This window comes from Streptomyces sp. CY-1, assembly GCF_047218265.1.
GTDB lineage: Bacteria > Actinomycetota > Actinomycetes > Streptomycetales > Streptomycetaceae > Streptomyces > Streptomyces niphimycinicus.
This window is the reverse complement of the sequence record NZ_CP178393.1, coordinates 6,162,602-6,219,283: the sequence shown is the minus strand read 5'-3', so window position 1 is coordinate 6,219,283 and position 56,682 is coordinate 6,162,602. Positions and strand designations below refer to the sequence as shown.

Annotated in this window: 48 protein-coding genes, 4 tRNA genes and 1 pseudogene (2 of these 53 only partly in view); 27 read left to right on the top strand and 26 right to left on the bottom strand. The window is 70.0% G+C overall.

What is annotated here, in order from left to right; translation table 11 throughout:
* The 4 genes from ACK1X7_RS26815 to ACK1X7_RS26800 form a co-directional block, all read right to left on the bottom strand.
* Positions 1–697 carry the start of an ArnT family glycosyltransferase gene (locus ACK1X7_RS26815; RefSeq protein ID WP_413115736.1) on the bottom strand. Its footprint begins 1,796 nt before the window's first position, so 697 of the gene's 2,493 nt are visible here — the first part of the coding sequence; it begins with the start codon at positions 695–697; the stop codon falls past the left edge of the window.
* Positions 694–1,992, bottom strand: a complete 1,299-nt coding sequence (locus ACK1X7_RS26810) for a glycosyltransferase (RefSeq protein ID WP_383140075.1) — start codon at positions 1,990–1,992, stop codon at positions 694–696. Before ACK1X7_RS26810 ends, ACK1X7_RS26815 begins: the two co-directional genes overlap by 4 nt.
* A 67-nt stretch (positions 1,993–2,059) precedes the next feature.
* Positions 2,060–3,793: a sensor histidine kinase gene (locus tag ACK1X7_RS26805; protein ID WP_413116912.1), complete on the bottom strand. Its 1,734-nt coding sequence runs from the start codon at positions 3,791–3,793 to the stop codon at positions 2,060–2,062.
* Between the two features lie 110 nt (positions 3,794–3,903).
* A complete protein-coding gene (locus ACK1X7_RS26800; protein WP_385154698.1) occupies positions 3,904–4,641 on the bottom strand; it encodes a response regulator transcription factor in 738 nt (245 codons plus the stop codon).
* Between the two features lie 224 nt (positions 4,642–4,865).
* Here ACK1X7_RS26800 and ACK1X7_RS26795 point away from each other — a divergent pair, with 224 nt between their 5' ends.
* The gene (locus ACK1X7_RS26795; protein WP_385154702.1) at positions 4,866–5,744 is read left to right on the top strand and encodes an LLM class F420-dependent oxidoreductase; all 879 of its coding nucleotides are present in this window, start codon (positions 4,866–4,868) and stop codon (positions 5,742–5,744) included.
* A 116-nt stretch (positions 5,745–5,860) separates the two neighbouring features.
* On the opposite strand, the gene ACK1X7_RS26790 is transcribed toward ACK1X7_RS26795, so the two are convergent.
* Entirely contained in the window at positions 5,861–6,727 is an 867-nt protein-coding gene (locus tag ACK1X7_RS26790; RefSeq protein ID WP_385154705.1) for an amidohydrolase family protein, read from the bottom strand.
* A 317-nt stretch (positions 6,728–7,044) separates the two neighbouring features.
* On the opposite strand from ACK1X7_RS26790, the gene ACK1X7_RS26785 reads away from it, so the two are divergent.
* Positions 7,045–7,674 carry a hypothetical protein gene (locus tag ACK1X7_RS26785; protein ID WP_385154708.1) on the top strand — a complete coding sequence of 210 codons (630 nt, stop codon included), beginning with the start codon at positions 7,045–7,047 and terminating at the stop codon, positions 7,672–7,674.
* Positions 7,675–7,786: 112 nt separating this feature from the next.
* Here the strand turns inward: ACK1X7_RS26785 and ACK1X7_RS26780 are convergent.
* Positions 7,787–7,860 (bottom strand) — tRNA-Met (locus ACK1X7_RS26780).
* A gap of 169 nt (positions 7,861–8,029) precedes the next feature.
* Positions 8,030–8,659, bottom strand: coding sequence for a TetR/AcrR family transcriptional regulator (locus tag ACK1X7_RS26775; protein ID WP_385138295.1), 630 nt, complete (start codon positions 8,657–8,659; stop codon positions 8,030–8,032).
* A 68-nt stretch (positions 8,660–8,727) separates the two neighbouring features.
* Between ACK1X7_RS26775 and ACK1X7_RS26770 the strand changes: the two genes are divergently transcribed.
* Positions 8,728–9,372 carry an FAD-dependent monooxygenase gene (locus ACK1X7_RS26770; RefSeq protein WP_413115735.1) on the top strand — a complete coding sequence of 215 codons (645 nt, stop codon included), beginning with the start codon at positions 8,728–8,730 and terminating at the stop codon, positions 9,370–9,372.
* Between the two features lie 92 nt (positions 9,373–9,464).
* Here ACK1X7_RS26770 and ACK1X7_RS26765 read toward each other — a convergent pair whose 3' ends face one another.
* Positions 9,465–9,767: a helix-turn-helix domain-containing protein gene (locus ACK1X7_RS26765; RefSeq protein WP_385138291.1), complete on the bottom strand. Its 303-nt coding sequence runs from the start codon at positions 9,765–9,767 to the stop codon at positions 9,465–9,467.
* Positions 9,768–9,841: 74 nt separating this feature from the next.
* Here ACK1X7_RS26765 and map point away from each other — a divergent pair, with 74 nt between their 5' ends.
* From map to ACK1X7_RS26745, 4 genes are all read left to right on the top strand, one after another.
* Entirely contained in the window at positions 9,842–10,624 is a 783-nt protein-coding gene (gene map, locus ACK1X7_RS26760; protein WP_385138289.1) for a type I methionyl aminopeptidase, read from the top strand.
* On the top strand, positions 10,621–11,031 hold the full coding sequence (locus ACK1X7_RS26755) for a hypothetical protein (protein ID WP_382954632.1): 411 nt from the start codon (positions 10,621–10,623) through the stop codon (positions 11,029–11,031). The genes map and ACK1X7_RS26755 overlap by 4 nt, the downstream gene beginning before the upstream one ends.
* Positions 11,032–11,185: 154 nt before the next feature.
* Positions 11,186–11,659: a hypothetical protein gene (locus ACK1X7_RS26750; RefSeq protein ID WP_390793983.1), complete on the top strand. Its 474-nt coding sequence runs from the start codon at positions 11,186–11,188 to the stop codon at positions 11,657–11,659.
* Positions 11,660–11,716: 57 nt separating this feature from the next.
* The gene (locus tag ACK1X7_RS26745; RefSeq protein ID WP_398158506.1) at positions 11,717–11,974 is read left to right on the top strand and encodes a hypothetical protein; all 258 of its coding nucleotides are present in this window, start codon (positions 11,717–11,719) and stop codon (positions 11,972–11,974) included.
* A gap of 652 nt (positions 11,975–12,626) precedes the next feature.
* Here the strand turns inward: ACK1X7_RS26745 and ACK1X7_RS26740 are convergent.
* On the bottom strand, positions 12,627–13,181 hold the full coding sequence (locus ACK1X7_RS26740) for a hypothetical protein (protein WP_385138285.1): 555 nt from the start codon (positions 13,179–13,181) through the stop codon (positions 12,627–12,629).
* 1,317 nt (positions 13,182–14,498) lie between these two features.
* On the opposite strand from ACK1X7_RS26740, the gene ACK1X7_RS26735 reads away from it, so the two are divergent.
* Positions 14,499–15,926 (top strand): hypothetical protein, encoded by a 1,428-nt coding sequence (locus ACK1X7_RS26735; RefSeq protein WP_390793985.1) that lies wholly within the window; start codon positions 14,499–14,501, stop codon positions 15,924–15,926.
* Positions 15,927–16,083: 157 nt separating this feature from the next.
* Here ACK1X7_RS26735 and ACK1X7_RS26730 read toward each other — a convergent pair.
* Both ACK1X7_RS26730 and ACK1X7_RS26725 read right to left on the bottom strand, forming a co-directional pair.
* Positions 16,084–16,156, bottom strand: a tRNA-Arg gene (locus ACK1X7_RS26730).
* Between the two features lie 423 nt (positions 16,157–16,579).
* A tRNA-Ser gene (locus tag ACK1X7_RS26725) sits at positions 16,580–16,670 on the bottom strand.
* A 351-nt stretch (positions 16,671–17,021) separates the two neighbouring features.
* Here ACK1X7_RS26725 and ACK1X7_RS26720 point away from each other — a divergent pair.
* Positions 17,022–17,471: an SSI family serine proteinase inhibitor gene (locus tag ACK1X7_RS26720; RefSeq protein ID WP_385138302.1), complete on the top strand. Its 450-nt coding sequence runs from the start codon at positions 17,022–17,024 to the stop codon at positions 17,469–17,471.
* Positions 17,472–17,684: 213 nt separating this feature from the next.
* Positions 17,685–22,295 carry a PAS domain-containing protein gene (locus tag ACK1X7_RS26715; RefSeq protein ID WP_413115734.1) on the top strand — a complete coding sequence of 1,537 codons (4,611 nt, stop codon included), beginning with the start codon at positions 17,685–17,687 and terminating at the stop codon, positions 22,293–22,295.
* A 161-nt stretch (positions 22,296–22,456) separates the two neighbouring features.
* Here ACK1X7_RS26715 and ACK1X7_RS26710 read toward each other — a convergent pair whose 3' ends face one another.
* From ACK1X7_RS26710 to ACK1X7_RS26685, 6 genes are all read right to left on the bottom strand, one after another.
* Positions 22,457–24,115, bottom strand: coding sequence for a long-chain fatty acid--CoA ligase (locus ACK1X7_RS26710; protein ID WP_382954686.1), 1,659 nt, complete (start codon positions 24,113–24,115; stop codon positions 22,457–22,459).
* A 213-nt stretch (positions 24,116–24,328) separates the two neighbouring features.
* Positions 24,329–24,859 (bottom strand): SigE family RNA polymerase sigma factor, encoded by a 531-nt coding sequence (locus ACK1X7_RS26705; RefSeq protein WP_385138259.1) that lies wholly within the window; start codon positions 24,857–24,859, stop codon positions 24,329–24,331.
* Between the two features lie 273 nt (positions 24,860–25,132).
* Complete coding sequence (locus ACK1X7_RS26700) at positions 25,133–25,993, bottom strand: DUF1906 domain-containing protein (RefSeq protein ID WP_398158504.1); 861 nt, start codon at positions 25,991–25,993, stop codon at positions 25,133–25,135.
* 53 nt (positions 25,994–26,046) lie between these two features.
* Entirely contained in the window at positions 26,047–27,213 is a 1,167-nt protein-coding gene (locus ACK1X7_RS26695; RefSeq protein WP_385138255.1) for a lipid-transfer protein, read from the bottom strand.
* Complete coding sequence (locus ACK1X7_RS26690; protein ID WP_413115733.1) at positions 27,210–27,695, bottom strand: MaoC family dehydratase; 486 nt, start codon at positions 27,693–27,695, stop codon at positions 27,210–27,212. Before ACK1X7_RS26690 ends, ACK1X7_RS26695 begins: the two co-directional genes overlap by 4 nt.
* Before the next feature lie 68 nt (positions 27,696–27,763).
* Positions 27,764–28,765 (bottom strand): bifunctional MaoC family dehydratase N-terminal/OB-fold nucleic acid binding domain-containing protein, encoded by a 1,002-nt coding sequence (locus ACK1X7_RS26685; protein ID WP_413115732.1) that lies wholly within the window; start codon positions 28,763–28,765, stop codon positions 27,764–27,766.
* Between the two features lie 705 nt (positions 28,766–29,470).
* On the opposite strand from ACK1X7_RS26685, the gene ACK1X7_RS26680 reads away from it, so the two are divergent.
* Both ACK1X7_RS26680 and ACK1X7_RS26675 read left to right on the top strand, forming a co-directional pair.
* A complete protein-coding gene (locus ACK1X7_RS26680) occupies positions 29,471–30,550 on the top strand; it encodes a bifunctional DNA primase/polymerase (protein ID WP_413115731.1) in 1,080 nt (359 codons plus the stop codon).
* A 366-nt stretch (positions 30,551–30,916) separates the two neighbouring features.
* Positions 30,917–31,714 carry a hypothetical protein gene (locus tag ACK1X7_RS26675; protein WP_413115730.1) on the top strand — a complete coding sequence of 266 codons (798 nt, stop codon included), beginning with the start codon at positions 30,917–30,919 and terminating at the stop codon, positions 31,712–31,714.
* A 36-nt stretch (positions 31,715–31,750) separates the two neighbouring features.
* On the opposite strand, the gene ACK1X7_RS26670 is transcribed toward ACK1X7_RS26675, so the two are convergent.
* A complete protein-coding gene (locus ACK1X7_RS26670; RefSeq protein WP_253209345.1) occupies positions 31,751–32,041 on the bottom strand; it encodes a helix-turn-helix domain-containing protein in 291 nt (96 codons plus the stop codon).
* Positions 32,042–32,401: 360 nt separating this feature from the next.
* On the opposite strand from ACK1X7_RS26670, the gene ACK1X7_RS26665 reads away from it, so the two are divergent.
* On the top strand, positions 32,402–32,836 hold the full coding sequence (locus ACK1X7_RS26665) for a VOC family protein (RefSeq protein WP_385138245.1): 435 nt from the start codon (positions 32,402–32,404) through the stop codon (positions 32,834–32,836).
* Positions 32,837–33,384: 548 nt separating this feature from the next.
* Here ACK1X7_RS26665 and ACK1X7_RS26660 read toward each other — a convergent pair.
* Positions 33,385–34,176 carry an aminoglycoside adenylyltransferase domain-containing protein gene (locus tag ACK1X7_RS26660; RefSeq protein ID WP_413115729.1) on the bottom strand — a complete coding sequence of 264 codons (792 nt, stop codon included), beginning with the start codon at positions 34,174–34,176 and terminating at the stop codon, positions 33,385–33,387.
* A gap of 108 nt (positions 34,177–34,284) precedes the next feature.
* Between ACK1X7_RS26660 and ACK1X7_RS26655 the strand changes: the two genes are divergently transcribed.
* Positions 34,285–34,782, top strand: a complete 498-nt coding sequence (locus ACK1X7_RS26655; RefSeq protein ID WP_385138241.1) for a GNAT family N-acetyltransferase — start codon at positions 34,285–34,287, stop codon at positions 34,780–34,782.
* A 1,503-nt stretch (positions 34,783–36,285) separates the two neighbouring features.
* Here ACK1X7_RS26655 and ACK1X7_RS26650 read toward each other — a convergent pair.
* A pseudogene (locus ACK1X7_RS26650) lies at positions 36,286–36,678 on the bottom strand (tyrosine-type recombinase/integrase); the annotation flags it as partial.
* Positions 36,679–37,189: 511 nt separating this feature from the next.
* Here ACK1X7_RS26650 and ACK1X7_RS26645 point away from each other — a divergent pair.
* The gene (locus ACK1X7_RS26645; RefSeq protein ID WP_413115728.1) at positions 37,190–39,568 is read left to right on the top strand and encodes a tetratricopeptide repeat protein; all 2,379 of its coding nucleotides are present in this window, start codon (positions 37,190–37,192) and stop codon (positions 39,566–39,568) included.
* Positions 39,569–39,872: 304 nt separating this feature from the next.
* Here ACK1X7_RS26645 and ACK1X7_RS26640 read toward each other — a convergent pair whose 3' ends face one another.
* On the bottom strand, positions 39,873–40,193 hold the full coding sequence (locus ACK1X7_RS26640; protein ID WP_413116911.1) for a hypothetical protein: 321 nt from the start codon (positions 40,191–40,193) through the stop codon (positions 39,873–39,875).
* A gap of 170 nt (positions 40,194–40,363) precedes the next feature.
* Between ACK1X7_RS26640 and ACK1X7_RS26635 the strand changes: the two genes are divergently transcribed.
* The gene (locus ACK1X7_RS26635) at positions 40,364–40,720 is read left to right on the top strand and encodes a hypothetical protein (RefSeq protein ID WP_413115727.1); all 357 of its coding nucleotides are present in this window, start codon (positions 40,364–40,366) and stop codon (positions 40,718–40,720) included.
* 143 nt (positions 40,721–40,863) lie between these two features.
* On the opposite strand, the gene ACK1X7_RS26630 is transcribed toward ACK1X7_RS26635, so the two are convergent.
* Both ACK1X7_RS26630 and ACK1X7_RS26625 read right to left on the bottom strand, forming a co-directional pair.
* Positions 40,864–40,950 (bottom strand) — tRNA-Ser (locus ACK1X7_RS26630).
* A gap of 39 nt (positions 40,951–40,989) precedes the next feature.
* A complete protein-coding gene (locus ACK1X7_RS26625) occupies positions 40,990–42,474 on the bottom strand; it encodes a S1C family serine protease (protein ID WP_413115726.1) in 1,485 nt (494 codons plus the stop codon).
* 220 nt (positions 42,475–42,694) lie between these two features.
* Here ACK1X7_RS26625 and ACK1X7_RS26620 point away from each other — a divergent pair, with 220 nt between their 5' ends.
* From ACK1X7_RS26620 to ACK1X7_RS26610, 3 genes are all read left to right on the top strand, one after another.
* Positions 42,695–43,528, top strand: a complete 834-nt coding sequence (locus ACK1X7_RS26620; RefSeq protein WP_211124719.1) for a glycerophosphodiester phosphodiesterase — start codon at positions 42,695–42,697, stop codon at positions 43,526–43,528.
* A 140-nt stretch (positions 43,529–43,668) separates the two neighbouring features.
* Positions 43,669–44,406: an ATP-binding protein gene (locus tag ACK1X7_RS26615; protein ID WP_413115725.1), complete on the top strand. Its 738-nt coding sequence runs from the start codon at positions 43,669–43,671 to the stop codon at positions 44,404–44,406.
* A 157-nt stretch (positions 44,407–44,563) separates the two neighbouring features.
* Entirely contained in the window at positions 44,564–45,532 is a 969-nt protein-coding gene (locus ACK1X7_RS26610) for a DUF5926 family protein (RefSeq protein WP_216345174.1), read from the top strand.
* 574 nt (positions 45,533–46,106) lie between these two features.
* Here the strand turns inward: ACK1X7_RS26610 and ACK1X7_RS26605 are convergent.
* Positions 46,107–46,781 (bottom strand): bifunctional DNA primase/polymerase, encoded by a 675-nt coding sequence (locus tag ACK1X7_RS26605; RefSeq protein WP_385138212.1) that lies wholly within the window; start codon positions 46,779–46,781, stop codon positions 46,107–46,109.
* Positions 46,782–47,362: 581 nt separating this feature from the next.
* Between ACK1X7_RS26605 and ACK1X7_RS26600 the strand changes: the two genes are divergently transcribed.
* Both ACK1X7_RS26600 and ACK1X7_RS26595 read left to right on the top strand, forming a co-directional pair.
* A complete protein-coding gene (locus ACK1X7_RS26600; RefSeq protein ID WP_413115724.1) occupies positions 47,363–48,991 on the top strand; it encodes a GAF domain-containing SpoIIE family protein phosphatase in 1,629 nt (542 codons plus the stop codon).
* A gap of 118 nt (positions 48,992–49,109) precedes the next feature.
* Positions 49,110–50,606, top strand: a complete 1,497-nt coding sequence (locus tag ACK1X7_RS26595; protein ID WP_216347998.1) for an aminopeptidase P family protein — start codon at positions 49,110–49,112, stop codon at positions 50,604–50,606.
* Positions 50,607–50,675: 69 nt separating this feature from the next.
* Here ACK1X7_RS26595 and ACK1X7_RS26590 read toward each other — a convergent pair whose 3' ends face one another.
* A complete protein-coding gene (locus ACK1X7_RS26590; protein ID WP_390794008.1) occupies positions 50,676–51,209 on the bottom strand; it encodes a carboxymuconolactone decarboxylase family protein in 534 nt (177 codons plus the stop codon).
* A 47-nt stretch (positions 51,210–51,256) separates the two neighbouring features.
* Between ACK1X7_RS26590 and ACK1X7_RS26585 the strand changes: the two genes are divergently transcribed.
* The gene (locus ACK1X7_RS26585) at positions 51,257–52,756 is read left to right on the top strand and encodes a PLP-dependent aminotransferase family protein (RefSeq protein WP_385138206.1); all 1,500 of its coding nucleotides are present in this window, start codon (positions 51,257–51,259) and stop codon (positions 52,754–52,756) included.
* Between the two features lie 71 nt (positions 52,757–52,827).
* Here ACK1X7_RS26585 and ACK1X7_RS26580 read toward each other — a convergent pair whose 3' ends face one another.
* Positions 52,828–53,331: an ATP-binding protein gene (locus ACK1X7_RS26580; protein ID WP_014061889.1), complete on the bottom strand. Its 504-nt coding sequence runs from the start codon at positions 53,329–53,331 to the stop codon at positions 52,828–52,830.
* A 201-nt stretch (positions 53,332–53,532) separates the two neighbouring features.
* Between ACK1X7_RS26580 and ACK1X7_RS26575 the strand changes: the two genes are divergently transcribed.
* The 5 genes from ACK1X7_RS26575 to ACK1X7_RS26555 all read left to right on the top strand — a co-directional run.
* On the top strand, positions 53,533–54,348 hold the full coding sequence (locus ACK1X7_RS26575; protein WP_385138205.1) for a hypothetical protein: 816 nt from the start codon (positions 53,533–53,535) through the stop codon (positions 54,346–54,348).
* A 96-nt stretch (positions 54,349–54,444) separates the two neighbouring features.
* Positions 54,445–55,200 (top strand): YcnI family protein, encoded by a 756-nt coding sequence (locus tag ACK1X7_RS26570; protein ID WP_385138203.1) that lies wholly within the window; start codon positions 54,445–54,447, stop codon positions 55,198–55,200.
* Positions 55,201–55,344: 144 nt separating this feature from the next.
* On the top strand, positions 55,345–56,007 hold the full coding sequence (locus ACK1X7_RS26565; protein ID WP_390794009.1) for an SCO family protein: 663 nt from the start codon (positions 55,345–55,347) through the stop codon (positions 56,005–56,007).
* Complete coding sequence (locus tag ACK1X7_RS26560) at positions 56,004–56,513, top strand: copper chaperone PCu(A)C (protein WP_413115723.1); 510 nt, start codon at positions 56,004–56,006, stop codon at positions 56,511–56,513. The genes ACK1X7_RS26565 and ACK1X7_RS26560 overlap by 4 nt, the downstream gene beginning before the upstream one ends.
* Before the next feature lie 6 nt (positions 56,514–56,519).
* Positions 56,520–56,682 carry the beginning of a copper resistance CopC/CopD family protein gene (locus ACK1X7_RS26555; RefSeq protein WP_385138197.1) on the top strand. The gene runs 1,976 nt beyond the window's last position, so 163 of the gene's 2,139 nt are visible here — the first part of the coding sequence; its start codon is at positions 56,520–56,522; its stop codon lies off the right edge, out of view.

Here is a 56,682-nt window from a genome sequence, read left to right as displayed (position 1 = left end):
CGTCGGGGTTGTTGAAGCGGAACATCAGCGCCGCGACCGGGGTGACCGCGAGCGCCGCGCCCGCGATAAGCCCGGCGGCCGCGCCGAACCTGCGGCGTACGGCCGCGTACAGCACCCCGACCGTCGCGACGCCCATCAGCGCCTCGGGGACGAGGACCGCCCAGGAGGAGAGGCCGAAGAGCCGCACCGACAGGGCCATCGGCCACAGCGCGGCCGGGGGCTTGTCGACGGTGATGGAGTTCGCGGCGTCGGAGGAGCCGAAGAAGAACGCCTTCCAGCTCTCGCTGCCCGCCTGCACGGCGGCCGAGTAGAACTGGTTGGCGTAGCCGGACGCGCCCAGGCTCCAGAGGTAGAGCACGGTGGTCACGGCCAGCAGGGCCCACAGGGCGGGCCGCGCCCAGCGCGGGTCCTCCGGCCGTCCCCGCCAGGCCCGCGCCGGCCGCGAACCGCCGGTGGCCGCCGGGGCAGCACCGGTGGCCGCCGAGGCCGCGCCGGGAGCCGCCGAGGCCGCGCCGGGAGCCGCCGAGGCCGCGCCGGGAGCCGCCGAGGCCGCGCCGGGAGCCGCCGAGGCCGCGCCGGGAGCCGCCGGGGCCGCCGAGGCCGCCAGGGGCTGTGGAGACTGCGAGGCCGCCAGGGCCGCCGGGGGCTGCGAGGGCGGCGGTCCGACGTCCCGGGTGCCGTGGTCGTACGTCGTCATCGGTTGTCGTTCCTCAGGTCGTCGGTGGTGGCCCCGCTGTCCGACGGGAAGACCCAGGCCCGGAAGAGCAGGAAGCGCAGAACGGTCGCGGCGAGGTTCGCCGCGATCAGCACGGCCAGTTCGGTGCCGTGCGAGGCGGAGCCGGGGGCGGCGTCCAGAGCGGCGAGGGAGCCGCTGGTCAGCACGAGGCCGATGCCGAAGACGACCAGTCCCTGCGCCTGGTGGCGCATCGCGCGGTCCCGGCCGCGTACCCCGAAGGTGAGCCTCCGGTTGGCCGCGGTGTTGCCGAGCGCCGACAGCAGCAGCGCCAGCGCGTTGGCCACCTGTGGGCCGGTGCCCAGCCGGAAGAGGGAGTACAGCAGCAGATAGACCAGCGTGCTCAGCGCGCCGACCACACAGAACCCGACCAACTGGCGGGCCAGCCCCTTCGGCACCCCGCTCAGCTCGCGGTCGCGCGGATCGTCGCCGAACGGACGGCGCACCCGGTCCAGCGGCAGCGCACCGGTGGCCAGCGCACGCCCCACCCGCCACACACCTCTGAGGTCCTCCGTGGCCGTCTTCACGATGTGGACCGTGCTGTTGGGGTCGTCGACCCAGTCCACCGGCACCTCGTGGATGCGCAGCCCGGCCCGCTCGGCGAGCACCAGCATCTCGGTGTCGAAGAACCACCCGGTGTCCTCGACCAGCGGCAGCAGCCGCTCCGCGACGTCCTTACGGATCGCCTTGAAACCGCACTGGGCGTCCGAGAAGCGGGCGGCCAGGCTGCCGCGCAGGATCAGGTTGTACGCCCGCGAGATGAACTCCCGCTTGGGCCCGCGCACCACCCGTGAGCTGCGCGCCAGCCGCGATCCGATCGCCAGGTCGGAGTGACCGGAGATCAGCGGGGCGACCAGCGGCAGCAGCGCCTTGAGATCCGTGGACAGATCGACGTCCATATAGGCGAGCACGGGCGCCTCGGACAGCGACCACACGGTGCGCAGCGCCCGCCCGCGCCCCTTCTGCTCCAGCCGGACCGCCGTCACCTCCTCGATGGACTCGTCCAGACAGGCCGCGACTTCGGGCGTGCGGTCCGTGCTGGCGTTGTCGGCGATGGTGATCCGGAAGCCGTACGGGAAGGTGCGGGCCAGATGGTCGTGGAGCCGTCGCACACACCGCTCGAGGTCCGCTTCCTCGTTGTAGACGGGGATGACGACGTCCAGCACCGGACGGCCGGGCTCGGCCATCACCGGCCCGCGCACGGGCAGGGTTCGCAGGGGTGTCTCGGGCGGAGCCCCGAGAGGGGTGTCGGTTCGCATGAGGTCGACAGTCGCGAGCCGCGCTGTCACGGCTGTGTGGTCAGCCTGTGATCTGCCTGTGAGTCCGTTACGGCCTGGTGAGCGGCTTGGTGAACGCCTTGGTGAACGCCTTGGTGAGCGGCTTGGTGAACGCCCCGGTGGACGGGCGGACGGGCGGGTGGACCGGCAGGTGGACGCCGAACACGGTGCGCCCGGGAACGCTGTCCACCGTCACCTGCCCGTCGTGCGCGGCCACGACCGCGTGCACGATGGCCAGGCCGAGCCCCGTACTGCCCGCGCCGCGGGAGCGCGAGGCGTCGCCGCGCGCGAACCGTTCGAAGACATGCGGCAGCAGCTCGGGCGGGATGCCCGGACCGTCGTCCTCGATCTCCAGCGAGACGTACGAGTACGAGGGCGGCCGGGGCGGGCCGAAGGCCCCGGCGGCGCGGACGGCCGCGTACGGCGGGGCGTATGGAGATCCGTACGGCGGGGCGTACGGCGAGCCGCCGCCCTTACGGTGCCCACGGGGCCAAGGGGACACCCCGCCGGAAACCTCGTGGGACAGACCGTAAGGCGCCGGATACGGCGAGGGGTACGGCGCCGCCTGCGGCCCGCCCCACAGCACCCGCGCCGTGACCGTGGTACCGGCCGGGGTGTGCGTACGCGCGTTGGCGAGCAGGTTGACCAGCACCTGGTGCAGCCGGGCGGCGTCACCGTGGACGACCGCGGGTTCATCGGGCAGCTCCAGCCGCCACTCGTGGTCGGAGCCGACCGCCCGCGCGTCGCTGACGGCGTCGACGACCAGCGGGGAGAGGTCGACCTCCGCGCATTCCAGGGGCCGGCCCGCGTCGAGCCGGGCCAGCAGCAGCAGATCCTCGACCAGCCCCGTCATCCGCCCGGCCTCGGACTCGACCCGGCCGAGGGCATGCCGGGTGTCGGGCCCGATCTCCTCCCGGCCGCGCCGGGTCAGCTCGGCGTAGCCGCGGATCGAGGCGAGCGGCGTACGCAGCTCATGGCTGGCGTCGGCGACGAACTGCCGCACCCGCGTCTCGCTCTCCTGGCGGGCCGCGAGCGCCGACTCCACATGGCCGAGCATGCGGTTGAGCGCCGCGCCCACCTGGCCGACCTCGGTGCGCGGATCGGCCTCCGCGGCCGGGACGCGCTCGCGCAGCGCCACCTCGCCGCTGTGCAGGGGGAGTTCGGAGACCCGGGTCGCGGTCGCGGCCACCCGGCGCAGCGGGCGCAGCGAGATGCCGACCATCGCGGCTCCGGCGATCCCGGCCGCGACCAGCCCTGCCGCGGCCACACAGAACTCCACGAGAATGAGGGTGTTGACCGTCTCCTGGGTCTGGTCGAGCGGGAAGGCGAGGATGATGCCGCCTTCCCGGTGGTCCCACTGGGCCACGGCCCGATAGCCGCCGAGGCCGGGCAGATCGATGGTGTGCACCTGTCCGTCCAGGGGGACGGCGGCGAGCGCCTTCCGCTGTCCGCTGGTCAGGGAGTCCACCCGGCTGTCGACGTCGATGTCGTTCGTCATGGGTGAGTCATTGCTCTTGCCGGACGTGGAGATCTCGCCGCCCTGGCCGAAGCGTGCCCCGACCGTGCCGATGGGCTGACCGGGCGAGGCGACGAAGAGCACATCGTCCCGGGGGAGTTCGCCCGCCGGGCCCGGCTTGTTCAGAAACCGCCCGACGGATGCGCGCAGATCGCCGTCCACCTGGCCCTGGAGGTACGACTGGAGGGCCAGGGTCGTGACCGTGCCGATCACCGCGCAGACCACCGCGATCAGCGTGACGGCCGAGACGACCAGACGGGTGCGCAGGGACCAGGGGCGGCGCCCGCCCCGCTGGGCGCGCCGGGCGTGCGCCGCTCCCGCGCTCGGGGGCGTGCCGGGGGCGGGGGGCGGCCCGATCGGGGGGTGCGCCACGGCGGCTACTCCCCGGGCTTGATCAGATACCCGGCGCCACGCCGGGTGTGGATCATCGGGCTGCGCCCCGCGTCGATCTTGCGCCGCAGATACGAGATGTAGAGCTCGACGACGTTGGCCTGGCCGCCGAAGTCATAGCTCCAGACCCGGTCGAGGATCTGCGCCTTGCTGAGCACCCGGCGCGGATTGCGCATGAGATAGCGCAGCAGCTCGAACTCGGTCGCGGTGAGATGGATCTCCCGGCCCCCGCGCGACACCTCATGGCTGTCCTCGTCCAGGATCAGATCGCCGACGGCCAGCACCGACTCGCTGCGCGCGGCCGCCGCCCCCGACCTGCGCAGCAGACCCCGCAGCCGGGCGACGACCTCCTCGAGGCTGAACGGCTTGGTGACGTAGTCGTCGCCGCCCGCCGTCAGCCCCGCGATCCGGTCCTCCACCGCGTCCCGCGCGGTCAGGAACAGCACCGGGATATCGGGCAGTTCGCGGCGCAGCCGCCCCAGCACCGTGAGCCCGTCCATATCGGGCAGCATGACGTCCAGGACCACCGCGTCCGGGCGCAGCTCACGGGTGATCCGGATCGCCTCAGCGCCGTCGCCCGCGGTGCGCACCTCCCAGCCCTCGTAGCGCAATGCCATCGACAGCAGATCGGCGAGCGCCGACTCGTCGTCCACGACCAGCACCCGGACGGGGCTCCCGTCGAGGCGCAGCAGCTCGGTACGCCCATGGGGCGAGGTCGGCATCATGGGCCCTACCCTCCGGGCGGGTCCTGAGAGGTCGCTTTCGGCCGGCTGTGAATTACCTGAGAATCCTGTGGGGACGCGGAACGCCCTGGGGGCACGGAACACCCTGAGGACGCGGAACACCCTGGGGGGCACGGAACACCCGTGGGGACGCGGCGCAACGGCGAGGGACGAGGAAGAACCGCGGGCCACGGAATAAGCGGAAGGACTCTCCGGCTTCCCCCTGTATGAGTTCTCGTCCCGCACTTGGCAAGATCGGCGTCTGGACCGCGGCCCTGAAGACGGATTCCCTACCATCAGAGCAGGTCAGCGAGGTGGCGGCCGAGCTGGACGAGCTGGGGTACGGCACCATCTGGCTCGGTGGCAGCCCCAGCCCGGATCAGGCCGGTGTCCTGCTGGACGCCACCTCCCGGATCACCATCGCGACCGGAATCCTGAGCATCTGGGACCACGAGGCGGACTATGTGGCCGAACGGCACACCGCGCTCAACGCGGCCCACGACGGCCGCTTCCTCCTCGGCCTCGGCGTGAGCCACAGCGCGCTCGCCGGTGAGCGCTACCGGCGTCCGTACACGGCGATGAAGGAATACCTCACCGCGCTGGACTCCGCACCGGCCCCCGTCCCCGCCTCCCAGCGGGTCCTGGCCGCCCTGGGCCCCAAGATGCTGGAGCTGTCCCGCGACCGTGCGACCGGCGCGCATCCGTATCTCGTCACCCCGGAGCACACCGCCGAGGCCCGCGACATCCTGGGCAAGGATTCCGTGCTCGCGCCGGAGCTGAAGGTCGTCCTCGACACGGATCCGGACCGCGCCCGCGCCACGGCCCGCGGCTACCTCGCCCGCTATCTGGCGCTGCCCAACTACACCAACAACTTCCTGCGGCTGGGCTTCGAGGACGCGGACTTCACGGACGGCGGCAGCGACCGTCTCATCTCCGCCATGTTCGCGCTCGGTGACGCGGAGGTGATCCGGGCGCGCGTGGAGGAGTTCCTGGCCGCGGGCGCGGACCATGTCGCGATCCAGGTGGTGACCGAGAGCCCGTTGGCCGACGTCCCGCGCGCGGAGTGGCGCACGCTGGCCGAGGCACTGCCGCTGGACAAGGGCTGAGCCCCTCACCCTCCTCAGCCCTCTCAACCCCTCAGCCCCCTCAGCCCTTCGCTCCCTCCGCCGCCCGGCGCCGAGATGGCGCCGGGCGGGCCGTTTCACATCCCGGAAAGCGCGCCTCATATCCCGAACAGACGGGCCGCGTTCCCGTAGCACACCGCACGCAGCCACTCCTCGTCCTGGCCGATCCGCGTCAGCGCCTCCAGCGCATGCGGGTATCCGTACGGAATGTTGGGGAAGTCGCTCCCGAACAGCACCCGGTCCCCCAGGGCGGTCAGCCTTCCCCGCTCCGCCCGTGGAAACGGCCACTGGCTCTCGGTGAAGTCGGTGAAGGCCATCGTGGTGTCCAGATGCACCCCTTCGTACCGCTCCGCCAGCGCCAGGAAGTCCGCGTACTCCGGCAGCCCCATATGCGCGATGATCAGGCGCAGCCGAGGATGACGGACCAGCACCCGCCCCACCGGCTCCGGTCCGGTGTACTTGCCCGGGTCGGGCCCCGATCCGCAGTGGATGACGATGGGCGTCCCGCTCTCGGCGAGCGCGCCCCACACCGGGTCGAGCAGCGCATCGCCCGGGTCGTACGCCCCCACCTGCACATGGGCCTTGAACACCCGCGCCCCGCCCTCGAGCGCGGCGCGCACGTAGCCCTCGACGCCCGGCTCGGGGAAGAAGGTCGCGGTGTGCAGACAGTCGGGCGTACGGGCGGCGAACCCGGCCGACCAGTCGTTCAGCCAGCGCGCCATGTCCGGCTTGTGGGGATAGAGCATCGAGGTGAAGGCCCGCACCCCGAACGCCCTTAGCGTCGCGAGGCGTTCGTCCTCCTCCTCGCGGTAGGTGATGTGCCAGCGGGGCTCGACGGCGTCGAAGTAGGCCCAGACCTTGTCCAGTACGCGCTGCGGCATGAAGTGGGTGTGCACATCGATGAGTCCGGGCAGCCCGAGCTGCTGCCAGAACCGCTGCACCGACACCACGGCGGGATCGTCCATACGGGCCACGGTAGTTGCCCCGGACATCTGTGCTACAGCCTCGTCTCAGGGCCGCCGCGAGTTGATCACAGCCTCAACCAGTGGTTTTGTCACGCCCATGATGATCCCGGTGACAAGATCACCACAAGGGGAACCGACACGGTGAACTGACGCCCCCGGCACCGGCGTATCCACCTGAGACCACGCTCTGAGGCGGCCACCACCTGAGACCACCACCCGAGGCCACCAGGTGAGGCCAGCACCTAGGGACACCAGGTGAGGCCACCGCCGCCCGCCCGACGTCGTCACCGACCACCACCAGCCACGGGGGACCGTTCATGCCCAACCGCCCGCCTCGCACCACCACCCGATCCCGGTCCGCTCTCGCTTGCGCCCTGGGCGTCGCCCTCCTCGGCCTGGCCATCGCCGGCTGTGAGGACGACACCGCCGCGTCCGGCTCCGGTCGACGGCAGTCCGCGACCCGCGCCGACCTGGCGACCGACGGCGACGGCGGCAAGACGCTCCGGCTCGGCGAGCCCACGTCGATCACCTACAAGAGCGGCTCGGACCATCTACGGGGCGCTCTGCGGGTCACGGCGATGAGCGTGCGCAAGGGCACCCATGCGGAGCTGAAGAAGGCGGGCGCGGAACCGTCCGACGTACGGACGACCCAGCCGTACTACGTCACCATGACCTTCGAGAACGTCGGCGAGAGCTCCCTCCACTACCCCTTCCTCAACACCCCCACGGGACTCGAGGACACAGGCGGTGTGGACGACCAGCCGCTCATCACCGGCGACACCGAGGTTGCGGCATGCCCGGGCAAGGACCCGGACGACTTCGCGGTGGGGGCGAAGGTCTCCTTGTGCAAGGTGTTCCTGGTGCCGAACGGCATACGGCCGTCGGTGGTGACGTACAGCACAGGCGACGACACCAAGCGGCCGGTGAGCTGGAAGGTCAAGCACTGACGGCGGCGGGGTGACGGCGGCGGGACGCTCCGGTTCCCGCCGCTCGAACCACGACCTGGCCGAACGACCGAGGGCCCGGCACTGGAAAAGTGCCGGGCCCTCAGTATCTGAGTAGCGGGGACAGGATTTGAACCTGCGACCTCTGGGTTATGAGCCCAGCGAGCTACCGAGCTGCTCCACCCCGCGTCGATGAACGTAACTCTACGTCGTTCTCCCCGCTAAGGGAAATCCACTCTCCCCACACCGACTCAGCGAAGAACCCCGACCACGACCGAGACGGCTCCGACGCCCGACGTCCGCCACCTGGCGCCCGACGCCCGACGGCCGTCACCCGGCGCACGCCACCCGACGTCCGTCACCCGGCGCCGGGCGATCCGCCGCCGCTCAATCCTCCGGCCAGCGCATCGAAGGCGAACGTCAGCCGACGTTGATGCGCCGCGCTGATCTCGCCGATATCCCCTCCGGCAAGCCGCCGCCGCACCGTTTCGACGGCAACCGTGCGGTACGCCGCCACGAGCAGGGCCGCGGTCAGCGCGCTGTCGCCGGAGAAGCGAGCGTCGGCGTCGAGTTCCGCCGCGAGCGCGTCCTCCATCTCGGACGCGAAGAGCCGGAGTCGGGCGATCAGCGCGGGAGACGCCATCAGGGTGCGCATGAACGGCTCGACTCCCTCCCCCAGCCCGGACAGCACATGGCCTTGCGCGGCCAGCGCGAAGGCGGCCTGACGAATCGCTTCAACGGGGCCGATGTGATCCGCGCGCTCGCGGATCACGGTCCGCATGGTGTCGAGGGCGTCCGGAAAACGGTCGAACAGAAGGTCCTCTTTGCGGTCGAAGTGCGCGAAGACCGTCACCTTCGACACTCCGGCGGCCGCGGCGACCTCGTTGATGGTCACGTCATCGAACCCGCGCTCCAGGAACAGCTCGGTTGCGACGGACGCGATGCGAGCCCGGGTCTGTGCCCCGCCGCGATCCCCTCGATTCGGCATGTGACAACGCTAACCTTCCTCGCCACCCTTACCCAGTAAACTTACCAAGTAAAGGTCAGGAGCCTGCCATGCAGCGCACCGATGTGATCGTTGTCGGCGCCGGCCCCACGGGCCTCTTCCTCGCCGGCGAACTGGCCCTCCTGGGCGTGCGGGTGACGGTTCTGGAGCGGCTCCAGGAGCCCGATCCGACGATCAAGGCCGGGTCGATCAACGTCGCCAGCGCCGAAATCCTCGACCGGCGCGGGCTGCTCCCGGCCGCGGAGGACGTACAGCGCCGGCTGCTCGCGTCCGTCGGCGCCTTCGCCGACCGTAAGAACGCCTTCGCGATCCAGCCGGACTCGCACGAGAGGGGCTCGCATGAACGCGCCTCGCGCATGCGCGCCGCGCACCCCTTCCCCGTCGCCGGACACTTCGCGGGCATGCTGTTCCGCGATGAGCTGGTCGATCAGGCCGACCCGGCGCTGGCCGGGCAGGACGGGCGCTTCGTCCTCGTCGACCGTTCCCCCGACGGCCGCTTCGCCCAGGCCGCGCGCCCGCTGGAGCAGCGGATCGCCTACGTCGTGGATCCCGCCTCCGACACGTCACCGCCCAGCCTGCTCGTACGTCCGGACGGCGTCATCGTCTGGGCCACCTCACGCGACACCGCCTCGTCCGACGACGCCGTCCTCAAGGATCTCGACACCGCCATCCAGCGTTGGGTCGGCACGCACTGAGAGAGCCGGTCGGCGCAACGGCGCCGCGGGCCCGAGCCTCAGGAGGGACCCGAGCCTCAGGAGGGACCCGAGCCTTAGGAAGGGCCCGAGCCTCAGGAGGCCAACCGCTCGCGCGCGGTGCGACCCGCCCCCGTGGGCTCGACCTCCCCGTCAGGCTGGTTGATCTCGGCCCACACCTCATCGAGCGAAAGACCGAGGACATCGGCGATCGCCGCGATGGTCGGGAAGGCGGGGGTGGCTACCCGACCGGACTCGATCTTGCGAAGGGTCTCCGGTGAGACACCTGCGTCCAGCGCGGTATCGAGCATCGAGCGCTCCCCCCTGGCCCGACGGAGAAGGGCGCCGAGGCGCTGCCCGCGCTCGACCTCTGCGGGAGTGAGCGGCAACCTGACCATGGCCCCGATTCTAATACCGGTATAGTAAGCCCGGTATAGTTATTGGTTGAGTGAGTACATGAGAAGGACGCCGCATGATCGAGATCCTGAGCCCCACCGAACTGGCCCGAGCAAAGGACACAGGCGCTCTGGTCGCCGACATCCTGCATACGCTGAAGGGCCGTAGCACTGTCGGCACGAACCTCCTGGACATCGACCGGTGGGCCAAGGCCATGATCGTCGAGGCGGGGGCGCTGTCCTGCTACGTCGACTACGAGCCGTCCTTCGGACGCGGCCCGTTCGGCCACTACATCTGCACGGCCGTCAACGACGCCGTGCTCCACGGGCGGCCGTCCGACTACGCGCTCGCCGACGGCGACCTGCTGACACTCGACCTCGCCGTCTCCAAGGCCGGAGTCGCCGCAGACGCCGCCATCAGCTTCATCGTGGGCGACGCGAAGCCCCCGGAGAGCGTCGCCATGATCGACGCGACCGAACGCGCACTGGCCGCGGGGATCGCCGCCGCCGGACCCGGGGCGCGCATCGGCGACATCTCCCATGCCATCGGCACGGTCCTCAGCGAGGCGGGATACCCGATCAACACCGAGTTCGGAGGCCATGGCATCGGATCGACGATGCACCAGGACCCGCACGTCTCGAACACCGGACGGCCGGGCCGCGGTTACAAGCTGCGCCCCGGGCTGCTGCTGGCACTGGAGCCCTGGGTCATGGCGGACACCGCCCAGCTCGTCACCGATGCCGACGGCTGGACCCTCCGCAGCGCCACAGGCTGCCGCACGGCGCACAGCGAGCACACGATCGCCATCACCGACGACGGAGCCGAAATCCTCACCCTGCCCCAGCAGATGCGGCCATGAGCGACGCGTCATACGTGAGGTTCCAGGGGACCGTCCGAAGCCCGCGAGGCCACTTCCCCGGTGTCTTCGCACTGGCCAACGGCCTCGCGCGGGCAGGCCGGCTGAGTGACGAGGAACATCGATTCTGGCGGGCGGGCAACGACTGGTTCAACGCCAACTACGCCAACCCCTCCGACGTCGATCCCTCGGTCTACGACCCCGAACTCAACCCAGGAGCCGTGGCATGGTTCAAAGCCACCTCCCTGGAACTGATCGCCCGGGTGGACGGCTACCTGAAGATCCTCGCCCTGCATGAAGTCGCCTGTGAGCGGATCGAATCATCGAACCCAGGAAAGATCATCTACGAGGACCCGGACCAGGTGGTCGTCACTCCCTGGCCTCACCACGGCGCAGCACAGCAGGAGTGATGGCGCCGATTGGCGACGTCACCCAACCGACAGCTCAACGGCCCCGCCCAGGACGTTAGCGGGGCGTTAGCCGTACAGCGACAGATCATCAGCGGTGCCCGACAGTCTTGTTCTCACGAAGCCGAAACACCACGTCGAGCGAACGGGAATAAAGATGTCGCACCGCACCGCTGTCCGCCACGTCCGCAAGGCCGCCGCCGCCATGCTGATCACCATCGCCGCCTTCGGGCTCACCGCCTGCCAGGACGGCGACACCAACTCCTCGTCCTCATCCCCCTCCGCGAGCGCCACGCAATCCCCCACCTCCGAGGCCAAGCCCAGCCAGGGCTCGGACCAGGACTCCGCCAAGGCCACCCCGTCGGGTATCCCCCGGAAGCCCGGTATGCGCTGCACCAACCAGATCGACTACGGAGACGACCCCAGGGACAACGCCACGATCAACAGCATCGGCTCGGACACCGGCTACTGCCCGGAGCCGCAAAAGGGCGGCACCCCGTCCGGCACCCCCCGGAAGCCCGGCATGCGCTGCACCAACCAGATCGACTACGGAGACGACCCCAGGGACAACGCCACGATCAACAGCATCGGCTCGGACACCGGCTACTGCCCGCCGGTCCAGCACCAGTGAGTTCTCCCGGTAATTCCCGCCTCCGGGGTCCACGAGCAGGCTGCATAGGATCCCCGGATGGCAATCACCACACCGCACAGGCTGAAGGCGAACATCCAGCCTGACAACACCTCCCCGCTGAACCTCGTAAAGCGCCTGGAATTCCAGCGCGAGGGCTACTCGCCAGCCTTCCAGTTCGTCAACGGCGAGTGGAGGGACCACGAGCGTTGGGCCATCATCACCGAGATGGCCCAAGCCGAGGCTCCCTGGCCAACTGAAGTACTCAGTCGCAGCAACGGCGATCTGGCTCCAGCACAAACACCTCTCGACCCGTAGGTCGCCCAAGCGACGTCGCCCAGGTCCGGTTTCCGACCTCATTGGCGACGTCTTTTTAGCTATGCCCGAAAGAGCGTCCCTCAGCTCTTGAGGGCCTTTCTTTTGCTCCTCCATAAGCCCCTCTGCCCCACGTTCTGAACTCCGTTTCCCCGCAGCCCTTCCAGGGAATGATCCATACACACTGTCAGGGGATTTCAGTGAGGCGGGGGCCTGCTCATGAGCAGTACGTCACGGTCGCATCAGAACGGCGCGGAGGCAGGGAACGCCACCCCTGAGCCGCAGCGCCACAAGATCAGGCAGATAGCGCACACACCGCCGTCCCCGGGACCGCTACCTGAGCGCAAGCATTCGGACGAGCAGCGCTCCGACCTCCAACTCGCCTCAATACGAGCCAGGATCGACGCCGGGGAGACAATCCCGACTCCTGGAAGCACCGCGGGCAACGAAGACCGCGATATCCATGAGGAGGAGTGGCGCGCACACGATCGCCGCGGCCCCTATGGACAACGGCGCCGCCGCAGGAACTAATCCGCCAGGCGCCACAAGGGACGCCCACCGTCTCCGGGCAACGCAAGAGGCCCCATCCATCCCTGGAAGGGGCCTCTTAGCTGCTGCGCCGCGGAACAAGGGCGCTCACGCCCAAGGCGACGACTTACGGGTGGTACTTCTCCTCGACCATATCGGCACCACCGGACTTGCGGTCCATGGTGACGCGGACGGTCACGCTGTTGGTCTTCGCAGCCTTCTCCAGCTCGTCCACGGTGCACTTCGCGGTGCCGTAGCCGTCGTCGCCGATGGCCACGCTGCCGTCGGGGGCGGTGCAGATCGCGGCCGCGCCACGGATGTTCGTGGCGTTGGCGACCAGGAACGCCTGGTCCGTGCCGCCGTCCTCGGGCTTGACGATCAGCTTGCCGGGCGCGAGGTACTCCATCTTGCCGACGATCGTGAGGCTCTTACCCGCGTCGGCGGAACCGCCCCCGTCCTGCCCCTGCGAGCCTGAGTTGCCCGAGGAGGAGCCGCCGGTGGGCTGGCTCGAGGCTTGCTGCGAGGGGGACGCGGTCGAAGAGGCCGAGGAGCCGCCGGAGTCCGCAGCGTCGGAGTCAGGCCCACAGGCCGTGGCCCCCAGGCCCAGCGCCGCGGCGGCGACGATGGTGGCGGCGATGCGGCGGCCGGCGCGGCCGCGGAAGCGGTTGGTGGTGGTGCTCATCGTGTCTCCCATTGCTGTGTTGTCTGATCTCGCTCCCGGACGACAACCAGCTTCGAAGACCGCGTTGGCGTTCAACTAACAGACGCCTAATGGAACCCAGCAGCACGTAACAGCTCGCTTGCGCCGATGAGCGCCGTGCCCGCTGAGCTGGGAAAACAGCAACCGTGGATTAGCCACGCAGCAACACCAAAGGCCCCCTCCCACACCTGGAAGGGGGCCTCGGAACTACACACTCGGCAGGACTACCGGTTTGGACGACCCTCACCCCTTGACCGAATGCCTGATTTTGCCCCACACATTCCGACGCGGCGACCACCAAGCTGTTCGGCTCGGGTGCCTCCTTCTCGCGTTCACTCTGCTCGGCGGCTTCCTGGCGCTGTTCCGCCCCACCGCGCCAAAAGATTGATCGCCCAGTGGCCGGCTCACCGGCCCGGCCCTGCCCTGCCCTGCCCTGCCCCGAGCGTCCCCCGGCGGTTGAGTCAGAGCTGATGTCACCCACACGCCAGAGGCCCCTTCCGATGATTGGAAGGGGCCTCTGAGCTGGTGCGCGCTCGGCAGGATTCGAACCTGCAACCTCTTGATCCGTAGGTTCGGGCACAGCAGTGGGCTGGGGCTCCACTCTCCGCCGCGACGATCGGCCGGGGTGGCTTTCGGCGGCTTGTGTGTGCCGTCGTTGCCGTCAAGGTTGCCGTCACCTCCGAACCGCAGGCATCGCCCACCTGCAACCGATGGTTGCGCCAGACGAGACCCACTCCTGACCGGTCTCGTTTCCTCGCTCCTCGCACCCACCACAGTGAGGGCAGCGGTGAGCTCGAATGCCCGTCATGTAGGCAGCGCCATACGGCTGAACCGCACCCGACACGACACCCGTCACCCCAGCGGTGAGCGGACGAGGTGGATAACTAGGTTTCCCAAACAATCACATGAGTCACCCGCCCTCATATTGTGGCCTCGAAACCTGCCCCCGGCGCGCGGGGGTGCGGGGAGGTCGCGACAGCCCCCGCACACGCGTGGGGTTTGTCTCGATTACCGCCGTCACCAGGCGGCCGAACGGGTCGGCTCACCGACCCGTTCGGAGGTTTGATGCACGTATCCCGTGCCTTGCGTTCGATCGTTGCCGTCGCCTCAGTGGGAGCGGCGTTGCTGGCCTCCCCTGCGTGGTCCGCCGTGCCCGCCGCCAGAGCGGCGCCCAAGACGGTCGACCACGCGCAGGCTACTCGGTCCCCTGACTCCGGCCCCGCGGTGCACCATGACACCTCGCCACCGTTGCGTGAGCTGTCACAAAGATCCAGACAGCTCCGGCGCGCTTCCGACCCCATGCTCCCCAGAAAGGGGCCGCAGCCACCCTCCGCCAAGGCCACCGCCCGTCCCGACGGGGTGGTGCAGAACCGCAACGGCAGCCGGGGTCGGATCCGGCTGGGCGTCAATTTCGAGGGCATCCGGGAAGGCGGGGGCACCCCTCCTGATCCCAACGCCTCGGTGGGCTCCCGCCAGGTCGTAGAGATCACCAACTTCAAACTCGCGGTGTACTCCAAGTCCGGTACCACGCTGCTGGGGCCGCTGACGACCCAAACCCTGTTCAGCGGGTTCGGCGGACCGTGCGAGAACGCTCAGAACGACTTCCTCGGGGACCCCGAAGTCCGCTGGGACTCCCTGGCCCACCGCTGGATCCTCAACCAGTTCGCCAGCGACCCCGTAACCAACACGAATCGACTGTGCGTGGGCGTTTCCCGCACCGCGGACGCCACCGGCGAGTACTACCGCTACGCCTTCGGGTATCAGACTCTCCCCGACCACCCGAAGTTCGCGGTGTGGCCGGACGCCTACTACGTGGTCGCCACCGCCGCCGGGTCGCTCTTCGAGGCGTGCGCCTGGGACCGGCACAGGATGCTGCGCGGAGCCGACGCCGCCCAGCAGTGCTACACCCTCCCGGCATCGACCATCCCGATCGGCTCGGACCTCGACGGCACGACCCCACCCCCGCGAGGCGAGCCCAACCTGCTGATCAACCTCGGCCCCACCGACGACAGGCTGCAGTACTGGCGGTTCCACGTCGACTGGACAGACCAGGCCCGCACCACCCTCTCGGGCCCGCAGGAGCTGAAGGTGGCCCCCTACACCCGGGCCTGCGAGAGTACCGATCCCACTCGCTGCGTCCCCCAGGCCGGCACCACCCAGAAACTGGATTCGCTCTCCTACTCTCCTATGTACCGGTTCGCCTACCGCAACTTCGGCGACCACCAGTCCCTGGTCGTCAACCACGCGGTCGATGCCCGTGGCGGCGTGGGCGTGCGCTGGTACGAACTGCGGTTGCGCCACGGCCGACCGGTCGTCCGCCAGCAGAGCACCTACGCTCCGGACCCCACGGACCGGTGGATGGGCTCCGCGGCCATGGACAAGAACGGCGACATCGCCCTGGGATACTCGCAGTCGTCTTCCCGGACCCATCCCTCGATCCGAGTCACCGGACGCCTGGCACACGACCCGCCGAACCTGATGACGTTCCACGAAACCACCGTGTGGACCGGCGCAGGCTCCCAGACCGGGAGCAACCGCTGGGGTGACTACACCTCCATGGCGATCGACCCGGTGGACGACTGTACGTTCTGGTACACCAACCAGTACCAACCGGCCGATGGCACCGGAAACTGGAACACCCGTCTCGCCTCCTTCCAGCTCTCCGACTGCCACGCTCACCACCACCATGGCCACAGCCGCCAGCACGGCCACCACCGTCACGGGTGACGCCGACACAGCCGGAGCGGGCATCGTGACCCTTGGTCTGCGGCTCCTCCTGTCGAGGATCTGACACGACAATGCCCGGGTGGTTGGTGTCAGAACTGATGTCACCGCATACGCAAGAGGCCCCTCCCGATGATCGGAAGGGGCCTCTGAGCTGGGGCGCGCTCGGCAGGATTCGAACCTGCAACCTCTTGATCCGTAGTCAAGTGCTCTATCCGTTAAGCTACGAGCGCTTGGCTTCCCGGCGGTTTTTCTTGCCGGTCGGCGTTGCGGGGACAACATTACATGACCTCTGCCGCCAGGCGAAATCCGTTTCCCGCACCCCCGCTGACCTGCGAGAACTCCATTTTTAGGGGCTGCCGGAGCGATCGTCGCGGGACATCGGGAAGCTGGCCTTCGTGTCGCTGGGCGTTTGGGGAGTGGCGGTCAGCTTCACGGAGGGCTACAGGATAGTCGCTCTGTGTCGCTTCGGTGCGAGTCCGGGGCTGGCAGGGTTACGGGGCCGCGGTCGCCCGGGGGCGCAGTCGCCGTCGCCGTAGTAAGGGGAGGCGTGGGCGGGCATTGTCGTGCCGGGCCGCTTCCGTGATCGTTCGCGGCGTCCCGCGGAAACGACACAGGGAGCCCGCGCCATGGGCACGGGCTCCCTGATCAGAGAGCGGAGGCTGAGGGATTTGAACCCTCGATGGGCTTTAGGGCCCAAACCGCATTAGCAGTGCGGCGCCATAGACCAGACTAGGCGAAGCCTCCAGCACACCGGTTTCGCTCGCGCGAGCGCGATGTGGTGTGTGCAGATGATGTCACAGCCCTGCGGGATGTCACCAATCGCGGACTACGGTACTCGGCGGGCGGGGCCCATCGCAAAGCCCTAACGCCCCGGAGCAGCCCCAATGCCGGAGCGCAGTCGGGGCGCGGTCGGAGCGCGGTCCTTACGGCGGAGCGTGCGCGGCGGAGCCCAGCCTCCCTCCAGCTCTCAGCCCCCAGCCCCTCCGGCCGAGCGCAGCCCTTATGGCGGCGCAACGCGCGCGGCGGCGGCGCGTTAGACGGGGCAGGGGCAGCGCGCCCCCGTCCGATCACTCCAGGAGTGCCCCGATGCCCCCGATGCCCCTGCTGCACCGCCTTGTCGTCACCGCCGCCCTGACGACCGCCGCCACGGTCGGCGCGCTGGCCCCCGCCGGGGCCACGCCGCTGCCGCTGCCCCTGCCGTTCGACACGGAGAGCGCCGACCGGCTCGTGATCACCGTCAGCCAGAGCGGTGACCCCGACGACGCCTCGACCTTTGTGCTGGGCTGCCACCCGACCGGGGGTACGCACCCCCGGGCCCGGGCCGCGTGTGCGCAGTTGGACTCGCAGACCGTGTGGGGCCGGGATCCGTTCGCGCCGGTGTCGCCGGATGCGATGTGCACCGGGCAGTACGGCGGGCCGGCCACGGCTCGGGTGACGGGTCACTGGGCGGGGCGTCCCGTCAACGCGTGGTTCAACCGCACCAACGGGTGTGAAATCGCCCGATGGAATCGGTTCTCCGTCGTTTTGCGCACGCCTGGGAGCTGACCTGGGGATTGGGACGGGAGTGAGAGGAGGAGAGCACGGAGAAGTTTGTCCGGGCGTGCGTCGAGACGCGTACGTCGTGCTGCGACCTCCCTCTCATCCGCCGTCACGTCCGGCTTCGGTGGCCGTAGACTCCCCTAGAGACACTCCGCAGACGGGACGGCAGAATGACCGCGAGTGTCAGCAAGATGCAGTAGTCAGGGAGGAAGCGTCGTCGTGAGCAGCAGGCCATCCCGAGGCGCTGCTCGCCTCGCAGCGATACTCGACGCGCTCCCGGACGCGCTGTTGCTCGTCAACTGCAACGGCACGATCGTCAACGCCAACCACATCGCGCTGGAGTCCTTCGAGGCTCCGGGCACCGCCCTGGTCGGCCGTGGTCTGCTCGATCTGCTCCCCTCCTTCGATCCCAATCGCATTCCCGGGTCGATGCGGCGCCCCGAGTCGGCACAGCGGGACGGCATCAAGCCGACCCGGATGATGGCCCGGCGCACCGACGGGGCGCAGATTCCCGTCGAGGTGACCAGCGCGAATCTGGAGGACGGGCGGACTCCTTACGCCGATCAGTACAGCTACACCGGCGATGAGCTGCTGATGCTCATCGTGCGCGACCTGACCGGGACGCTCGACACCGAGGCCGAACTCGCCCGTCAGCAGCGCCAGACCGAGATGATCCTGCGCGCGGCGGCGGAGGGCGTGGTCGGCGTGGACACCGAGGGCAAGGTGGTCCTCGTCAACCCGTCCGCCGCGCAGATCCTCGGCTACCGGGCCAGCGACATGGGCGGTCAGGAGCTTCACTCTCTTGTACACCACTCGCGCCCGGACGGTTCCCCCTTCCCGTACGAGGAATCGCCCCTCGCCGACTCCCTGCGCTCCGGCCGCAAGCACCGGGTGCGCGGCCAGGTGCTGTGGGCGAAGGACGGCAGCGAGGTCCCGGTCGATCTGACCACCGCGCCCGTCCGCGACGGCGAGCAACTCGTGGGCGCGGTGATGACCTTCACCGACCGGCGTGCCGAGAAGACCATGGCGGCCAAGCACGCCGAGGAGGTGGAGAGCCTCACCACCCAGCACACGGAGGAGGTCGAGCGCCTCACCACCCAGCACACGGAGAAGGTGGAGAGCCTCACCACCCGGCACGCCGAGGAGCTGGAGAACCTCACCGCCCAGCACACGAAGACCGTGGAGGGGCTGCGGACGCAGCTCGCCGAGGAGCGTGCGCGGTACTCGGCTCAGCTCGAGTCCGTCACCGCCCGGAACAGCCAGTTGCTCGCCGTGCTGGACCAGTCGCTGCGCGGACCGCTGCTGCAACTGCGCGGGGAGCTCGGTGTGCTCGCCGACGACCCGGCCGGGCAACTGTGGCCCGAGGCCAACCAGATCCTGCACCACCTCGCCGCCGGCTACACCCGGATGACCACGCTCGTCGACAACGTCCTGAGCTATCAGCGGCTCGACGCGCACAGCGAGGAACTGGCCCGCCGTACGGTCTCGATGGACGAGGTCGTATCGGCCAGTGTGGAGGGCGCGGTCGAGCTGATCGGCCCGGGGCGCGCGCAGTTCGCCGTGCACGCGCCCCCCATCGACGCCGAGGTGGACCCGGAGCGGCTCGCCCAGGCGCTCGCCCATCTGATCGCGGACGTGGCCGGGGTCGACTCCACCGGCAACACCGCAGCGGGCAGCTCGGCCAGCGACTCGACGATCGTGGTCGCGGCGGCACAGCGCGGCGATGTCGTACGGATCGAGGTCCGCGGACCGTACGCGGGCGGCGACCCGGTGCACGAGCCGATCGTGCGCGGGATCGTGCGCCGGCACGGGGGCGTGCTCCAGACCCATGAGATGCCGGGCATGGGCGGACACGCCTACGTCCTGGAGGTGCCGATCTCGGCGGCGGCCGCGGCCGAGCAGGAGCGCGCGAACGGCGACACCGCCGGGCAGGGCGACGGTACGCAGGGACAGGGCACCTCCGGCGCGGGCACGGGCACGGGTACAGGCACCGACGCGGGTACGGATACGGGTGCGGGCACCGCGGGCGGCAATGCCACCGGCCAGACCCCGACCGGACGGCGCGCCCGGCACGGCGCGGCCCCCGGCGGCACACCAGGCGACACCAGCGGCGGCGGTACGCAGGGCAACGGCACGCTGGGCAACGGCACACAGGGCGGTACGCCCCCGCCCAACCTCCGTAAGGCCGACCCGCATACGGCCGATCCCGGTACGGCCGACCCGCGCACCGCCGCTCAGCAGGGCGCCCCGGGCTCGCCCGCCGCACTGCCGGCGGTCGTCGGCGAGGACAGCGCGGCCCAGCAGCAGGGCGCGGCCGAGGCCGGGGACACCCCACGGCCCACCGGGCGGCGCAGGGCGCGCCCCCACCCCGACGAGGCGGCGGCCGCGGCCGCCGCCGCGCAGCCCGCCCAGAACGCCGAGGGAGCCGCGACCGGCAGTCATCGCCATGCTCGCGGCGACGCACCGGAAGCGGCCGGTCCGCAACCGACGGGCGCCGCCGCCATGGGCGTTGTGCCGCCGCAGGGCATTCCGGCCCAGCAGCAGCCCCAGGGCCGCCGCGCCCGGCGCGGCGCCCCGGCGCAGGAGCAGGGCGGCCCTCAGTCCGCCCCCGCCCCTGCCCAGGACTCGGGCGGTCGGCCTGCCCTCGCCCTGCCCGCTGCCGCCTCCGACACGCCCCAGCGGCCCGCCCAGCCGGTCGCATCGGGCATGCCCGCGCTGCCCGCCGCCCGTGCCCCCGAGGAGCAGCAGCCCAACTGGGGCCAGGACACCGGCGGCGGCCGGCCGCAGGACGTCCCGCCCACCGGACGTCGCCGCGCCCGCCGCACACTGGCCGAGGCGTCGGAGCTGCCGGCGCCCGACCAGGCGCAGCCCCAGGGCCAGCCCCAGACGCAGGGCCAGGCGCAGCCCCAGGGCCAGACGCAGGGCCAGGGCCGGCCCCAAGGCCAGGCGCAGCCCCAACTTCAGCCGCAGCAAGCCCCGCCGCAGCCGCAGTCCGCGGGGGAGCCCGGTCTCGTCCGCTCCCCCTTCGCGCTGCCCCCGGCCGCCGCCGACCGGGCGCAGCCCGGCGCGCTGCCGCCGGAGCTCGGCCCGGCCGGGCTCGTCCCCGCGCAGCACGGCGCCCGCGAGGCGCGGGGCGGCGCGCCCCAGCCGCAGCAGGGCGGGGGCCTGGCCGTACGAGGCGAGCCCGTACCCCCCAACGGTGCCGCACGGCCCGGGGGCTGGCCGTCCGACCCCGGTCAGGCACCGGGCCAGGACCCGCGTCGGTCCCAGCCGCAGCCGCAGGCCCAGGGTTCCGGCGCCGCTCAGCCCGCCGGATCGGGCATGCCCGCGCTGCCCGCCGCCCGTACGCCCGAGGAACAGCAGCCCAACTGGGGCCAGGACACCGGCGGCGACCGGCCGCAGGACGTCCCGCCCACCGGACGTCGCCGCGCCCGGCGGCCACTGGCCGAGGAGCAGCCGGAGGCGCCCCAGGGCGGCCCGGGTACTCCGGGCGTTCCGCCCCAGGGTGGTCCGGGTGGCCCGCAGCCCGTCGAGGCGAGCGGGCGCCCACCGGCCCAGCAGCCGACCCAGCAGCCTGCGCAGTGGCCGGACGCGCCCGCGCAGCCCCGTCCGCAGCCGCTGCCCGCCGAGGCCCCCCAGAGCGCCGACGCCGCCCAGGGGCGCGCGATCAGCGTGCGCACTCTGGGCCAAGGGGTGCCGTTCGCCCAGCAGGTGGGGGAGCACCCCCAGGGCCAGCCGCAGCAGGGCCAGGGACGCCCGCAGCAGGGCCAGCCCCAGACGCCCTCCGGAGGCACCAGCCTGGGCTCCGGCAGGCGCCGCAAGCTGGCCGCCCGGCCCGAGATGGCGGACCAGGGCAACTCGGCCGAACTCCAGCCCGCCGGCAGCCGTTCGCAACCGCACCCCGGGGCACAGACCGGCGCCCAGCCCCGCCCCCAGCCCGGGTCGGGGGCGCAGCCGCAGCGTGCGGCGGGTGGGCCGCAGAGCTCGGGCCGTGCGTTCGCCATCGGCGCGCCGGACGAGGGCGCCGAGGGGCCGGAGCCGCTGGACGGGCCCAACGGCGCCGTCGAGATCGTCGACGACCGCACCCCGCCGCCCGACGACGAACTGCCGCCGGAGCCGCTGGACAACCCGCGCCGCCTCCTCGTATGGCCCGCGCCGGACATGTCCACCCAGCAGGCGCTGAGCGACCGCGGCTACCGCCCGGTGATCGTGAACTCCCGTGAGGAGGTCGACGCGCAGATCGCCGCGTACCCGGCGGCGCTGTTCGTCGATCCGCTGACCGGGCCGATCACCCGGACCGCGCTCCAGTCGCTGCGTACGGCCGCGGTCGCCGCCGAGGTGCCGGTGCTGGTGACCGCGGGGCTCGGCCAGGCGACGCGGGAGGCGGCGTACGGCGCCGACCCGGCCGTCCTGTTCAAGGCGCTCGCCCCGCGCGACAGCGAGCAGCATCCGTCGCGCGTTCTGCTGATCGAGGAGCACGAGCCGATCGCCGTCGCCCTTACGGCGACGCTCGAGCGGCGCGGGATGCAGGTCGCCCGCGCGGCGACGGACGCGGACGCGGTCTCGCTCGCGGGGCAGATGCGGCCGAATCTGGTGGTGATGGACCTGATGCAGGTACGCCGCCGCCGGGCCGGGATCGTCGACTGGCTGCGCGGCAACGGACTGCTCAACCGCACCCCGCTGGTCGTCTACACCTCCGCGGACATCGATCCGGCGCATCTGTCGCGGCTGACCTCGGGCGAGACGGTGCTGTTCCTCGCGGAGCGCTCGACGAGCGCGGAGGTGCAGTCGCGGATCGTGGACCTGCTGGCGAAGATCGGCACCAACTGACACGCGCGGTCCTTACGGTGACGTGCGGACCGTAAGGAGACACTCGGCTCCTTACGGTGGCCGCGTCACCGGCCGGCCGACCGGGGGCTCGGGCCCGCTCGGCCCGCGCCCCCGTTTCCGTTGCGTTCCTCAGCCCAGCGTGGTCAGAGGCCCAGCGTGGGTCAGCGGCCCAGCGTGGTCACGTCCAGTTCCCCGTCCGCGTACTGCTTGCGGATCACCTTCTTGTTGAACTTCCCCACACTCGTCTTCGGCACCACCGGAACCACCGCCCAGTGCTCCGGCAACTGCCAGCGCGCGACCCGTTCGGCGAGGAAGGCCCGCAGCCCCTCGTAGTCGACCGTGGCGCCCTCCGTCAGCACCACCGTGGCCAGCGGCCGCTCGCCCCACTTCTCGTCCGGCACCGCCACCACCGCCGCCTCCGCGACCTCCGGATGGCCCATCAGCAGGTTCTCCAGCTCGACCGTGGAGATCCACTCGCCGCCGGACTTGATGACGTCCTTGGCCCGGTCGGTCAGCGTCAGATAGCACTCGGGGCTGATGGTGCCGACATCGCCGGTCTTCAGCCAGCCGTCCTCGGTGAACTTGTCCTCGGGGCGGAACGGCTCGCCGTCCGCCCCTCCGTAGTACGCGCCCGCGATCCACGGCCCGCGCACCTCCAGCTCACCCGGCGTCTTCCCGTCCCACGGCACGACCTCGCCGTCCGCCGAGATCAACCGGCACTCGACGGACGTCGGGAAGCGGCCCTGCGACAGCCGGTACGGCCAGCCCTCCTCCGCCGAGAGCCCGCCCGGCGGATGGGCCACGGAGCCGAGCGGAGAGGTCTCCGTCATGCCCCATGCATGGACGACGTGGATGCCGTGGCGCTCCTCGTACGCCTTCATCAGGGAGGGCGGGCAGGCCGAGCCGCCGATGAAGACGTCCCGCAGACAGCTCACCTCCCGCGGCCTCGCGTCGAGTTCGGCCAGCAGCCCCTGCCAGACGGTGGGAACGGCGGCCGCGATGGTGGGACGTTCGCGCTCGATCATCTCGGCGAGCGGCTCGGGCTGGAGGAAGCGGTCGGGCATGAGCATCGAGGCGCCCGCCATGAAGGCGGCATGCGCGGTGCCCCATGCGTTTGCGTGGAACATGGGCACCACCGGCAGCAGGGTGTCGCCCCCGGACATCCCGAACGACTCGGCGGCGTTGACCTGCATCGAGTGCAGGTAGATGGAGCGGTGGCTGTAGGCCACGCCCTTGGGGTCCCCGGTCGTCCCCGAGGTGTAGCAGAGCGCGGCGGCCTGGCGCTCGTCGATCTCCGGCCAGGCGTAGTGCCGCGGCCGCCCCTCGATCAGCTCCTCGTAGTCATGGACCCGGGCGGCGCAGCCGTCCAGGACGGAACGGTCGCCGGGCCCCGCGACCACGATGTGCTTCACGGTGGTGAGGCCGGGGAGGAGCGGTGCGAGCAGCGGCAGTACGGAGCCGTTGACGATGATCACGCGATCGGCGGCGTGGTTCACGATCCAGCCGAGCTGCTCGGTGGGCAGCCGCAGGTTGAGGGTGTGCAGTACGGCGCCCATGGAGGGGACCGCGAGATACGCCTCCAGATGCTCGCCGTTGTTCCACATCAAGGTGGCCACGGCCTGCCCCGGCTCGACCCCGAGCTCATCGCGCAGCGCGTTCGCCAACTGGATCGACCGCATGCCCACGTCGTGGAAGCTGAGGCGCCGGGGCTCGTCCTCACCGGTCCAGGTGGTCACATGGGCCGTACGGCCATGCACGAGTGCCCCGTGCACAAGGATGCGGGTCACGGTCAGCGGTACGTCCTGCATCGTGCTGAGCACCGGGGCCTCCAGGGTTCCGGTTACGCGCGGGCTGAGGTTCCGCCGATTGTGCAGCCGACCGCTCGGTATGTCACTACCCCCGGACCCCGCCGGTCGCCCCGTCGACCGCCCCGTCGATCGCCCGTCGGTCCCCCTGCCGATTCCCGGGCCGGTCCCCGGGTCGGTCCCCCCAGTCAGCCCCCGGTCAGCCCCCGTCGGCCGCCGCCCGGACGGTCACGCGGCGTAGCCGAGCTCCGGGTCCTCGCGGAGCTTGCCGAGGGCGCGCGAGACCGCGCTCTTGACGGTGCCGACGGACACCCCGAGTACCTCCGCCGTCTGCGCCTCGCTCAGGTCCTCGTAGTACCTGAGGACGACCATCGCCCGCTGACGGTCCGGCAATCGGAGTACGGCCCGCCACAGCGCGTCGCGGACGACCTGCCGTTCGGCGGGGTCCGGGGCGGGCACCGTCTCGGGCTCGGGCAGCTCCTCGCAGGCGAATTCGTCGATCTTGCGCTTGCGCCACTGCGAGGTCCGCGTGTTGACCAGAGCGCGCCGCACATAGCCGTCCAGCGCTTTGTGGTCCTCGATACGCTCCCACGCCAGGTACGTCTTGGTCAGCGCGGTTTGCAGCAGATCCTCGGCGTCGCACACGTTGGAGGTCAGCGAGCGGGCGGTGCGCAACAGCACCGGCCCCCGCGCCCGTACATACGAAGTGAACGACGGGAACGCGGCGGCGGATACGCCTGTGCACACGGTCGTGGTCATGGCTTAACGCTAGGAGCCGGGCAGGTCGGAGCGGATCGGCCATAAGTGCCGAAGCGGGATCAGCCTCAGGTTGTACGGTTGGTGCTGGCACCACCTCCTCCGGGGGGAGGGGCCGAGCCGAGGGTCAGGGTTCCTCCCGAGGGTTCCCCGGGAGCGCCCCCGAAGGCGCTCCCGGAGAGTTCCCGAGGATTACCCGAAGATGCCTACGAGGACCCCTCCGAAGATGCCTCCGCGGTTCCAGGGGTGTCCCGGACGGGCGCCGGTGACGGAGGGTCATTTGATGATCGCGACCGGTGCGTCCACCTTGTTGCGGTCGATGCGCAGCGTCCGGCCGCCGTGTGTCACATCGACGTTGCCCTTGTACTGGTGGATGCGGCGGTGCGGATTCCACGCGCTCTTGGCCAGCGCCGGCTCACCGTACAGCGACGGCTTCCCCTTCCAGCGTGCGAACCACATGGCGGAGGGCAGGTCATGGACCCCGGCCCGGCGGGCCTGCTCCACATGGCGTACCCCGGAGTCGGCGCTGCTGTAGAAGCCGGGGAAGAAGCCGTGCGAGCGGACCTCGCGGTTCCAGCCCCGGATGAAGGAGAGCGTCTTGGCGGCGCAGCCCGTTTTCGTCAGGTCGTACGCCTCCATGTCGAGGTAGAGCGCGCTGCGCTTCTTCAGGGAGAGCGCCTTGGCGCGCGCGACCGCGTCCTTGCCCTCCGCGCGCCCCTGGGAGAAGGGCTTGCCGCCGATCGGCACATGCTTCTTGTTGGCGCTGCGGACGCAGGGGGCCTGGGATCCGACGAAGATGGGCAGCACCCGCCACTTCATGCTCTTGACGCCGCGCATCCAGGAGACGGTGAGGTTGGGCTGGCTCGCACAGGCCCGGCCGCGGCCCGCGTAATAGACGCCGACGGCGCGGTAGCGGGAGCTGTTCCACGCGCGCAGGGTGGCGAGGGACGGCGCATGGCAGGTGTCGAAGGCCCAGCCCTGGAAGACCTTGGCGCCCAGGGGACGGGGGTCGGGCAGGACCTCCGCCGAGGCGGCGGGGGTGGCACCGGCGATCGCGGTGGCCAGCGCCGCGGCCAGACCGGTGGTCCATCCCGTGGCTTGCCAGTTGCTCCGCCTGCTCTGCTTTCTTCGGGTCATATGAGGAGTGAAGGTGGACCTCGGCGGCCCGATACCGCCGACACGCGCGCGGTTCAGCCGTCTGCGCCGAGGAGGAGCCCGGATGTCGGTACCCCGGTGCCCGCGGTGACCAGGGCGCGGGCGGCCCCCGGCACCTGGTTGACGGAGGTGCCGCGGATCTGGCGGACGGCCTCGGCGATCCCGTTCATCCCGTGCAGATACGCCTCACCGAGCTGACCGCCGTGCGTATTGAGCGGCAGCGCGTCCTCGGCGACGAATCCGGCCGCCTCACCGCGTCCGCAGAAGCCGAACTCCTCGAGCTGCATCAGCACGAACGGCGTGAAGTGGTCGTAGAGGATGGCCACGTCGACGTCGGCCGGGGTCAGCCCGCTGCCGCGCCACAGTTGCCGGGCGACCACCCCCATCTCGGGAAGGCCCGTCAGGTCGTCGCGGTAGAAGCTCGTCATCTGCTCCTGGCCGCGCCCCGCGCCCTGCGCCGCGCCCGTGATCACGGCGGGCGGACGCCGCAGGTCGCGCGCCCGTTCCACGCTGGTGACCACGAGCGCCTGGCCGCCGTCGGTCTCCTGACAGCAGTCGAGCAGCCGCAGCGGCTCGACGATCCAGCGGGAGGCGGCGTGTTCGGCGAGGGTGATCGGCTTGCCATGGAAGTACGCGGCCGGGTTGGTGGCCGCGTGGCGGCGGTCGGTGACGGCCACATGGCCGAAAACCTCGGGCGTCAGCCCATAGGCGTACAGATAGCGCTGGGCGGCCATGGCGACCCACGAGGCCGGGGTCAGCAGCCCGAAGGGCAGCGACCAGCCGAGCGCGGCGCCCTCGGCGGACGGCTCGCGGTGCTGTACGCCGGAGCCGAAGCGGCGCCCGGAGCGCTCGTTGAACGCGCGGTAGCAGACGACGACCTCGGCCACGCCAGTCGCGACGGCGAGCGCGGCCTGCTGCACGGTGGCGCAGGCCGCGCCCCCGCCGTAGTGGACGCGCGAGAAGAAGGTGAGATCGCCGATGCCGCACGCCTGCGCCACGGTGATCTCGGGGCTGGTGTCCATGGTGAAGGTGACCAGCCCGTCCACATCGGCCGGGGCGAGGCCCGCGTCGTCCAGGGCCGCCTGAACGGCCTCGACGGCCAGCTTCAGCTCGCTGCGGCCCGAGTCCTTGGAGAACTCGGTGGCGCCGATGCCGACGACGGCGGCCCGGCCGCCCAGGGTGTCCGCCTTACGGGCGCTCATCGGGGGGTGTCCGGGGTGGTGATTTCGGTGGGGGCGTCGGTGGTCGCCGGGGTGTCGGTGGTCCCCTTACGGGCGTCACCGGTTCCCGGGGCATCGGTGGGGAGCCGCACCGTGACCTTGCCGGTCACATGGTGGCCGATGCCGTTCCTGCCGGTGACGGCGACCTCCGCCGTGCCCTCCGCGACCGCGGTGACCTCACCCGTCAACACCATCTCATCGCCGGGGTAGTTGGGCGCCCCGAGCCGGATGGCGACCTTACGGAGGCGGGCCCGCGGCCCGAAGTGATCGGTGATGTACCGGCCGACCAGCCCATTGGTGGTGAGGATGTTCATGAAGATGTCCGGGGAGCCCTTCTCCTTGGCCGCCTCGGCGTCGTGGTGCACATCCTGGTAGTCCCGGGATGCGAGGGCACCGGCGACGATCAGGGTCCGGGTGATCGGGATGCGCAGCGGGGGCAGCTCATCGCCCGTACGCACGGTCATAGGGCCGCCTCCTCGTCCGTACTGTCCGCCAGGTCGGGTCCGCCGGGGGGTTCGGCTTCGTCCGTCCCTCATGCCTCGGCACCCCGGAACACGGGCAGCTCCAGCTCCTCGTCCACGCGCAGGAACTCCAGCTCGACGGGCATGCCGATGCGCACTTTGTCGTACGGCACCCCGGTGATGCCGCTGACCATCCGCACCCCTTCCGCGAGCTCGATCAGGCCGACCGCGTAGGGCGGGTCGAAGGCGGGGAAGGGCGGATGGTGCATGACCACATAGCTGAACACCGTGCCCGCGCCGGACGCCTCGACCGCCTCCCACCGCTGGGAACCGCACGCCCCACACCCCGGCAGCCAGGGGAAGCGCGGGGCGGCGCAGTCCAGGCAGCGCTGGATGAGTAGCTGATGCCGGGCGACGCCCTGCCAGAAGCCCGCGTTGTCGCCGTTGATGACGGGGCGAGGACGACGGGGCCGGTCGGCCCCCCGCTCCGCGGCCCGTCTCGGCTCCGACTCCGACTCCGGCTCCCGCTCCCGCTCCGGCTCCGCCTTCGGCCGCGCGGGTGCGTACTTGAGGATGCGGAAGCGGTGGGTGCCGACAAGCTCCCCGTCCCCGGTACGGACGTTCATCCGGGTGGTGACGAAGTATCCGGTGCCCAGCTTGGTGGTCTTACGCGGCGACACCGACTCGATGACCGCGTCGAAGGTGACCTGGTCGCCGGGGCGCAGCGACCGCACGTACTCCTGCTCGCAGTCGGTGGCGACCACCGAGGTGCAGCCCGCGTCGTCGAGCAACGCCAGCAGCTCGTCGTACGCCTCGGAGCGGGCCGAACCGCCGGGGTGCCCGGCCAGCCCGCCCATCGTCCACGCCTGAAGCATCGTCGGCGGGGCGATATCCGGATAGGCCGGGTTGGTGTCGCCCATCGCCTCGCACCAGTGCCTGATCATGGGCTCGTTGACCGGGTCCCTGCCCGCGCCGCCGCTCGCGGCCGTCCGCCCCTCGTACGCTGTCAGCCGTCCGTACAGCTCATCGAGCCCATTCGGTTCATCCAGGTCGTGCAGCTCATCGCGCGTCATCGCTGCCCCTGCCGCATGTCCGCCGTAGAAAGCAATCTGACTATCCGTCAGATACGGCGATGCCGTCAAGAACACCGAAGCAGGCCGCCACCCGCCATCCGCCGCCCACTCCAAGCCCACCACGCACGATCGCGCGATGGCGTCGATACGCCACCGCGCGACCGCACGACCTCACCCGTCCCGTTCGCTCAATGAATCACCACAGCTCACTCAGATCGATCGGACATTGCCCCACCCCTGCCGCGTTCCCCTGCGGGCGTCCGCGATGGCGGCGACCTACCCCCATGCGATCGGGGCAGCTCCCAGGAGCCGCGCCCCGCCCTGGACGCGGAAGACGGCGGTGCGGTGAGGGCGCGGCCGGAGCCCGTCCTTGTGTCCACCATCTCGATTCCTCCGGTCTCCGACGCTCGGGAAGTGTCGCGGAAGCAGAGTTGCCCACCGAATCCAGGACGATGCGTACGGGCCATGGGAATTACCACGCAAGCATGATGAACCTGTTTTAAACGCCCCACGCACCCCCGCTCCCCACACCGCGCCGATGCGCCGGGTGGGTCCGGGTGCGGCGGTACGTCGACACGGGCGCGCCACCCCGCCCCGCCGCAGGCTGAGCCTTACGAGGGAACCGGTTCCGCATAGTTTCGGCCATCCTCGGCGACTTGCCGGGCCCCCTTCCCATTACCGAACACTTGTCCGAAAATGGGTCACATGGCGAATACCGCACTCGCCCATGTTCTTGCCCACGCCCTGACCGCCGCGGCCCACGGCTTCCGCGTGATCCCGCTGACCCGCGCGAAGCTGCCCGCCGTGCGCTCCCCTCACCACCACGACCCCGCGCCTCTGCCGTGCCGCGGCGAATGCGGCCGACCGGGCCATGGAGTCCATGACGCGTCGGCGGACCCCGAGGCGATCCGCGCCCTGTTCGCCTCCGCCCCCTGGGCCACCGGCTACGGCATCGCCTGCGGACGCGCCCCGTACCACCTCATCGGCCTCGACCTCGACCTCAAGGGCGGGCTCAAGGACGGGCTCAAGGGCGGAAGACCAGGAAGACCCCGAGAAACCGGGGGAGCGGCCGACACGGACGGTGGGGCCAGGAAGCCCGATGCAAACCGTAAGGACGGCACGGACAGCACGGGCAGCACGGACGGCAGGGACGGCAGGGACGGCAGGGACGGCAGGGACGGCACCGGCAGCACAGACGGCCTGGCGGCCCTCGCCCGGCTGGCCCGCGAGCATGCCTTCGCCATCCCCCTTACGGTCACCGTGCTCACCCCGAGCGGCGGCCGCCATCTCTGGTTGTGCGGCCCACCCGGCCTCGCCGTCCCCAACTCCGCCGGTCGCCTGGCCCCCGGCATCGACATCCGAGGGCTGGGCGGCTATCTGGTCGGCCCCGGCTCATACGGCTCGCACGGCAGCTACCGCCTCGCGCCGGGCTCCCCCGCCTGGGCCCCGGCGCCCGCCCCGGCCGCCCTGCTGCGCCTGCTCACGCCCCCGCGCCCGGCCCCGCACCGCTCGTACCGCCCCGGCCCGCCGTCCCCCGGGCCACATCCCGCCGCCCTGGAGGGGCTCGTACGGTTCGTCCGCGCCTCCCGGGAGGGCCGGCGCAACGACCGGCTGTTCTGGGCCGCCTGCCGCGCTTACGAGACGGGCGCCGGGCCGGAGTTGGCCCCCGCCCTGATCGAGGCCGCGCTCGACACCGGCCTGGCCCCGCGCGAGGCCCGCGCCACCGTCGCCTCCGCGGCCCGCAGCGCCGCCCGCCACCTCCAGCCCCCGGATGCCTGGGCCTGACGCATACGCCTGGGACGGATGAACGGAGCAGTGGCTGCGGACGTATGGCAGGACGCCGGAGGCGGCGCGATCCAGCGGTATACGGACGGTGAGCCGTGCGCTACGTGAACGAGGAGCACTATCGTGACCATGCGACGAGGCGCTCCGTACCGGAACCGGACCGCAACGCGGTGACCAGGCGGCGCAGGAACCACGCCCGTTCGCCGGTGCTTCCGCCCCGAGGCGGACCGTGAAGGGATCCCCACTCTCCCCGTAACCGGTGATCGGCGACCGGTGATCGGCGACCTGGGTGACCCATGACCGTCCGACCGGCGACCGTCCGACCGCCTCCGCCGCACCGGTACCAAGGCGCGAGCAGGGGGAGCATTGCACGAGCTCTACGCACAGAGGTGGTTCGCGGACTTCGCGTTACCCATCGGCGTCTGCGCACTGGTCACCTGGATCTCGCTGGTCCACCGCTTCTCCGACAAGGGCCGCCTGCTGGGAACCGTAAGGTCGACGGCGCTGTGCTGCGGCATCCTCGCCTGTAGCTGCGCGGCGGCCCTGCTCACCATCGCCCTGCTGCTGCCGCACGCCGCCGATGTGCCCCCCGCCGTGGCCGCTGCCGCCGCGGGCGGGGCCCTGGCACCTCGCGTCCGTCAGCAGCAGAACCAGCAGTCCACGCCGCCCTTCGTGGCCGTGATCACGCTGGGCATCGCGGTGCTGCTGAGCGAGCTGGAACGGCGGCTGGTCCACGACATGTACATCCACTGCCACCGGCTGGTCCGCGACTTCGAGAACGTGGCCCAATTGCGCATGTTCGCCTTCGAGGCCCGCCGCCACCTGCGCGGCTGCGCCGCCGCGACCAAGGACAGGACGACGATCAACACCTTGTACGAGGAGGTGGACCAACTCCTGGACGACGCGACCAAGGTCGAGGCCGACATCGAGGCGAGATGCCGGCAGCGGGAGGTCCAGGAGTTCCCGCCGGAGCTGCACACCCCGACCCGGGAGGAGGCCGAGGACCGCCGTCAGGCCCTGGCGATGGCCATGGACGCCTGCGCACGCATGCTGGAGTTCGGCTACCGCACCGGCAAGCGGAGCGGCGACCGCGAACTCACGCGGCTCCGCGACGAGGCCCTGGCGGCGCGCCCCCTGGCCACGACAGGCACCCCGCACCCCTGACGCGATGCGGCACACCACACCGCCCGTCAGCGACGCTCAGGGAGCGTAGACAAAGGCATCGGACCCATCGCCCAGCCCACGCGTCCGACGAGCCCCGTCCTCCTTGGGCTCCACAAAGCTGATCTTGATGTCCAGATCCAGGGCCTCTGCCACGGCAGCCAGGCTCCGCAGCGTCAGATTCTCGTCTCCGGAAAGTATCTGGCTCACCCGTCCCGGGCTGACGTCCATGAGCCGGGCGAGGTCGGCACGGCTCATATCGCGCTTCCCCAGCAACCCCGCGACCTCCACGGTGGCCTGCCGCGCCAGCCGAGCCCCCGCACAGTCCACGGCCTCCCCCTTCGAACCCTTGCCTTTCCACGGCACACTCATCACCCTCCCAGCGCATGGTGCCGACCGTTGGGCTTCACACCCCTCGGCGACAGGATTCCACCTTTAGCTACAACTAAAAGCCCACATCCCCCGCCCCCGCCACCCGACCCACCCCCACTCGCCCATTCCCCCCGCCCTGACCTGCACCAACGCCCCCACCCATAGCTTTTCGGCCAGATCTGACGCCGCCCGCCCCGGCCCGCCGACGCCCCCGCCTCGAACGACCAACACCAGGAGCCCGGGCCCACCCCTGGTCCACACAGCAGGCCCTCCGTCGGCTCGGCCACGACTGTCAGTGGCGCGCAGTACGGTCCTGACATGGCAGCCAGAATCGATCTGACCTTCGACTGCACGGACGCGAAGCTCCTCGCCGAGTTCTGGAAAACGGCCCTGGGGTACGTCGACGAGCCGCCGCCCGCGCCCTTCAAAACCCGCGAGGAGTGGCTCGCACAGTTCGATCTCCCAGAAGACGATTCCGCGGACGACGGCGCATGGCTCTGCGACCCCGACGGCATCGGCCCCAGGCTCTCCATCCTCGAGGTCCCCGAGCGCAAGACGGCGAAGAACCGGCTTCATATCGACATCCGGGTGCCGGGACACGGCACCCCTGACGAGCGGTGGGCACGGATAAGAGCAGAATCCGAACGGCTCATCAGCGCGGGCGGAAACGCCCTGGAGGAGTTCGACGGGCACCACATCTTGATGGCGGACCCAGAAGGCAACGAGTTCTGCGTCGGCGCTGCCTCTTCCTAGACCCCGTCAACAACGACGCCGACGGAACGATCCACTCATAGCCCAATCGCCTCACCTGTCACCCAGGCCCCGGGCCGTCTTGAAGGGCGACGACGAGGAGCGACGTCAGGATCTGCGGGAGCCGAGGGGGCGAAGGGCATGGCCAGCATCGCGGGGGCCGTAGGCTCGCAGATTCTCAGCGCCGTGATTGCCGCTGTGCTCACCGGCTTTGGTGGGCTGGTGCGTTGGTTCGTCATCAGACGGCTGCCCGCGCGCCGCACATGGCGATTTTCGGATGCGAGCCGACTTTCCGTCGTTCTGGACACCAGCTACATAGACACAGGTCGCTACCAACGCCCCGTGGCCGGTCTGGGACAGGTCCGGGCCCTCTTCAACCCAGGCTGCGGCGCATCCCCCTTTTTTACGCGCACCAGCGGCGTGCTGATGGGCGCGCACCACTGTCCACCCCGTCCGGAGGAGGGCAGGAATGGTTCGATCAACGCCCACTGCTCGTCGATGAGGTCGTTGCGCCAGGCCATGATCAGGCACGTTACTGCCCGGCCAAGGGCTCAGAGGGCACGTCTCGGCGAGCTGTGCTGCCGTGCTCGGTCTGCGAGGGTGTGGGCGAGTTCGGTCACCCGCGAGGTGAGACCGGTCCAGTCGTCGGTGATCGTGCCGAGGTAGCCGGCTCGGGCCCGCTCCAACAGATCACGATCGGTTGTCGTGAGCGTCTGCGCGACGGCCTCAGCGGCGGCGTCCTTGGAGACGATCTGGCCGGTGTCGAGCGTGACGAGGATGCGCGCCAGGGTGAGGAGGATATTGCGCTCATCGCCGCCGATCTCTTCCAAGATGTCCGGGATAACGGCAAGGACCGCTTTCCTGAGCAGCTCGGACGGGACAGAGGTGACAACGTCACCGAACTCGGGGCCACGCAGCACTCGGCACGCCGAGTGAGTAGTGGCCAGAAGGACGACGGCGTCGGGATCGTTCGTGGGTTGGGGAAGGTGGCCGTGGGTGAGGTCTGCGCGCAGCCACTCGCCGTACTGGAAGTCGCAGCGAGGCGTGTCTATCAATGGGTGAACGTCGGCGATGACGATGCTGGTCAGCTCGATGGGTCGCCGATGCGCTGCGTCGGGGAAGCGTTCGGCGTGGCCGTGCCATCCGGAGATGCCCAACAGCAGCGAGACCAGCGCGGCACGCTCGGGTGCCGTCAGTGAGCGGTGGGTGACCATGAGCAGGTCGATGTCGCTGTCCGCACGCAGCCCAGAGGTACAGGCGGAGCCGTACAGGTAGACGCCGACGACGTCCCCTGGATTCTCTCGGTCCAGGTGCTCCAAGAGCGGGGCGACAAGTTCGTCCATCGCCTCTCAGCCTAACAACCTCGGGAAACAGGGCCCCTGTGCCTCGCGATGGCACCTCTGTCGTCGACCGATCAGCGACGTTCGCAGGACACGTCCTAGAGTGATCGGATGACCGAGGTTCGTTCTGCCCGCCCGGAAGACGGCGACGCGCTTGGCGAGATCCACGCCGCAGCCTGGGAGGCGTCTCACGCCCCCTTCTTCGAGCCGGAGTTCGCAGCGCATGCCGTCCAGAGCAGGCGTACAAGGTGGCATGAGCGGATCACAGAGGGGACATGGACGATCCTGCTCGCCGAGCTGGACGGTCGCCCCATGGCACTGTCCTCCCTGCTCCCGTCCCCGACTCGACCAGGTCTCGCAGAGATCTTCAGCTTCTACTGCCACCCCGACGGCTGGGGCAGCGGCGTCGCCGCCGCACTGATGACCGAAACGCTGCGCCATCTGCACGACAACGGGTTTGCCCGGGTGCATCTGTGGACGTTGCGCGACACCCCACAGTCCCGCCGCTTCTACACCAAGTGCGGCTTCATCGAGTCCGGCGCCGAGCGAGCCTTCGACTACGGCAACGGCAACCGCCTCAACCAGGTCGAATACGAGCGGGCCTGTTGACTGCGGCACGAAGTACTTCAGTCGGACAACGCCGGAAGTGCTGATTGGTTCTTCGCCCGTGGACAGGACTTGGGAGTGCCCGGCCCGTCCGGAAGCCGCCAGATTCCACCGGCGATCTGGCCCACCCCTGGTCCACAAGCGCTGGTCAACGCTGACATCCGGGCGGCACAGCGTGAGGCAGCGAACGCGCAGACGGGGTGCCCCTGAGGCAGGGGCACCCTTCTGACCAGCTAGTTCGCTGACCTCGGCGGAGGCTGAGGGATTTGAACCCTCGGTGACATCGCTGCCACGACGGTTTTCAAGATCTCTCGCCGGTTTACCGCGCGGGACGCTCCACCGCAGGTCAGACGGGTGCGAGCGCCCCAGTAGAGCCGTCGTCATGGTCGCCGTGCCCGCTACATGCCCCAAGGGCGGGGTCGTGCCCGCAGAGCCAGGAGTCCACCGCTTGCCGAGGCACCCTAGTCGGTGCGGTGAGCCGCAATCTCTTCGTGGATCACAGCAGGCCGGTGCATGCGACCCGACGTGCGGGGCACCGTTCGGCCATCATGCGGAAATCCCCGGGCCAGCGCGGAGGGTCCCAGCCAGATGATTGAGACAGCGCTGGCTGAAGCATTGCCTTGCACAGACAGCAGGGACCCTTCAAAACATCGGCGAGAACAGCGCATCGCCCTAGAAGTTCAGGCAATAGAGGAGCCGTCAGAAACCTTGCGGCAGTGTACGGAGTTCCGTACAGCCATCGACAGGCAAACGAGCCTCATTGCCATCAAAACAAAGGCATCCAACGGATAGAAACTATCTAGTATCGACGGCAGCACTCTTAGCGCCGAGGAATCAAAAAAAACTTTCCAGAAGGGATTGTATCCGCCTCACGAACGCGGTCTACTTCTCCTTGCGTTGCTGCTGAACCACCTGCCAGGGGCAGCCAGTTGGCTCGGCCTCAGCGAGACTGAAGCAGTGCGCGACGAACGCAAAAGAGAGCCCCGGCATCGACCTCGGGCGTCCAAACCACAGGTCAGTGGGGCTCTCTACGCGTGCTTCACTCATCCGCTAGGAACGGAGAAATCACGACCCGTGAATGATAGGCAGCCGACGCCGGCCCCGTACAGCCCTGCCACCGAATGGCCGCGACGTGCACTTCGCTGGATCACTCGGCACCGCAAGCTTGCTGCGCTGCAAGCCCTCCGAGGAGCGTCCTACGGTGCGGGGACCACCGTTATCAGCCTGATCGCGCTGTGGATCAGGTCTCGCCACTGATCACCCCAATGGGGCAACCCTCTTGAAGGTGAGACGACATGATTAATGAAGGGGTGTCTCTTGATGAGAGACGCCCCTTCTGACCGCATGTGCGCATGTCGGAACCGGTGGTCCCCCGCACTGCGGCGGCCCTGCCAGCGGCAGGAGCGGACAGCAAGAACACCGGCCCATGTCCCCAAATTGGTCAGCACCCGGGGCAGCAGCAGCCTAATCCGATGCCACCAGCCCGACAGCCGGTTTTCCGCAGCCTCACGTCTCGTCCAACCACTCGTCTGCGGCGGCGGCCACCTGGTCATCGCGCCCGGCGACCGGTCGAGCGTAGTGCCGGGTCGTGACGCTCGCGTTCGAGTGGCCGAGTCGGTGCGCGGCGGTCATGACGCCGTACCGGTCGGCAACCCACGTTCCGTGTGAGGCGCGCAGATCGTGCGGGGTCACGTCGGTCAGTCCGGCCGCCGACACAGCGGGGTCGAAATACGCCTTGCGCCACTGGTTGTAGCGGAGCGGCTTGCCACCGGGTGTCGTGAACAGGAGCGCGTCGTCTCCACCGGGCAGAGTCTCCAGATGCCGCCCGAGCCGCTTCGCGAGGGACGGGCCGACTCGCAGGAGCCGCTTCTGGTGGGACTTCGGTGTGTCGAAGACCAAGGCGGCTCGCTCCGCTCACCGCGCGCGGCCCGGCCCCCGGCCGGGCCTGCGCTCCTGTCTCCGCCCCGCTCCAGCCCGGCCGGTGTCCGTGCAGCGCACACAGCGAGCAGCCGCCTGATGTCAGAGAAGGGGTACGTCGTGGCTGGGGCGGTCGGCTCCACGGCTTTAGGCACCTCCCCGGTCCGGGGCCCGCGTCGGGCAAGACCAGGGGGCCACTCGTTCAAATTCCGGGCAGGTCCAAAGACTGCCCGAGTTGCCCACCAGCGTACGGCCCCCTGGTCATGCCCGACCCCAAACCGGGCAGGCCACCGCCCAAACCCGCTCCGCCGACCTTTTCGGGAAGAGGCCGCAAGTAAACTCTTATAAGGCAAACTTGAGTCAAACAGATCCCTGAGCGTGGACGAGGGGGGCGCTGGGTTGAAGGTTGCAGTGGAGACGCGCTTGCCGTTCCCGGCAGAGGTCGTGAGGAAGCAGCTTCGGGGTGAAGGCGCGTTACACAACCGGCCATCTGATGTCTGAGCGAGACATCACCAACCAGATCCGCGGCGGATCACACTCCGGGCCAGTAGTACAGGCTGGTCAGATCAACGGGCCCGTCACGTTAGTGACTGATGGGCAGCCGGTCCCTCCCTACTTACTTCATGCCGAGCGATGGCCCACCGCGAGCACATGGAACGCCTTGGCTGCTGGAGCGCATCGCGCCCGGCCCGGTGACGATGGCAGTAGCGTTCCGCCCTACATCGCGCGCGACATCGACGAACAGCTACGCGCGCGACTAACAATTGCCGCTAACCATGGTGGGCTTGTGCTGATCATTGGCGATTCCACCGCAGGCAAATCTCGAGCGGCTTTCGAGGCGATGGTCACCGCATTCCCAGAGCGTCATGTCTTAGCACCGAGTTCCGGCAGCCACTTGCCATTGGCCATCGAAGCAATCACGCACACTAAAGCTCGCTGCCTGGTATGGCTAGACGATCTCGAAGCATTTCTCAGCCCCGGAGCACTAGACGAGGAAACATTATCGGAATTTGAACGCTTGCATGTGCCGATCCTCGCCACAATGCGCACACGGCAATTTGAGATCTTTAGTTCACGCATCCAGCTAGAACCCACTCAACACCTAGACATCCATACGCGGATGACAGCGCGCGTTGGTGCCCGAGTCCTCGGCCGCGCCGAGCCCATACTTCTATCAAGAACCTGGAGTGAGTCTGAACTGCATCGCGCGCGAGCCCACGGCGACTCACGGATCGTTGAGGCTGTCGCGCATCATGGCCCCTATGGGGTAGCCGAGTACCTGGCCGCTGGCCCAGCTCTTTGGTCCGAATGGCAAAGATCGGCCGGCATCGACGGGCATCCGCGAGGATTTGCGCTCGTGGCCGCTGCCGTCGACTTGGCCCGCACAGGGTTACCATCTCCATATGAGCGGCGATTACTGATCGAACTGCATGGGCACTATCTAAGCGCATTGGGCGGCCCGGCTCTACGACCTGAGAGCATCGACGACGCAATGCAGTGGGCAACGCAAGTCCGACTAGGCGTGACTAGCCTTCTTATTCCCGCACCAGAAGACACCCTGCACGTATTTGATTATATTGTCGATCAGGTTGATAATATAACACCACACGCTACCATTCCCGACTTCATATGGCCTTACGCTCTGAGTAACGTCGAAGATAAAGTCGCACTGATGAGCGTCGGTATAAATGCTGCAGAGGCGGCAACACACGAGTCACAGGCTGTCGCCGAGCACGCGTTCAAGTCACTGATTGCAGACAGTGCACCAATGGCGGCATACAACCTAGGAGTGTTGTACGTAGAGACAGATCGGGTTACCGAGGCAAAAGATGTCTTCCGTAAGGCAGCAGAATCGGGAGACGCTGCCGCCGCGTTTAATCTTGGTGTACTTTTCGAACAGGAAGGGAACAAAGAAGAATCTCAGCGGTGGAATCGCCAGGCCGCAGAACGAGGTTTTGCGCGCGCTCAATTTCACTTAGGTCTTGGCCTGTCGAAAGAGGGGCGAGGTGACGAAGCTGAAGAATGGTATCGACGGGCCGCAGAAGCGGGCAGCAGCAAAGCTGCGTGCAATCTTGGGAATCTTCTGAATAACTCAGGAAGATTTGACGAGGCACTGCAATGGTATCGTGTCGCAGCAGAAGCTGGGGACCACCATGCGGCATTCAATTTAGGCGTTCATTTTTCAAATATCAATCAAGACGACGAATCAGAACGCTGGTTTCGCTTTGCTGCCGAACAAGGATCATCCTGGGCGGCATTTAATCTTGGGTGCCGATTCTCTCGCCGCGGCCAGATAGCCGAGGCTGAGGAATGGTACAGCAGGTCCTTCGTTGAAGGTTATTCAGCCGCAGCGTACAACCTGGGTATGCTTCTTGAGCGTTCCGAGCGGTCGAACGATGCTGAGAGCTGGTATCGCCGTGGCGCTCAAGCGGGGTGCCGGGACAGCATCCTACGACTCGGTCTCATCCTGGCCGTGGATGAACGACCCGCTGAAGCAGAGGAATGGTTACGCAAAGCCGCAGACATGGGCGACACCGATGCAGCTAACGCACTGGGCGAACTACTCCCTACACTAGGTAAGTTCGATCAAGCCGTCCCCTATTTGAAGATAGCAGCAGAAGCCAATTATCCTGACGCCGCATATAACCTCGGTGCAGCATTCGCCAAAACAGGGCGCCTTAGGGAATCCAAAAAGTGGTACTACCGTGCCGCCGAAGCTGGGGACGCCGAAGCCGCCAGAAACCTGGGCATGGTTTTCATCGAGGAAGGGCGCGCTGATCGGGCACGGCGATGGTTCCATCGGGCCGCTGAATCCGGGGACTCGGAGGCGGCACTCCTGCTATTCAAGTCTGTATTTCTTGAAGAAGAATAAGCCGTGCAGCTAGATATCTTCCACTAACATGCGCCTCATGGAAAAAGTGACGATGTCCATCTAACGATGCAAGATCGGTTCCCCGTGACGTGCGACAAGCGTGCCCGATCGGGCGGTAATCCACGCCCAAGATCAGATCCCGTTTCTTGGTCCGGGAAAGAGCACGAAGCTAGCACAGTCCAGGCAGAAGCGGGCCAGAGGAGAACACTCAGCCGACCGTGCGTCGGCAAGAGAAAGCAGGGAGTTCTCGGAACGTATCCGAGGCTCCCTGCTTTACTGCACATGACCCGCCCATGAGTCACAGTCAACGATCGATCGGTCGTTTCCCTTCAGGGCAGTCAGGTGTTGCCAGACGGTGCCCGCGGCTGGTCGCCACGCGCAGCACGTCCCGCAGTGCGCCAGCCAACTGCGCGGCGACGAGTCGCAGTTTCTCCAGATCTTCGGTCTCGTCGTCGAGTACCTGAACTGCCTGCCCGAGCAGTTCGGCCGCCATCCCGAGTTGCTCCGCCTCGATGTGGTCCGCCAAGCGGGACATGAAGCCTTCCCGGTCGTCGGTGTCCAGGTAGCACGGCTTGCCTTCAGGCCCAGTCCAGGGGAGAAGCCTCAGTTGGTTCTGTGCCGTCATCCCCGCATCTGCCTCTCGGTGGATCTTGCTCATTGCTCCGCCTCTGCTGGCCGGGCCTCGCCGGACACCGAGTGACACGGGCACTCGCATGCCTCGTAGATCAATGGCACGTCGACCGGCGCCGAAGTGGGAGGGCCCGTGGAGCAACGCGATCGGTTCCGATTCCCCCGGTGCTGGTCCGGATGCTGCGGGAGCACATCGAACGGTACGGAATGGCCCCGGACGGGCGTCTGTTCCGCGCGGCACGAGGCGGACGCGTCCGGTCTACCGAGTACTGCGATCTGTGGGAGGACGCCCGAACGGAAGTGCTCTCGGAGGAGGAGGCAGCAACCCCCCTCGCCGAGGTGCCGTACACGCTCCGGCACGCGGGGGTATCTCTCTGGATCAAGTCGGGAGTCGATCCGGTAGAAGTCGCCCGGCGGGCCGGGCACAGCATCGCCGTCTTGTTCCGCTTCTACGCCAAGATCCTGCGCGGTGATCAGTCCCGTTCCAACCAGCTCATCGCACAGGGATTGAACGAGGGCTGACGGTCCGCCGCTGGCCCACAGATGGCCCATACGTACTGGTCAATGCTGGGACACGGGCGAGACGGGGTGAGACAAGGTGCACACAGAAGGGGTGCCCCCGAACCGGGGGCACCCCTTCTGACCAGCTAGTTCGCTGACCTCGGCGGAGGCTGAGGGATTTGAACCCTCGGTGACATCGCTGCCACGACGGTTTTCAAGACCGTTCCCTTAGGCCGCTCGGGCAAGCCTCCCCGCGCCGTTCGTGATGGCGCGGGGATCAGCCTAGCGCGTTAGCTGTCGCCCTTGCGCTTCCCCAAGGTGACCTCCGCCGTCGACAGCTTGCCGCCGCGCTTGTAGGTGAGAGTGACCTTGTCGCCCGGCTGGTGGGTCCAGATCTCGCTGATGAGGGTCGGGCCGCTGTCGATGGCCATGTCGTCCAGCTTGGTGATCACGTCGCCGGACTTGAGGCCCGCCTTGTCGGCCGGGCCGCCGGGGACGACGGCGGGGCTGCCGCCGGTGCCGTTGGAGGCGATGGTGGCGCCGTTGGCGGAGTCCTTCGTGCTGACCGTGGCCTCGATCACCGGGTAGATGGGCTGGCCGGTCTTGATGAGCTGCTCGGCGACGTTCTTGGCCTGGTTGATCGGGATCGCGAAGCCGAGGCCGATGCTGCCGGACTGCTGGGATTCGCCGAGGCCGCTGCCGTTGCCGGCGGACTGGATGGCGGAGTTGATGCCGATGACGCCGCCGTCCGCGTTGAGCAGCGGGCCGCCGGAGTTGCCCGGGTTGATGGAGGCGTCGGTCTGAAGGGCGCTCATGTACGAGGCGTTGCCGCCGCCTCCGTCGCTGGAGGCGACCGGGCGCTTCTTGGCGCTCACGATGCCGGTGGTGACGGTGCCGGAGAGACCGAAGGGGGCGCCGATGGCGACGGTGGCGTCGCCCACGGCGACCCGGTCGGAGTTGCCGAGCGGCAGCGGGTCGAGCTTGGCGCCCGCGGCGTTCTTGAGCTTGACCACGGCGACGTCGTAGCCCTGGGCACGGCCGACGACCTCGGCGGTGTACCGCTTGCCGTTGGAGAAGGTGGCGGTCAGCTTGCCGTTGTCGGCGGCCGAGGCGACGACGTGGTTGTTGGTGAGGATGTGGCCCTGCTTGTCGTAGACGAAGCCGGTGCCGGTGCCGCTCTCACCGTTGTTGCCCTGGGCCTCGATGGTGACGACGCTGGGCAGGGTCTTGTTGGCGATGCTCGACACCGAGCCGGGCGCGCGGCTCTCCGTCTTGGGGTTGCCGTAGGCGGAGACCGTGGTGGTGTCGCTGCCGTCGCTCTCCCGGTCGGCGGCCCAGAAGCCGATGCCGCCGCCGATGGCGCCCGCGACCAGCACGGCGGCCAGCATGGCGGCGACCAGCCCGCGGGGCTTGCGCTCGGACGGGCCGGAGGGCGGCACGGGAGCGGTCCCCCACGGTCCGCCCGGGCCGCCCTGTCCGCCCTGTCCGTCGCCCGGGCCGCCGGGCTGCTGTCCGCCGTCGGCCGACCACCACGTGCTGGACTGGCCGGCGTCCGCGCCGGGACCGGGGGCGCCAGGACCCGGGGCGCCGGGGTCTCCCGGCGACCCTGCCGCGTCGGACGGGCCTATTGGCGCATCCGATGCGGTCGGCCGCGTGCCCGCGGTGGGCTCATAGTCCGGCGCGGGTGGCACGGCCGGGTTCGGGTGCGGCGCCGGAGGGGCCGGATGCGGCCCGGGCGCGGGCGGAACGGCAGAGCCCTCGTTCTCGGTGCTCACAGCTCTCTCCTCAGGTGCACGACAGATTTCCTCGACGGCCCACGTGTAGTACGTCTTACCGTCATCAGCTTTTCCCACAGCGCGTCAGACCGCCGTAAGGAGTGGCGGCCCTGCGGACTACCACCCTTTATCCCGGACAATTCGCCCTACCGCCATTCCGTGCGAACGTACGGAGGGGCCGAGTCCACCGGCTCTCACCGGGCGGTGGCACCATAACGCGGTGACCTATGCGCGCCCTGCCCGGGACAGCCACCCCGGGCCGCCCACCGTCTCCGTCGTCGCCCACCGAGGGGCCTCCGAGGATGCCCCGGAGCACACCCTGGCCGCCTACCGTAAGGCAATCGAGGAGGGCGCCGACGCCCTGGAATGCGACGTCCGACTGACCGCCGACGGCCACCTCGTCTGCGTCCACGACCGCCGCGTCGACCGCACCTCCAACGGCCGGGGCGCGGTCTCTGCGCTGGAGCTGTCCGATCTGGCGGCCCTGGACTTCGGCTCCTGGAAGGGCCGGGCCACCGACAAGGAGGAGCCGGACCGCGACAGCCGGGACAGCACCTCCGTCCTCACCCTGGAACGGCTTCTGGCGCTCATCGCGGACGCGGGACGCCGCATCGAACTGGCGATCGAAACCAAGCATCCCACCCGGTGGGCGGGCCAGGTGGAGGAGCGGCTGCTCGCGCTGCTGCGCCGCTACGGCCTGGACGCGCCGCCGCCCGGGGAACGTTCACCCGTTCGTGTGATGAGCTTCTCAGCGCGCTCACTGCACCGGATCCGCAGCGGGGCCCCCGCCATCCCTACCGTCTATCTGATGCAGTTCATACTGCCGCGCCACCGGGACGGTCAGTTGCCGGCCGGGGTGCGGATCGCGGGGCCGAGCATCCGGATCGTGCGGAACCATCCCGGCTATGTGGCGCGACTCCAGCGTGAGGGGCACCGAGTGCACGTGTGGACCGTCGACGAACCGGAGGACGTCGACCTGTGCGTCCGCCTCGGGGTCGACGCACTGATCACCAATCGCCCCAAACAGGTACTGTCCCAACTCGGACGCTCATAATGGGCATTACAAGGCGTGCACCGGCGCGTTCGGTACGTATTCGATCGTGACGAGTGCGTCACGCGATGCCACTTGGCCGGTTTCCGCTCCAGCACCGCGGGGCATTCATCCCGTGGCGTGGGGCGAAGGAGGTCTCGGGGGTGGCGTTGGTGGTGGCACGGCAGGTGCCGACGTCGTCGACCATGGCCGTACCCCATGGTCCTGCGGGCATCCGCGCGGCAAGACAGCGGATGCGTGTCGATTTGGGCAGGACTGGGGTATCGGATTCGGTCATAGACGACGCTGTATTGATCCTTTCAGAACTGCTCAGCAATGCATGGCGACATGGCCGCCCTTGGCGTTCCGGTCATGGTGGCGGCACGGTCCGCGCTGCATGGAGCATCGACGAGCACGACCGGCTGACGGTCGAGGTGACGGACGGCGGCGGACCCACAAGGCCACTTCCGGCCAACCCCTCGGTGACCGCACGCGGCGGTCGCGGGCTGAACATCATCATGTCGCTGGCCGAGGAATGGGGCGTTCGGGACGGAGTCGGCGAGGTCACCGTATGGGCCCTTCTTCCGCCTGATGACGATTTCGCCCGTCGTGTCGTGCTTCCCTCGGATCTCTCCCCCGACCTGGGTACGGAGCTGACCTCCGACCTGGGTACGGAGCTGACCTCCGACCTGGGTACGGAGCTGACCTCCGACCTGGGTACGGAGCTGGCCTCCGGGCTGCGTCCGAGCCTCGACGCGAATCTTGACCCGCACCTTGGCCCTCATCTTGGCCCGCGGCTCGACGCCGATCTCGGCGCGGACCTGGGCTCGAACATCGAGGCGAACATCGACCCCGATTTCGATCGCGAGCTGGACTTCGCCGATCTGGACGAGCTGGCGTAGCCGACGCGGCTCATGGAGCCGACGCGGTTCGGCCAAAGGGCTAGGCTCGCGCCCGTACCAGTCGTACGCGCCGCAGGAGAGCACTGCCACGGCCGTACGCAGACCGTCACGGGCGTACGAGCAAGCCCTGAGCCGCAGATCGGGAGACAGCCTCACCATGGCCAAGAAGCGCCGCCCCCAGACGAAGGCCACAGGGCCACAGGCCGCCAACGGCGAGATCCCCGTGGTGGGCGCGCGGGAGCCTTGCCCGTGCGGTTCGGGCCGTCGCTACAAGGCATGTCACGGCAGGGAGGCCGCACACGCCGCCACCGAGCTGGTGCAGCGCCCCTTCGAGGGGCTCCCCAACGAATGCGACTGGGTGGCCCTGCGCGAGCTGGTGCCCGCCGCGACCGTCGAGCTGGCCCTCGCCGAGGGGCTGCCCGAGGGGGTTCCGTCGGTGACCCTGGCGACCGTGCTGCCCATGGCGTGGCCCGCGCTGCGCCGCGACAGCGGCGCCGTGCTGCTCGGTCTGCAGAACGACACGCCCTCCGGTGACATCAGCCGCGACCTGGCCGACACCCTGCGCCGGGCGCTGACAGCCGATCCGGGCACTCCGGTGGCCGCCGAGCGGGCGCCGGGCGACGGTCCGCGGCTTCAGGATCTGCTCGACCCGAAGGGCACTTTCTCGCCGACCCTGCACGAGGGGTTCGAGTTCTGGGTCGACGACGCCGCGAACGCGACCGGAGAGGTCGCCGCGTCCCTGGAACGGGCCAACGCGGCCGCGATCCCCACCGCCCGGCTCACCGGCGTGGAGGCGGCCTACTGGTGCGAGACGCCGGAGAAGAACCACCTGCGCTGGGTGATGTCCCACCCCGAGGAGAAGCTGCTCGACGCGCTCGCCCGGCTGCACGCCGCGGGCGCCTCCTCGCTCGGCGACAACACCCGGCTGGTGGGCTCCTTCCGGGCCCATGGGCTCACGGTGCCGGTGTGGGACCTGCCCCGCGGGATGAGCGCCGAGGACACCGAGAAGCCCGCCGTGGACCTCGCCGAACGGCTCGCGGAGGCGCTCGCCTCCGACGCCCCGCTGACGCCCGAGCAGCGGCGCGCCCGGGGCGGTCTCACCAACCGTCAGGTGACGCTGAGCTGACGGTTCCCGGACGGCGGGAGGGCGCCACCGGGGGACGTGACGCTGCTCACAACTCACCGTTACGCCCTGCAAATAGACGTCCGGAAATCCGCGATCGAATTTGCTATCGGCCGATCTCTTGTTACGGTTCTAAAAGCCCGGTCGCTGGTGCATCCCCCGTCGCCAGCGACCGGGCGCTTCCATGTCCGCGTCCGGACGCCGGCGCGGGAGACGGGCGGGGCGGCACGAGGCGGCCGGGAGAAGGTACGGACCAATTGCCCTCGGCGCCACGGGAGTTGCCCCTGGAGCCCGGAGCCGGGACCCCGAGTGCGGACCCCGAGTCCGAAGCGTGAGTGCGGAGCCCGACCCTGACGCTCGAGCCCGAAATCCAAGCGCGCGGCCCTGACCGCAGAGCCCGGAACCCCCAGCGCCCCGAATTTCGGCATCCTGCCCGAGGGCGCCGTACCACCGCCGGAAAAGAGCGGGCTCGGAGGCCGGGCAAACGCCTCCCCGGCCTCCGAGCCCCACACATCCCTGCCCCGCCCCTGAGCCTCGCGCTCAGCGGCCCCCGAACCCCCGCACCCGGGGCCCGCCCTCAATAGGCGAGCCGGCTGCCTCCGTCGGGCGCGCTGGTGCTCGCCTCGACCAAAGCGTTCACCACCGTGGCCACCTGAGGCAGCCAGGGCCGCCCGGCGCGGCGCAGCGGCGGCCGCTCCCAGCGCACCCGCCCGAGGCCCGTCTGCGACGGCGGCAGCACCACATAGCCGCCCTCGCCGTGGAACCGCAGCGAGCTGGGCACCCAGTCCTGCTGGTTCAGCAGCTCGCCGAGGTCTTCGAGGGAGTACGGCTCCACCAGCAGCGACCAGCGGGTGGGTGTGGCGACCACCGGGCCGAGCCGCACCCCCGCCCGGTCGAAGACCGCCAGCGCCCGCGCCGCGGCGACCGCGGGCAGGCTCACCGCGCAGGGCGCGAGGCCGCCGGTGGCCAGCAGTAGGGGCGCATCGGGCCGGTTGCCCCACCACCAGCGCACCATGCGCGGGTCGGTGGTGGCGGCGAGGAGAACAGGGTCGAACGGATGTCCGCCCGGAACCGCACATTCCGGGTCGGGGCAGCCACACACCCGGGACCGTCCGCCGCCGGACCGGAGTCCGACGCCCGGGACCACGGGCCACTGCCACTCGGTGGCGCAGGTGAGCGCCGCACGCAGCAGCGGCGATCGCGCGCCGCGCCGCAGCGAGAACTTGCGTCGCCTTCCGAGGATCTCGCGCATGAGCGCTCGTTCCTTTCCGTTAACGCCGAGGGCTGTCCGTCGCACTACATCGCACTTCAGATGGCACTTCACTTGGCACTACGTGGCGCTGTACGGCATCGTTCGGCCCGTCACAGCAGGTGGATCACAAGTCACTGCGCGTACAAGGCAGCGCATCATGCCGCGGGCCGAGCGTGGAACGTGGCGAGGGGTGGCGCGCGCATGGCGCTTGCCGTCCAGTTGGTGCGTTCCTCGCCACTCGGGGATGGGCGCGGCCGTTGTGGTCTATGACGCCTGGACCGGCCACGGGGTTCCGGGCGATCCGAACTGCCCCTGCCCCTTCTCCGAATGTGTACCCGCCGCGGTGGAGACGACGCGCTGTCGAATGACGTCAGTCGACCTCGAAGGGACAGCCTAACGACTTTTTTTCAGCCAAGTTCAATTCCCCCCAGACACCAACAAGACCACCGGGACGATGCTGGACATCGCATCTCCGCTCCGTGTACATCTGGAGACAGTAGCGGCACAGTAGCGGCGCAGCACGACAGGGGGTTTGCGATGCTATTGAGCGAGCCGGACCCGGCGGGTGAAGGCAGCGGGCCATGAACTCGCCCCACGCGCCGAAAGTGGCTGGAATCGATCCTTCCCTCCCCTCGCCCACGCAAACTGCGGACCCCGTCCCGGGCCCCGTTCCCCCGCCCCTGACCGATGCCAACTCCGGTGTCCAGGACCGGCTCGCGAGCTGGGTCTCGGATCTCACCACCCTTCATGAGCACACCGAGCGGCTGGTCAGGACCGGGACGCTCGACGAGGCGCTGCGTGAACTGCTGCGCGCGGGCGCGGCCCTGGTCGGCGCGCGGCGCGGGCTGGTGGCGCTCGAACCGGCCGATGGCCTCGGCCCGGTGACCACCGTGGGGCTCGGCCTCGGCCACGCCGATCTCGGCCAGATCGAGACCATCCCGCGCGGCTCCGCCTCCGCCGGTCATCTCCTCGACGGGCTGCCGGAACCGGGTGGTGAGCGGCGTGCCGATGTGACCCACCCCGATATCGCCGGGGAGGCCGACCTCGACCCGCGCCACCGCGAGGTGGCCGCACGGCTCGGGTTCGCCGCGAGCTACGCGGTGCCGCTGGACCCGTTCCGGACCACCCCCTGTACCGCGCCCGGCCTCACCGCCATCCCCTCGCCCGCCCCCGACGCGGACGGGTCCGGCGCCGGCTCCCCGGCGGGCACGGGCGACCGCCCGGCCCCCGACACCCCCGGCACGGCGGGCGCCCCCGGTCCCGGCCACGGTCGCGATGCCGTACCGGCCGCCGCGGCCCCGCGCGGTATCGCCGCCGCCATGGGCGCCGGCGGCCCCTCCGGGCGGCTCGGCGGAGCCGTCTGGCTCTACGACGAGCCCGCCGAGCCCGGGGAGCGCCAGCGCCATCTCGTGGGCCTGTACTGCCAGTACGCCGCCGCGCACATCGCCCGGCTGATCGAGCTCTCGCGCGCCCGCGCCGCCGTCGCGACCGTCCAGGAGGAGCTGCTGCCCACCCGGCTGCCCCGGGTCCCGGGGGTGCGGCTGGCCGTTCGCCACCACCCCGGTCCGCACGGCGGCGGGGACTGGTACGACGCGCTGCCGCTGCCGGACGGGGCGCTAGGGCTCTCGGTGGGCGGAGTCACCGGTTCCGGGCCGAGCGCCGTGGTCGCGATGGGGCGGCTGCGGGCCTCGCTGCGGGCGTACGCGGTGATGGAGGGCGAGGATCCGGTCGCCGTCCTGTCCGATCTGGAGCTGCTGCTGCGACTGACCGAGCCCGCCCGCTCCGCGACCGCCCTGTTCGCCTACTGCGAGCCCGGGACGCGCAAGGTGGTGCTGGCCGGGGCCGGGCACTGCCCGCCGCTGCTCACCGGGGAGCGGCGCACCGAGTTCGTGGAGACCACCCTGTCCGCCCCGCTGGGGATGCTCTCGTGCTGGGAGGCGCCCAGCGTCGAGATCGAACCGTCGTCCGGAGAGACGCTCCTCTTCTACAGCGACGGGCTGCTCCACCGCACCGGTGAGCCGATGGACCGGGCCTTCACCCGGCTGCACACGGCCGCGGCGAGCGCTCCCAAGGTCGTGCGGGCCGATCCGGACGCCTTCGCGGACCATGTGCTCCGTACGGTTCTCCCCGACGGTCCGGCGGCCCCCGTGGGGCGGCCCTCGGAGGACGGCACCGAGGACCTCGTCCTGCTCGTGGCCCACTTCGACTGAGGTCGAGTCCGGCCGAGGCTCGAGTCCGGCCGAGGCTCGAGGGGGACCACGGCCCCCGCTGGAGCCGTGGTCGCCCCGCGCTTCGGGCCCTCCCGGCCGCCGCGCCCCCGCACATACGATGGGTGGGGTCCAGTTCGAGGAGGAAGACGTGACCGAGGAGCCCACTCCCGAAGCCCCGGAGAACCCGGAAGGCGAGGAGCCCATCAAGCAGCGGAAGAACGGCCTCTACCCAGGCGTTTCCGACGAGCTTGCGGCGAACATGCAGTCCGGTTGGGCGGACACCGAGCTGCACGACCTGGAGCCCGTCGAACAGGCTCCGCACACCGCCCGCCGCCGCGCCGCGCTCTCCGCGCGCTTCCCCGGAGACCGCCTGGTCATCCCCGCGGGCAATCTCCGTACCCGCTCCAACGACACGGACTACGGCTTCCGCGCCTCGACCGAGTACGCGTACCTCACCGGCGACCAGACCGAGGACGGGGTGCTGGTGCTGGAGCCCGAGGCGGGCGGCGGCCACACCGCGACGCTGTATCTGCTGCCGCGCTCCAACCGGGAGAACGGCGAGTTCTGGCTGGACGGCCAGGGCGAGCTGTGGGTCGGCCGCCGGCTCAGCCTTACGGAGGCCGAGAAGCGGCTGGGCCTGGCCGCCAAGGACGTCCGCGAGCTGGCCGACGAGCTGAGGGCCGCGACCGGCCCGGTCCGCATCGTGCGCGGTCACGACGCCGCTCTGGAGGCCGCGCTGACCGACAAGGTCACCGGTGAGCGCGACGAGGAGCTGCGGGTCTTCCTCAGCGAGCAGCGCCTGGTCAAGGACGAGTTCGAGATCGGGCAGCTACAGGCGGCCGTCGACTCGACGGCCCGCGGCTTCGAGGACGTCGTCAAGGTTCTGGACAAGGCGCGGGCGACTTCCGAGCGCTATATCGAAGGAACGTTCTTCCTTCGGGCCCGGGTCGAGGGCAACGACGTGGGCTACGGCAGCATCTGCGCCGCGGGCCCGCACGCCACCACGCTGCACTGGGTCCGCAACGACGGCCCGGTCCGCTCCGGCGATCTGCTCCTCCTGGACGCGGGCGTGGAGACCACCACCCTCTACACCGCCGATGTGACCCGCACCCTGCCGGTGAACGGCACCTACAGCCCGCTTCAGCGCAAGATCTACGAGGCGGTCTACGAGGCGCAGGAGGCGGGCATCGCCGCGGTCCGGCCGGGGGCGAAGTACCGCGACTTCCACGACGCCGCCCAGCACGTCCTGGCCACCAGGCTCGTCGAGTGGGGCCTTGTCGAGGGCCCGGTGGAGCGGGTGCTCGAGCTGGGGCTACAGCGCCGCTGGACGCTGCACGGCACCGGCCACATGCTCGGCATGGACGTCCACGACTGCGCCGTGGCCCGTACCGAGACCTATGTGGACGGCACCCTGGAGCCCGGGATGTGCCTGACGGTCGAGCCGGGGCTGTACTTCCAGCCCGACGATCTGACCGTGCCCGAGGAGTACCGGGGCATCGGCGTCCGCATCGAGGACGACATCCTGGTGACCGAGGACGGCAACCGCGTGCTGTCGGCCGCGCTGCCGCGGACCGCCGACGACGTCGAGGCGTGGATGGCCCGCCTGACCGCCTGAGACGGCGGCTCATCGCCCGATCACGTGGGTCCTGTGGGGAGCGGCGGCGCCGCTCCCCACAGCCCGTTCTCAGCCCTGCCCCGGCACCTTGCGGGTGGTCACCGCGATGCGGTTCCAGGAGTTGATCGTGAAGATGAGGGCGATGAGCTGGGCCAGCTCCCGCTCCTCGAAGTGCCCGGCGGCGCGCTCGTAGAGCTCGTCCGGGACGCCGCCCGGCAGCAGTGTGACCGCCTCGGTGAGCGCCAGGGCGGCCTGCTCCCGCTCGGTGTAGAACCCGCCCTTACCGGCCTCCTCCCAGACCCCGACCAGGGCGATGCGCTCGTTGCTCTCGCCCGCCTTGTGGGCGTCGGTGGTGTGCATATGGAGGCAGTAGGCGCAGTTGTTGAGCTGGGAGGAGCGGATCTGCACCAGCTCCACCAGGGCCGGGTCCAGGCCCTCGCGGGCGGCCGCGTCCAGGCTGATCAGTGCCTTGAACGCCTTGGGGGCGGCCTTCGCGAAGTCGACCCGTCCGGTCTGCCGCGCCGTCGTCGCCGTCTCTGCCGTCGTCGCCGTGGTCGTCGTCTGTGCCGTCGTCGCTGTCGTAGTCGCTGTCGTAGTCGTCATGGGAATGAAATTAGGCCGCTAAGCGACCCTCTGTAGGGTGCATTTCCATGGCGGATTCATGGGTCAATTCGGCGGAGATCCTCGGCAGTGACCTCCATCTGGAGCTGACCCGCGCGGGCAGCCGCCGCACCGCCCTGATGGCCGCGCTGCGGGAGGCCATCCGCGACGGCCGGCTCGCCCCGGACACCCGGCTGCCGCCTTACCGCTCCCTCGCCGCCGACCTGGGCATCGCCCGGAACACGGTCGCCGACGCCTACGCCGAGCTGGTCGCCGAGGGCTGGCTCACTGCCCGCCAGGGCTCCGGGACCCGGGTGGCGCCCCGCCCCGCACCGCCCCCGCCCCGGCGGCGCGCACCCGGCCGGGGGCCCGGCGGGCGACCGACGGGGGCGACGGGGGCGTCCGGCGGCCATCGCACGCCCCGGCCCGCCCCGCGACCGGTGCACAACCTGCTCCAGGGCCAGCCGGACGCCGCCGCCTTCCCCCGCACCGCCTGGCTCGCCTCGGCCCGCCGCGCGCTGACCGCCGCACCGCATGAGGCGTTCGGCCCCGGTGATCCGCGCGGCCGCCCGGAGCTGCGCCGCGCCCTGGCCGACTACCTCGCCCGCGCCCGCGGCGTCCGCACCGACCCCGGCCGGATCGTCGTCTGCTCGGGCTTCGCGCACGCCCTGCGGCTACTGAGCGGCACCCGGCTGCTGCGGCCCCGGATGGCCGTCGAGTCGTACGGCCTGGCGTTCCACCGCTCGCTTCTGAGCTCCGCCGGGATCCATACGATCCCGCTTCCGCTGGATGCCGATGGCGCCCTTACGGATGGACTGGCCGCCCTCGACGGCCTGCGGGCGGCCCTGCTCACTCCCGCTCACCAGTTCCCCACCGGCGGTCCGCTGCACCCCGAGCGGCGGGCGGCGGCCGTCGCCTGGGCGCGGGAGAGCGGCGGTCTGGTCCTGGAGGACGACTACGACGGGGAGTTCCGCTACGACCGCCGCCCGGTGGGCGCCGTCCAGGGCCTCGACCCCGACCGGGTGCTCTACCTCGGCTCGGTCAGCAAGAGCCTCTCCCCGGCCCTGCGGCTGGGCTGGATGGTCCTGCCTGACCAGTTGGTCGACCGCCTGCTGGCCGCCAAGGGGGAGCGCGAGGGCTGGACCGGCGTCATCGACCAGCTAACCCTCGCGGACTTCATCGAATCGGGCGGCTACGACGGCCATGTGCGCCGGATGCGCCAGCGCTACCGCCGTCGGCGCGATCAGCTCGTCGCCACCCTCGCCGAACGCGCGCCCCATGTCCGCGTCTCGGGGATCGCGGCCGGGCTGCACGCGGTGCTGGAGCTACCGCCCGGCACCGAGCGGTCCGCCCTGCGCGCCGCCGCCTGGCAGGGACTGGCGCTCGACGGCCTCGGCGGCTACCGCCACCCGGACGCCACCACACCCCACCCCGACGGGCTCGTGGTGGGCTACGCGACCCCGCCCGAGCACTCCTTCGCGGGAGCGCTGGACGCGCTGTGCCGCGCCCTGCCGTCCGAACAGACCGAATCGACCGAACAACCCGAATAGTCCGAATAGTTCGAACGGCACGGACGGACGGCCGCCTGACGCCCTGAGTCCCCCGAAGGGCTACGACCCGGTTACGACGCCCTCAGCAGCGCTCCTTCGCGCCACTTGAGGATCTTGTCGAAGCTCACCACCACCCCGCCGCGCCCCGGACGGTCCCGGTAGCGGACATGGTCGGTGAGAGCCTCGATGAGAAAGAGCCCCCTCCCGTGCTCCGCCTGGGGCGGAGCCGGGCTGCGCGGCTGCTGTGGTCTCGGCGCGCCCGCCGGACGCCGCTCGTTCCGAGTGCGGCCCTCGCGGCGGACGGCGCCGCGTCCGGCGAAGCCGGGGCCGGAGTCGGTGACCTCGATACGGCAGGTGTCGCCGTCGATATAGGCCGTGACTCGGTAATCCCCGCCCGTGCCGTCGCGACCCCCGTGCTCCACCGCGTTCGCACACGCCTCGGAGAGGGCGACCGACAGATCGTAGGAGATCTCCGGATCCACTCCGGCCGTCTCCATGGTGCCGAGGAGCAGTCGTCGTGCGAGCGGAACGCTCGCCGCCTCGCGGGGCAAATGGAGTGACCACCAGATGCTCATGCTCCAGCCTCCCGGCCGCGGCTCGACATACCGTTACGTATTGCCTGGGTCCATGGTCCGTAAGCGTCTTATCAACGTGACTCCGCTCATTCGGCGGACGCGCTCGATGCGCGAACCGGTGTATGGGCCTGTCCTGGTGTGCGCCGGTACGCCCCACCCGCCGTAGGGAACGCGCCCTCCCAGTGGGATGATGTCGCCGCCATGGCTTCCCCTGTCGCCCGTGCCGGCGCCGATCTGCGAATGCTGCGGGCCGCGGTCTTCACCGCGGTCTGTGTCGTGCTGTCCGCGGCGGGGCATGTGCTGGCCTCCTGCGCCACCGTGCCGCTGTGGACGGTGGGCGTGGGCTGCGCGGCGATGTTCACGGTGGCGCTGACGCTGGCCGGGCGGGAGCGGTCGCTGCCCGGGATCGCGGCCCTGCTGGCCATCGGGCAGCTCGCGCTGCACGCGCTCTTCGCGCTCGGGCAGCACCGGGCGACGGCCGCCGAGGAGGCCGCCCAGCGGGCCGACGCCGCCCAGGGCCACGTCATCGGCCTGGCCGCCAGGCTGCTGTGCGCGTCGGGCCCCGGACGGCTCGACGCCGCCACGGCGCATCGGATCGTCGCGCACACGGGCATCGACCCGTCCGCCGCGCACGGCCCGCACACCATGCCGTCGTCCGCCGCCCCGGCGGAGCAGGCGGCCGGGATGGCGGGCCTGCTGCCGTCGCTGCCCATGATCCTGGGCCATCTGCTCGCCGCGCTCGCCGTCGGCTGGCTGCTGCGCCGGGGCGAGATGGCCGTATGGCGGGCGGTGCGGCTGTCGGTGGACGGGGCGCGTGGGGTTGCGGAGGCCGCGCTCGTACGGGCGCTGCGCGCCGCCCTGAAGCTCGTACGGGTGCTCCTGGCCCCTTCGGGGGCGCCTTACGGCGGGCCGTGCCGTCCGCGCACGGCCGAGCGGGACGAGGGCGGGACGACGGCCCTCGTCCTCCAGCACAGCGTGATCAGGCGGGGACCGCCGGTCTGCGACCTCGCGGCCTGACCGACGCGACACTCCTCCAGCGGGACCGGAGGGTGGCCGCGACGTCGCCGCACGCACGCCAACCCATCTGATCATTCCTGTCCCTGGAGTGTTGACATGAACGCCATGCGTCTCCGCCGTCTGCCGGTCATCGGAGCCCTCACCGCGGGCGGCCTGGTGCTGCTCACCGCGGGCCCCGCCTTCGCGCACGTCAGCGTGCAGCCCGGCCAGGCCGAGAAGGGCGGCTACAGCACCATCAACTTCAAGGTGCCGAACGAGCGCGACGACGCCTCCACCGTCAAGCTCGAGGTGACCCTGCCCGCCGACCATCCGCTCGCCTCGGTGATGCCGCAGCCGGTGCCCGGCTGGGACGTCAAGGTCACCAAGTCCAAGCTCGCCAAGCCCATGGAGATGCACGGCGAGAAGATCAGCGAGGCGGTCACCAAGGTCACCTGGTCCGGCGGCAAGATCGAGCCGGGGATGTTCCAGCAGTTCCCGCTGTCGGTCGGCCAACTGCCCGACGACGCCGACCAGCTCGCCTTCAAGGCGCTCCAGACGTACGACAACAAGGAGGTCGTGCGCTGGATCGAGGAGCCCAAGGAGGGCGCCGCCGAACCGGAGAACCCGGCGCCGGTGCTCAAGCTGGTCGCCCCGGCCGAGGGCTCGGACGGCCATGACGCCGCCGCGGCCTCCGGGCAGGGCAAGGACAGCGGCTCCGAGAAGGCCGGAGCCGAGAACTCCGCCTCGGCCGACTCCTCCGACGACAAGGACAGCAGCGACACCACGGCCCGGGTGCTGGGCATCGTGGGCATCGTCATCGGCGCCGCCGGTGCCGCCTACGGCGTCCTCGCCAGCCGCCGCCGCTCCGCCTGACCGCCGACCGCCGCACCAAGACGCGGGTACCGCCGGTGACCGCCGGTCCTGAACGGACCGCGTGATCCCGGCGGGGGCGGCGGGCCTTCGGGTCCGCCGCCCCCGCGCGCCACCGAACCACTTCTCTCTTTGGAGAACAGCTCCATGCGCACCAAAATCCTGGCCACCGCCATCGTCGCCGCCGCCGCGCTCACCCTCAGTGCCTGCGGCGGCTCGGACAGCGGCGGCAAGGGCGACAACGCGGCCGCCGCCGAGGTCAAGGGCGGCCAGAGGTCGGGGCAGGCCATCGTCCTCGACCAGGCGAAGGCCAAGCCGGACCTCGCCCTCACCGACACCGACGGCAAGAAGTACGAGCTGCTCAAGGAGACCAAGGGCCGGCCCACCCTGCTCTTCTTCGGCTACACCCACTGCCCGGACGTCTGCCCGCTGACCATGAGCAACGTCGCCCTCGCCGTGAAGAAGCTGCCCAAGGCCGAGCGGGAGAAGCTGCGCGTCGTCTTCGTCAGCACCGACCCGGCCCGGGACACCCCCAAGCGGATGCGCTCCTGGCTGGACGCCCAGGGCGGCACCGACTTCGTCGGCCTCACCGGCGACTTCAACACCATCGAGGCCGCCGCGCGGCCGCTGGGCATCTTCATCGAGAAGCCGAAGAAGGAGAAGGACGGCAGCATCACCGTCAGCCACGGCGCCGAGGTGATCGGCTTCTCGCCCAAGGACGACAAGGGCCACTGGATCTACACGACGGAGGCCACGGCGGATCGTTACGCCAAGGACCTGCCGAAGATCATCGAGGGGCGGAACCCGTGACAGCGGCGGCCCCTGGCATTCCTGGCGTCCGTAAGGCGGCCGCCGTGGTCCTCGCCCTCGGTCTGTCCGCCACGCTCGCCGCCTGCTCGGGCGACGACGGCGACGGTGGCGGTGGCGGCGGGGGCGGGGGCGGGGGCGACCCCAAGCTGTCCGTGACCGGCGCGTATGTCTCCCAGCCGCCCATGACCGACATGGCGGCGGGCTATCTGACCGTACGGAACGCCGGTGGCGGCGCCGACGAGCTGACGTCCGTCACCACCCCGCTCGCCTCCGAGGTCACCCTGCACACCACCAAGGGCACCCGGATGAAGCAGGTGAGCTCGCTCGATGTCCCGGCGGACAACCGGCTCGAGCTGTCCAGCGGCGGAGATCATCTGATGCTGACAAACCTCTCCCACCGGCCGAAGGTCGGTGAGAAGGTCAGCTTCACCCTGCACTTCGCCACATCCGCCCCCATCGAGATCAAAGTCCCGGTCGAGCCGACGACGTACCGCCCCAAGGACTGACACCCGATGCCCTCGCTGACCTCCCTGGCCCCCGCCGGGCCCACCGCGGCCCCCTCCCGGACCACCGCGACCGCCCGGCGCCTGATCGCGATCTGCGGCACCCTGCTCGCCGCGCTGCTGTGCGCGCTGAGCGTGGGCGCGAGCTCCGCGTCCGCGCATGCCGCACTCA

Coding starts and splice junctions, on each gene's coding strand:
- ACK1X7_RS26810 (WP_383140075.1), bottom strand. CDS start 1,992: ATGCGAACCGACACCCCTCTCGGGGCTCCGCCCGAGACACCCCTGCGA.
- ACK1X7_RS26800 (WP_385154698.1), bottom strand. CDS start 4,641: ATGATGCCGACCTCGCCCCATGGGCGTACCGAGCTGCTGCGCCTCGAC.
- ACK1X7_RS26795 (WP_385154702.1), top strand. CDS start 4,866: ATGAGTTCTCGTCCCGCACTTGGCAAGATCGGCGTCTGGACCGCGGCC.
- ACK1X7_RS26790 (WP_385154705.1), bottom strand. CDS start 6,727: ATGGACGATCCCGCCGTGGTGTCGGTGCAGCGGTTCTGGCAGCAGCTC.
- ACK1X7_RS26785 (WP_385154708.1), top strand. CDS start 7,045: ATGCCCAACCGCCCGCCTCGCACCACCACCCGATCCCGGTCCGCTCTC.
- ACK1X7_RS26775 (WP_385138295.1), bottom strand. CDS start 8,659: ATGCCGAATCGAGGGGATCGCGGCGGGGCACAGACCCGGGCTCGCATC.
- ACK1X7_RS26770 (WP_413115735.1), top strand. CDS start 8,728: ATGCAGCGCACCGATGTGATCGTTGTCGGCGCCGGCCCCACGGGCCTC.
- ACK1X7_RS26765 (WP_385138291.1), bottom strand. CDS start 9,767: ATGGTCAGGTTGCCGCTCACTCCCGCAGAGGTCGAGCGCGGGCAGCGC.
- map (WP_385138289.1), top strand. CDS start 9,842: ATGATCGAGATCCTGAGCCCCACCGAACTGGCCCGAGCAAAGGACACA.
- ACK1X7_RS26755 (WP_382954632.1), top strand. CDS start 10,621: ATGAGCGACGCGTCATACGTGAGGTTCCAGGGGACCGTCCGAAGCCCG.
- ACK1X7_RS26750 (WP_390793983.1), top strand. CDS start 11,186: ATGTCGCACCGCACCGCTGTCCGCCACGTCCGCAAGGCCGCCGCCGCC.
- ACK1X7_RS26745 (WP_398158506.1), top strand. CDS start 11,717: ATGGCAATCACCACACCGCACAGGCTGAAGGCGAACATCCAGCCTGAC.
- ACK1X7_RS26740 (WP_385138285.1), bottom strand. CDS start 13,181: ATGAGCACCACCACCAACCGCTTCCGCGGCCGCGCCGGCCGCCGCATC.
- ACK1X7_RS26735 (WP_390793985.1), top strand. CDS start 14,499: ATGCTCCCCAGAAAGGGGCCGCAGCCACCCTCCGCCAAGGCCACCGCC.
- ACK1X7_RS26720 (WP_385138302.1), top strand. CDS start 17,022: ATGCCCCTGCTGCACCGCCTTGTCGTCACCGCCGCCCTGACGACCGCC.
- ACK1X7_RS26705 (WP_385138259.1), bottom strand. CDS start 24,859: ATGACCACGACCGTGTGCACAGGCGTATCCGCCGCCGCGTTCCCGTCG.
- ACK1X7_RS26700 (WP_398158504.1), bottom strand. CDS start 25,993: ATGACCCGAAGAAAGCAGAGCAGGCGGAGCAACTGGCAAGCCACGGGA.
- ACK1X7_RS26695 (WP_385138255.1), bottom strand. CDS start 27,213: ATGAGCGCCCGTAAGGCGGACACCCTGGGCGGCCGGGCCGCCGTCGTC.
- ACK1X7_RS26690 (WP_413115733.1), bottom strand. CDS start 27,695: ATGACCGTGCGTACGGGCGATGAGCTGCCCCCGCTGCGCATCCCGATC.
- ACK1X7_RS26685 (WP_413115732.1), bottom strand. CDS start 28,765: ATGACGCGCGATGAGCTGCACGACCTGGATGAACCGAATGGGCTCGAT.
- ACK1X7_RS26680 (WP_413115731.1), top strand. CDS start 29,471: ATGGCGAATACCGCACTCGCCCATGTTCTTGCCCACGCCCTGACCGCC.
- ACK1X7_RS26665 (WP_385138245.1), top strand. CDS start 32,402: ATGGCAGCCAGAATCGATCTGACCTTCGACTGCACGGACGCGAAGCTC.
- ACK1X7_RS26660 (WP_413115729.1), bottom strand. CDS start 34,176: ATGGACGAACTTGTCGCCCCGCTCTTGGAGCACCTGGACCGAGAGAAT.
- ACK1X7_RS26655 (WP_385138241.1), top strand. CDS start 34,285: ATGACCGAGGTTCGTTCTGCCCGCCCGGAAGACGGCGACGCGCTTGGC.
- ACK1X7_RS26645 (WP_413115728.1), top strand. CDS start 37,190: ATGTCTGAGCGAGACATCACCAACCAGATCCGCGGCGGATCACACTCC.
- ACK1X7_RS26640 (WP_413116911.1), bottom strand. CDS start 40,193: ATGACGGCACAGAACCAACTGAGGCTTCTCCCCTGGACTGGGCCTGAA.
- ACK1X7_RS26610 (WP_216345174.1), top strand. CDS start 44,564: ATGGCCAAGAAGCGCCGCCCCCAGACGAAGGCCACAGGGCCACAGGCC.
- ACK1X7_RS26605 (WP_385138212.1), bottom strand. CDS start 46,781: ATGCGCGAGATCCTCGGAAGGCGACGCAAGTTCTCGCTGCGGCGCGGC.
- ACK1X7_RS26600 (WP_413115724.1), top strand. CDS start 47,363: ATGAACTCGCCCCACGCGCCGAAAGTGGCTGGAATCGATCCTTCCCTC.
- ACK1X7_RS26595 (WP_216347998.1), top strand. CDS start 49,110: ATGGGTGGGGTCCAGTTCGAGGAGGAAGACGTGACCGAGGAGCCCACT.
- ACK1X7_RS26590 (WP_390794008.1), bottom strand. CDS start 51,209: ATGACGACTACGACAGCGACTACGACAGCGACGACGGCACAGACGACG.
- ACK1X7_RS26585 (WP_385138206.1), top strand. CDS start 51,257: ATGGCGGATTCATGGGTCAATTCGGCGGAGATCCTCGGCAGTGACCTC.
- ACK1X7_RS26580 (WP_014061889.1), bottom strand. CDS start 53,331: ATGAGCATCTGGTGGTCACTCCATTTGCCCCGCGAGGCGGCGAGCGTT.
- ACK1X7_RS26575 (WP_385138205.1), top strand. CDS start 53,533: ATGGCTTCCCCTGTCGCCCGTGCCGGCGCCGATCTGCGAATGCTGCGG.
- ACK1X7_RS26570 (WP_385138203.1), top strand. CDS start 54,445: ATGAACGCCATGCGTCTCCGCCGTCTGCCGGTCATCGGAGCCCTCACC.
- ACK1X7_RS26565 (WP_390794009.1), top strand. CDS start 55,345: ATGCGCACCAAAATCCTGGCCACCGCCATCGTCGCCGCCGCCGCGCTC.